A 53,269-nucleotide genomic window follows, 5' to 3' on the forward strand; every position below is an offset into this window, starting at 1 on the left:
CTGAGCCTGAGCCTGAGCCTGAGCCTGAGCCTGAGCCTGAGCCTGAGCCTGAGCCGGTTGCCGTGGCGGAAGTGGCTGCACCTGTCGATCTGCCTTGGGAGCCAGTGCCTGCGGCCGTGCCCCAGGTCGAGGCGCCCGTCGTGGCTGAATCAGAACCGGCCCCGCGCGTGGCGCCGGCGCCTGTGGTGGAGGCTGCGCCCGTTGCCGAGGCAGTCGCTCCCCAGGAAGGCGTGGCCCTCGTCGACGACGAAGAGCCGCCACCCGGTGACTACGATTACGTCGAGGTGGACAACGGCGCACTGGACTACGACTTCGATCTGCCGAGCGAAGCCGAGGCTGAGATCGAGCCCGAGCCGCTGCCTGCCGTCGCGCCGGCGACCGGCCTGGCTGCAGAATGGCTGGCGCTGTTCCCGCTGCTCGGTCTGGGTGGCATGACCGGCAGCATCGCCGCCAACTGCACACTGATCGAAGCCAATGGCGACGACTGGCTGCTGCACCTGGATCCGGCGCACAGCGCCTTGTTCAACCCGACCCAGCAACGCCGCCTCAACGACGCCCTGAACCAGCAGCAGGGGCGCAGCATCAAACTGCGCATCGAGTTGCGCAAACCCGAACAGGAAACCCCGGCGCAAGCGGCCGCGCGCAAGCGTGCCGAGCGACAGCGCAGCGCCGAGGCCTCGATCCATGCCGATCCGCTGGTGCAGCAGATGATCCAGCAATTCGCCGCCAAGGTGCGCGACGGCAGCATCGAACCGATCGACACCCCCAGTTAAACCCCGAACACCGAGGATACCGACATGATGAAAGGTGGCATGGCAGGCCTGATGAAGCAGGCTCAGCAGATGCAGGAAAAGATGCAGAAGATGCAGGAAGAGCTGGCCAATGCCGAAGTCACCGGCCAGTCCGGCGCCGGCCTGGTCAGCGTGGTGATGACCGGTCGCCACGACGTCAAGCGCATCACCCTGGATGACAGCCTGATGCAGGAAGACAAGGAAGTGCTCGAAGACCTGATCGCCGCTGCCGTCAACGACGCCGTGCGCAAGGTCGAGCAGAACAGCCAGGAGAAAATGTCCGGCATGACCGCCGGCATGCAGCTTCCCCCCGGCTTCAAAATGCCTTTCTGACAGGCCACGTGGCGTCCAGTCGACGCACATGGCGGCGTTGCCGGCGAACTCGGAATCCTCATGTGCTCCAGCACACTGCGGTTCCTCGTCCGCCGGCGCCTTGCCCTGTACGCCGCCTGATCGCCACTCTTAGTTGTGTTGCTCGCATGTTCAGTTCGTAGGGTGGGCTTTAGCCCACCCGATCATTGCCCGCCAACCTTTGCAGGACTTCCATGAGCTTCAGCCCCCTGATTCGCCAGTTGATCGATTCCCTGCGCATCCTGCCCGGCGTTGGTCAGAAGACCGCGCAGCGCATGGCGCTGCAGCTGCTCGAACGCGATCGCAGTGGCGGTCGGCGTCTGGCTCAGGCGCTGAATGCTGCGATGGAAGGCGTGGGCCACTGCAAGCGCTGCCGCAGCCTGAGCGAGGATGATCTTTGCCAGTTGTGCCTGGACGAGCGTCGCGATGACAGCCTGTTGTGCGTCGTCGAGGGGCCGATGGATGTGCATGCGGTGGAGCAGACCGGCTACCGCGGCCGTTATTTCGTGCTCAAGGGGCATCTGTCCCCGCTCGATGGCCTCGGCCCGGAAGCCATCGGCATTCCCGAACTGCTGGCGCGCATCGAGGTGGGTGCCTTCAGCGAAGTGATCCTGGCCACCAACCCCACGGTGGAGGGTGAAGCCACGGCGCATTACATTGCGCAGATTCTTGCTGGCAAGGGCCTGGTTGCCTCGCGCATCGCCCACGGCATGCCGCTGGGTGGCGAGCTGGAACTGGTCGACGGCGGCACCTTGGCGCATGCCCTGGCCGGCCGACGTCCGATCAGCCTGTAATCGCGCCCCCAACATTCGGAGTGCCCGTGCCCGCCGACACTCTGCGCCGCATCAGTCTGTTGCTCCTGTTGAGTCTGCCTGTGGCTGCGCAAGCCGGCGCATGCCCGACTGGGCAGGTTCAGGTGTGTCTGGGCGCCTCCTGCCTGTGCGTGCCGGATCCGGTTCGGGTGCGTGAGGATGGCTTGAACATGGCGGCGAAGCGGCTGGAAGCGTGGTTGCTGCAGTCCCGCCAGGCAGCGCTGCGAGCCGGCACCGAACCCATTCCCCTGATGATTCGCGCGCAGCTCGCACCCTTTTACGATGAGGCGCTGCTCGACTCCGTGCGCTTTCGCGTCGGCATCACCGACGAGATGGATGCCGCCACCGTCATGCTGCAGAACCCCGACGTGCAGGCCGTGACCCTGGTCGATGTGGTGGTGTTTCGTGATGCCGGTGCTGCCGCTGAGGATGCCGCGCTGTGGGCACACGAACTCTGGCATGTACAGCAATATCGCGAATGGGGCACCGATGGCTTCGCCCAGCGTTACACCCGCGATTTCCAGTCAGTGGAAGGGCCTGCCTACGAGATGCAGGCGCGGGTGAGGCGGGCGCTACGCGAGCAGAAATGAAACGCTCGCTTGAAAACCAAGCAAGCGCTAGGTTAGGGTGGCCAAAACAATAACGGGAGTACCCGCATGGCCGCCGCTCAGCACTATTTCGATGAGTCCCACCAACTGGTTCGTGATTCCGTTCGGCGCTTCGTCGAGCGCGAGATCCTGCCGCATATCGATGAGTGGGAGGAGGTCGAGGAATTCCCTCGCGAGCTGTACCTCAAGGCTGGCGCTGCGGGCATTCTCGGTATTGGTTACCCGGAGCAGTACGGCGGCAGCCACGAGGGCGACGTGTTCGCCAAGGTCGCGGCCAGTGAGGAGCTCATGCGCAGTGGCTCGGGCGGACTGGTGGCCGGGCTCGGTTCGCTGGATATCGGTTTGCCGCCCATCGTCAAATGGGCCAAGCCCGCCGTGCGCGAGCGTGTGGTGCCGCAGGTGCTGGTCGGCGAGAAGATCATGGCGCTGGCGGTGACCGAGCCTTCTGGTGGCTCCGATGTGGCCAATCTCAAGACCCGTGCCGTGCGTGACGGCGATCACTACCGTATCAATGGCAGCAAGACCTTCATTACCAGTGGTGTGCGTGCCGATTACTACACGGTCGCGGTGCGTACCGGTGGCGAGGGTTTCGGTGGCGTCAGCCTGTTGCTGGTGGAGAAGGGCACGCCGGGTTTCACCGTCGGGCGCAAGCTGAAGAAGATGGGCTGGTGGGCGTCCGATACCGCCGAGCTGTTCTTTGACGACTGCAAGGTGCCGGTGGAGAACCTGATCGGCGTGGAGAACGCCGGCTTCGCCTGCATCATGGCCAACTTCCAGAGCGAACGCCTGAGTCTTGCGATCATGGCCAACATGACCGCGCAACTGGCACTGGAGGAGTCCATGAAGTGGGCGCGCGAGCGCCAGGCGTTTGGCAAGCCGGTGGGCAAGTTCCAGGTGCTCAAGCACCGCCTGGCCGAAATGGCCACGCAGCTCGAAGTCTCCCGTGAGTTCACCTACCGCCAGGCCGCGCAGATGGCGGCCGACAGGAGCGTGATCAAGGAAATCTCCATGGCCAAGAACTTCGCCACCGATATCGCCGACCGCCTTACCTACGATGCGGTGCAGATCATGGGCGGCATGGGTTACATGCGCGAAAGCCTGGTCGAGCGGCTGTACCGCGACAACCGCATCCTCTCCATCGGTGGCGGTACGCGCGAGATCATGAACGAGATCATCGCCAAGCAGATGGGGCTATAGCCGCTACCCGCCTGAACGAGGCGAAAAAGCCCGCCGCTGAGGCGCCTCCCAGGATCAGGACGCTTGCTGATTCTGCGCCGTCTGGCGCAGGCGGGCGATATCGCGCTGCGGCGGCTCGCCGAACAAACGGCTGTATTCGCGGCTGAACTGCGAGGGGCTTTCGTAGCCGACGCGGTAGCTCGCCGCCGCTGCCTCGAGGTTGTCGCAGAGCATCAACCGACGCGCTTCCTGCAGGCGCAGCTGTTTCTGGTACTGCAACGGGCTGAAGGCGGTGACGGCCTTGAAGCGATGATGCAGGGTCGATGGGCTCAGGTTGACCTCGCGAGCCAGTTCCTCGATACGCAGCGGTTTGTCGAAGTTCTTGCGTAGCCATTCGATAGCTCGGGAAATGCGTTGGCTCTGGCTATCGGCGATCACTACCTCATGCAGGCGATGGCCCTGCGGGCTGTGCAGCATGCGGTAGAAAATCTCGCGCAGTGCCAGTGGCGCCAGCATGGCGATATCGCGTGGGGTTTCCAGCAGGCGCAGCAGCCGGATCACTGCATCCAGCAGGCGCGGATCGAGGCGGTCGAGGAACAGGGCGCGCCTGGCTGCCGCGTCCGGCACGGGCAGCGGCGGCATCTCGGCCAGCAGGCTGGTGATCAGGGCCGGATCGATCTCCAGGGCCAGGCTCAGGTACGGGTGCTCGGGGCTTGCCTCGATCACCCGACCGGTGACCGGCAGCACCACGGAGGCGACCAGGTAATTCAACGGGTCGTAGACGTAGAGTTCGTCACCCAGGCGTATCTCCTTGCTGCCCTGGGCAATGATGCACAGACAAGGGTCGTAGACCGTCTGCATCGGCAGGCTGGGCGTCGTCGCGCGCGCGAGCTTGAGGCCGGGAATGGCGGTCAGGTGCACGCCATCTTCGGGGATGAAGCGTTCGACCAGGCGCGCCAACTCATGGCTGAGTTCGGCCAGCGGGGTTTCGAGGGTGGCGGTGTGATATTGGGGGGACTGCATGCTGAGCCTCCAGAAAAGTGGGCGAAGCCTAGCCAGGTTTTTCAGGCAAGTCATGCATGGCGGCAGTATTAGGCAAGTATTTGCCAGGAATGGGCAAAGCGCCGGTGATACAGGGTATTTCGGCCGATTTAGTCGGTCTGGCTCGGAGAGGTGGCGCAGACGTCTACAGGTAGTTTTAGGCAAGAACACGCCAGTAATCGACTAACGCCTGGCGGACGGCTCACTTAATCTCTGCGGTCATCGCGCCGTGTCTTTGTCGCTTGTTCGAAACCCTGAGAACCAGGCGCAGATCGACCTGCGGCGCGACTTACCGCATTCAATCGAACCCATACCTGGAGGTTGTCATGTGCATCATTCACCGTATGACGCTACGTGCTCGCCATGATCGTGCGATCCGCCTGGGCCAGTGTCTGGCACGCCTGGAGAACATCCCGAAAAATGACCAGGGCTGTCTGCAACTGAGGGTCATGCCACACCCCGGCGATGCCGCCGTATGGCACGTGGAGGGGCATTGGCGCTCGGTTGCAGCACGTAATGCATTTCTGGCTGGCGATGTGCTGAGCGGTGTGCTGGCCGAAGCCATCGGTGCTGATCTGATCGCCCATCTGCAATGCACGGCCGAGACGTTGCAGCAGGTTGCCTGAGGCGGGGGATTGCAGTCTCAGCTTGCCTTGGTGAATTTATCTCTATAGATTTTCATGAAATTAAATTTAGATAATTTCATGAGTCGCTCATGTTCCGTCAGTCCACCCAACACGTCGACAGCTACTACGCCGCCACCTGTGCCGCGCAGTTGAAAGCCTATCCGTCGTTGCAGGGCGAGCAGTGCTGCGATGTCGTGGTGATTGGCGGTGGTTTCAGCGGTCTGCACACGGCGCTGCGTCTGGCCGAAGCCGGCAAGCGGGTGATCCTGCTGGAAGCCAGCCGGGTGGCCTGGGCCGCCTCTGGGCGTAACGGCGGCCAGGCGATTCTCGGCTGGTCGTGCGATATGCCGCCGCTGGAGAAGGCCCTCGGCCTCGAACGTGCCCGTCGCCTGTGGGATGGCATGACCTGGGCGGCCCGCGAGTTGCGCGAACTGCCCCAGCGCCATGGTTTCGACTGCGATTACCGCCGTGGCCATCTATGGACGGCCGTGCTGCCGCGCCGCGTGGCGCTGCTGCATGAATGGCAGGAAGAGGCCGCCTATAAATGGGGGCATCGCGCGCTGCAGTTCGTCTCCCGTGAGCAGATGCCGCAATGGGTCGCCAGTGAGCGTTATCAGGCTGGTCTTTATGACCCAGAGGCCGGACACCTCAACCCGCTCAAGCTAGCACTGGGTCTGGCCGATGCCTTCGTTCGCGCCGGCGGGCAGATATTCGAGCAGAGCCGTGCGCTGAGTCAGGGCAAGCAGGGCACGGGCTACCGCGTACGTACCGAGCAGGGCAGCGTGCAAGCCGATCAATTGGTGCTGGCCTGTAACACCTATATCGACGCTCTGGAACCACGCCTGGCCCGGCGTATCCTGCCGGTCGGTACCTACCAGATCGCCACCGCGCCGCTGGGTGCGGAGCGCGCCGAGGCGTTGCTGCCGCGCAATGCTTGCGTCACCGACAATCAGTTCGTCCTCGATTACTTCCGCCGCACCCCGGATCACCGCCTGCTGTTCGGCGGCGGCTGCACCTACCTGGGCGGCCTACCAAAGGACATGGCGGCAGCCACGCGGCCGTTCCTCGAACGCGTATTCCCACAGTTGTCAGGCGTAGCCATCGACTTCGCCTGGGGCGGGCATATCGACATTACCCGTGCGCGCACGCCGGATATCGGTGGCGAGAACGGTCGCTACTGGCTGCAGGGCTTTTCCGGCCATGGCGTGCTGCCCACGCTCGCGGCGGCGCGGGCTGTCAGCGACGCGATCCTCGGCCATGACGATGAGCTGGCCCTTTACCAGCGACTGCGCAATCCCGCATTTCCATTTGGTGAGCGCCTGGCGGCGCCGCTCGAGGCCATTGGCAAGGCCTGGTACCGATTAAGAGACAGCTTCTGAAATGGACAGCCCAGAGATGGACAAGAATCTGGAAATGGCGGCCCTGGCCGTGCTTATCCACGACCTGCGCAAGCACAAGAAGGTCACCCTCAACGAGCTGGCCGAGCGCATCGGCCGCTCGGTTGGCTTCCTCTCGCAGGTCGAGCGCGGCCTGTCGCGACCTACGGTGGAGGATCTGACTGCCATCGCCGAGGCGCTCGATGTGCCCACTACCTATTTCTACAGCCTGCCCAAGCCCAAGGCGCTGGACTGGGTCACCCGGCCGGACGAACGCCGCACCCTTTACCTGGCCGGGGGCATCACCGACATCATGGCCTCGCCGACGCTGCAGGGCGCCTTCATGGTGGTCGACAGCCTGCTCGAGCCGGGCGCCAGCAGTGGCGAGCGGCAGATGAGCGACCGTTCGGAGCAGGCCGGCTACGTGCTCGAAGGCCAGCTGACGCTATGGCTGGGCGAGGACGAACAGAGCGCCACGCTTTACCCCGGCGATGTTTTCCAGGTGCCGAGTTATGCGCGCCTGCGTTATGCCAACCAAGGCGACACCCCCGCGCGGGTGTTGTGGATCTACACCTGACCTCCCGTGAATCGGAAATAACCACAATGAACGCCACCCGAGTCGAGCTGCTCGACGAAGTCCGCCAATTCCGCCAGGCCCACCCCGAGGTGCGCTTCGTCGACCTGATCTGCCTGGACATCCCCGGGCATTTCTACGGCAAGCGCTACCCCATCGAGATGCTGGAGAAGGTTGCCGCCGGCAGCGCCCTGAAGTTGCCGCAGAACTGCGTGCTGCTTGGCGCCCAGGGCGGCCTCTACGAGATTGGCGACTACTGCTTCCATGACGGCGACCCGGATGCGCCACGGCGCTTGATTCCCGGCACGCTCAAGCTGGTGAACTGGGAGCGCCAGCCGCTGGGGCAGATGCTGATCAGCTCCGACGGCACCGAAGCGCCCATCGAGTTCGAACCGCGCGAGGTGCTGGCGCGCGTGGTGCAGCGCTTGGCCGCGCGTGGCATCCGCCCGGTGGTGGCCTTCGAGCTGGAGTTCTACCTGTTCGACAAGGCGCTCAAGGACGGTCTGCCGCAGTACCCGCGCGATGACCTGAGCGGCGATGCCGATGATCAGCCGAACATGCACATCGAGCGTCTCTCGCGTTTCGCCGACGTGCTCGACGACATTGCCGAGACCGCGCGGCTGCAGGGCATCGATACCACGGTGATCACCGCCGAGATCGGCCCGGGTCAGTTCGAGATCAACTTCAGCCATAACGCCGATCCCATGCAGGCGGCCGACTGGTCGGCGCTGTTCTGCCGGCTGACCCGCGGTGTGGCGCTGAAGCATGGCCATCGCGCCAGCTTCATGGCCAAGCCGTACCTGCAGTATCCGGGCAGCGGCATGCACATCCACGTCAGCCTGTACGACGAGGCCGGCGACAACCTGCTGGCCCGCGACGAGCAGCGCCCGCTGCGGCATGCCGTGGCCGGTTGTCTGGAACTGCTGCCAGAGCTGATGCCGATCTACGCGCCAAACCACAACAGCTACCGTCGCTTCGGCGCTCAGGTGAACTCGGCGAGCAAGGCCAGCTGGGGCTTCGAGGATCGCGACGCCTGCGTGCGCATTCCCGAGTCCGACGCGCGCAACCTGCGCCTGGAATTCCGCCTGCCGGGCGCAGACGCCAACCCCTATCTGGTGCTGGCAGCATTGCTGACCAGTATCGAGCAGGGCTTAGACGCCCAGGTCGAGCCCATCGCACCCCTGAATGACGACCGCTCCAGCGGCGTCGACTTTCCCAAGGACATGCTCGACGCCGTGCGCCGCATGCAGGCCAGCGAGCGCGTCGCCGCCGGCCTCGGCAGCGAGTTCGTCATGGTCTATTGCGAGAACAAACGCCAGGATCACCTGGCCTTCATGCACGACATCAGCCCGCGCGAATACCGCTGGTACCTGTGATGTCCCGAAGCTAAGAACTTGCTCACGATTTTGCGAGCTAGAGATAAACGGTGGCGAAATCGCCCGAGGAAGCGGAGTTTACGAGCTGTAAATGAGCATTCTGAGGGGATTTCAACGCCGTTTAGCCGACGCGCAGCAGGTCGTGGGCTGTTTCTGAGGAGACGATATGAATAACTCGAAAACCGCACATTGGCAGGCGCTGAGCCAGGCTCACCACCTGGCGCCGTTCAGTGATTACAAGCAGCTGGCCGAGAAGGGCCCGCGCATCATCACCGAAGCCAAGGGTGTGCACCTGTGGGACAGCGAGGGCAACAAGATCCTCGATGGCATGGCCGGCCTGTGGTGCGTGGCCGTCGGCTACGGCCGCGAGGAACTGGTCGCTGCAGCTTCCAAACAGATGTTGCAACTGCCGTTCTACAACACCTTCTTCCAGACCGCGCACCCGCCAGTGCTGGAACTGGCCCACGCTATCTCCCAACTGGCGCCGGCCGGCATGAACCACGTGTTCTTCACCGGTTCGGGTTCCGAAGGCAATGACACCATGCTGCGCCTGGTACGCCACTACTGGGCGTGCAAAGGCCTGCCGAACAAGAAAATCATCATCGGCCGCGACAACGGCTACCACGGCTCCACCGTAGCCGGCGCCAGCCTCGGCGGCATGAAGTTCATGCACGAGCAGGGCGACCTGCCGATTCCGGGCATCGCCCATATCCCGCAGCCGTACTGGTTCGGCGAGGGCGGCGACATGACACCGGACGCCTTCGGCATCTGGGCGGCTGAGCAGTTGGAGAAGAAGATTCTCGAACTGGGCGAGGAAAACGTGGCGGCCTTTATCGCCGAGCCGATCCAGGGCGCCGGTGGCGTGATCATCCCGCCGGACACCTACTGGCCGCGCATCAAGGAAATCCTCGCCAAGTACGACATCTTGTTCGTCGCCGACGAAGTGATCTGCGGCTTCGGCCGTACCGGCGAGTGGTTCGGCAGCCAGTACTACGGTCTCAAGCCTGATCTGATGACCATCGCCAAGGGCCTGACCTCGGGTTACGTGCCGATGGGCGGGCTGATCGTCAGCGACAAGGTGTTCGAGGTGATCGAGGCGCACGGCGACTTCAACCACGGTTTCACCTACTCCGGGCACCCGGTGGCGGCAGCGGTGGGTTTGGAGAACCTGCGCATTCTCAAGGAAGAAGGCATCGTCGAGCGGGTCAAGGCAGAAACCTCGCCCTACCTGCAAAAGCGCCTGCGTGAGCTGGCGGATCATCCTCTGGTGGGCGAAGTGCGCGGCGTCGGCATGCTCGGCGCCATCGAATTGGTGCAGGACAAGGCCACGCGCAAGCGCTTCTCGGGGGATGTGGGCGTGGGTATGGTCTGTCGTGGGCACTGCTTCAACAACGGTCTGATCATGCGCGCGGTGGGCGACACCATGATTATTGCGCCGCCTCTGGTGATCAGCCAGGCGGAAGTGGATGAGCTGGTCGAGAAAGCGCGCAAGTGCCTGGATCTGACCTGGGAGCAGGTGCGTAGCTTGGCGTAATCTCGCGGTATTGTGGGAGGGGCTTTAGCCGCGACCGGAACAACCCAGAGCTAAAAGCCACCCCACAAAAAAAGGAAACCCCGCAACCGTCAACGGTGGCGGGGTTTTGTTTTTTCAGCCACTTACTTGAGGCTGTTTTTCAGCGTCTGCGCGGCCTGATCCAGGGCAGTGCGTACCGCTGGCACTTCAGCCACCACATTGAGCAGGCCATAGTCGTGGATCATGCCGTTGTAGCGCACGGCGGTCACCGGGACGCCGGCGGCGTTCAGACGGCGTGCGTAGGCTTCGCCCTCGTCGCGCAACACGTCCATCTCGGCGGTCTGCACCAGCGCAGGCGGCAGGCCTTTGAGCTGTTCCAGGCTGGCGCGCAATGGCGAGGCATAGATCTCGTTACGCTGTTTCGGGTCGGTGGTGTAGTTGTCCCAGAACCATTCCATCATGCCGCGGGTCAGGAAGTGGCCTTCGGCGAACTGGTTGTACGATGCATTGTTGAAGTTGGCATCGGTCACTGGCCACAGCAGCACCTGGGCGCGCAGTTTCGGCGTACCGGCTTCCCTGGCCTTGATGGCCACCACGGCTGCCATATTGCCGCCAACACTGTTGCCGGCCACGGCCAGGCGCGAACCGTCGACACCGATCTGGCTGCCGTTGTCGGCCACCCATTGGGTCGCGGCATAGGCCTGGTTGATCGCGGTCGGGTACTTGGCCTCAGGCGACGGCGTGTAGTCGACGTAGATCGCCGCCGCGCCAGAGCCCACCACCAAGTCGCGGATCAGGCGTGCGTGGGTCGGATAGTCGCCCAGCACCCAGCCACCGCCGTGGAAGAACATGAAGCCCGGCAGAATGCCGCGCGCACCTTCGGGTCGTACCACCTTGAGGGTGAGCGACTGGCCATTCACCTGGATCACCTTGGTGTCGACCACGATACCTGACACATCCACCTTGACCCCGGCCTGAGCGCCGACCAGCACGGCACGGGCGTCTTTCGGCGAAAGGCTTTCCAGCGGCTGCCCGCCGCCAGCGGCCAGGGCATCGAGGAAGCCCTGAGTGGTTTGTTCCACGCCGGGGCTGCCGGCGGCAAAGCTGCTGTTGATGGCCAGGGCGAGCAAGCCAGCGGTGAGGGTGCGCGAGATGTTCATGTTCCTGCTCCTTTTAGTGGGAGGGCGCCGGGAAGCCCGGCGCCGGATCGGTCAGACGATGGTCAGGGTGACGTCGATGTTGCCGCGGGTGGCGTTGGAGTACGGGCAGACGATGTGCGCGCGATCCACCAGGGTTTGCGCGGCGTCGCGATCCAGGCCCGGCAGGCTGATGCGCAGTTCCACTTCGATGCCGAAGCCGGTGGGGATGGCGCCGATGCCCACGGTGCCTTCGATGAAGGTGTCCGCCGGGATGCTCAGCTTGTCGCGAGCGGCGACGAACTTCAGGGCACCCAGGAAGCAGGCAGAGTAGCCGGCAGCGAAGAGTTGTTCCGGGTTGGTGCCGTTGCCGCCAGCGCCGCCGAGTTCTTTCGGCGTGGTGAGGGCGATGTCCAGAATGCCGTCGGAAGAAACGGCGCGGCCTTCACGGCCACCAAAGGCTTCAGCGGTGGCGCGGTAGAGAACGTTTTCGATAGTCATGGCGATATTCCTCGTTAGGTCAGTGAATGATGGATTGGTTCGCTAATCATTTGTGCGCTAACCGTTTCCATGGGGTGAACTTTAGTGCGCATATGTTTTGCGCGCAAGATAAATCTATAAAGTATTTGGTTCTAGGGTCAGTGTTCGATGGAATAAGCAGATGCGGCGAGGGCTAGAGCCGTATTGGGGTGGCCATCTTGCGCTCACGCGGAAGCCGTCTGGCAGGGTATGGAAGGCGCAGGAGGGGCAGGCTGGTAGGGCAGGTCAGGCGGGGAGAGTGAGGGCGGACGGGGCGATGGCTCGCATCGCCCGCGATCAGAGCGCGTCCTGCAGGTGCTGGCGCAGGTCGACCAGGTCGTCACGCAACTTGCCCAGGGTCGGCAGGTCGAGCCCCGAGGCCTTGAGGATGCAGGCCGGCAATGCCTTGGCCTGTTCGTGCAGAGCACGGCCCTTGTCGGTCAGATGCAACTGCACCACGCGCTCGTCCTGGCTGCTGCGTTGGCGCTGCAGCAGGCCCTCGCTCTCCAGGCGCTTGAGCAGCGGGGTGAGCGAGCCCGGGTCGGTGAGCATGCGGGCGCTGATTTCGCTGACGGTGATGCCTTCGTTCTCCCACAGCACCAGCATGGCCAGGTACTGCGGGTAGGTGAGCCCCAGTGCCTGCAGCAGCGGCTTGTAGGTCTTGGTCATCATCAGCGAGGTGGAATAGAGGGCGAAGCACAGCTGGTTGTCCAGCAGCAGCTCGGCGCAGGGTTCCACGGGAGTGGTCATGGCAGCGGCCTGTTAGGTGGCGGGAGGTTCAAGTTAGCGCGCTAATGATAACTGCGCCAGAGGTTGGTGCGGGCAAGCCCGCACCAGGGCGAGGCTTAGCCGCAGGTCACGCGCGTGATGACGCGTTGCTCATCCACATTGAGGTTCAGGCGCTGGCGGTTGTATTCCAGGGTCACCACGCTGGTCGGGGTGAGGATGCGTGCGCTACTGGCACCAGCCTGCTGGCGGGCTTGCTCCAGCAACTCCGGCGTGGCGGTCTGGCCCTTGAGGTGTTCTACCACTGAGGAAGTGCAGCTATCGGGCGTCGGGCCGCTCGGGGCCGCGGCGGCGGCCGGTTTGTCCGCCGTGCTGCTGCAGCCGGCAGCGATCAGGGTGGCGCCGAGGATGAGGCAGAAACGAGTCTTGAAATTCAATGCATGAGCTCCTTTGGGTTACTGCGCGCCTTCCAAGCGCGCCAGACGTTCTTCGAGTGCGACGATGCGCGCTTCCAGTTCGACCAGACGATCATCGTTAGGTGCCGAAGCCTCGCTGCGGTTCTGAGGGCGGTTGGCGAGCAGGCTTTCCAGATCGGCAGGCTCGCCCAGCAGATGCATGTAGCGATCCTCGCGCTGGCCACTCTGGCGCGGCAGCAGCACGGCCAGGCCACGGCTAATCAGACGCTCCAGTTGGTGCTGGACGTCGTCTACGTCGTCGAAATCGTGCATGCGATTGCTGCGGGTGAGCAGTTCGTTCAGCGTCTGCGGCCCGCGCAACAGCAGTAGGCCGAGCAGCACGGTTTGCGGCTTGACCAGTTCCAGTTGCTTGTCGCAACGCTGTTCCCAGCGGTCGGCGCGGCTGCCCATTACCAGGTGCACCAGCTTGCGGCCTTCCAGGCTGCGCAGGTAGCGGCCGACTTCGCCGGTTTCCAGGCTCATCAGCGGCTCGCGGCTGGTCTTCTGGTTACAGGCCAGTTGCAGCGCATTGAGGGTCAGCGGGTAGCTTTCCGGCGTGGTGAGCTGCTTTTCGATCAGGCAACCGAGGATGCGGACTTCGATGGCATGCAGTGGGGTTTCACCAACCAGCGGGGAGGGGGTGTGGGGCATGACTCGATCCTGGGCAGAAAAGACCTGCCTAGCCTAACGGCATCCGCGCTCAGCCGACAGACTGCAATGTGTATTCGAGCATGTCACGGCTGGCATCCAGCACCTGCTGGCGAGACTCCGTGCTGGCCATCATGCGCGCCAGCATCAGGCTGCCCAGGCACTGGGCGAGGAGGCTCCAGGCCAGTTGGCCATCGCCGAGAATTTCGGCCCAGGCCTGCTGCAGGCGCAGGATGTGCTGCTCGGTCAGCTGTCGCACGGACTCGTCCGCGCGGGCGATTTCCGCGCCCAGCGTTGGCAGCACGCAGCCTTTGTCCGGTTGCTCGACGTGCGCCAGGCTGAGGTAGGCATGCAGGCAGCGTTTCAGCGTGTCGCGCCCGTCGCCTGGCGATCCAGCGAGGCGTTCCAGGCTGTTGCCCAGTTCACGTTCGATCAGCTCGGTGAACAGCGCGTCCTTGCTGGGGAAGTGACCGTAGAAGGCGGCGCCGCTCAGGCCGATGGTCTTCATCAGGGCATCCACGCCGGTCACGGCGAAGCCCTGCTGCTTGGCCAGTGCGCTGCTGCCGGTGAGCAGGCGCTCGCGGGTTGCTGCTTTGTGTTCGGCGCAATAGCGCATGATCGACTCCTTGCCGTGCTGGCTTGACCGATGGTCAGGCGAGGCATAACGTTCGTTCAGCTAACGATCGTTAGTCAATAGGAGAGGCCATGAACGAGAACAAGAAAGTCGCCCTGATCATCGGTGCCGGCGATGCCACGGGCGGCGCCATTGCTCGCCGTTTCGCCCGCGAGGGCTATGTCGCCTGCGTGACCCGGCGCAGCCTGGACAAGCTGCAGCCGCTGCTGGAGACGATCCGCAGCGAAGGCGGTGAGGCCCATGGCTTCGCCTCCGATGCGCGGCGCGAGGAGCAGGTGGCCGAACTGGTCGAAGGTATCGAGCGCGACATCGGGCCGATCGAGGTCATGGTGTTCAACATCGGCGCCAACGTGCCGTGCAGCATCCTCGAAGAAACCGCGCGCAAATACTTCAAGGTCTGGGAGATGGCCTGCTTCGCAGGTTTTCTCACCAGCCAGGCCGTGGCCAAACGCATGGTCGCCCGTGGGCGCGGTACTATCCTCTTCACCGGCGCGACTGCAGGCCTGCGCGGAGCAGCGGGTTTCGCCGCATTCGCGGGCGCCAAGCACGGCATCCGCGCGTTGGCGCAGAGCATGGCCCGTGAGCTGGGACCGTTGAACGTGCATGTCGCCCATGTCGTCGTCGACGGTGCCATCGACACGGCCTTCATCCGTGATAATTTCCCCGAGCGTTATGCACTGAAGGATCAGGATGGCATCCTCGATCCGCAGCACATCGCCGACAGCTACTGGTACCTGCACAGTCAGCCACGCGATGCCTGGACTTTCGAGCTGGATTTGCGCCCCTGGATGGAGCGCTGGTGAGCATGGATCGGATCGATCAGCACCGCGACAACCGGGAGGCAGTGATGAGCAAGACCGTGGAATTCTTCTTCGACCTGGGCAGCCCCGCGTCCTACCTGGCGCATACCCAGCTCCCCATCCTCTGTCACGCCACGGGCGCCGAGCTGGTGTACCGGCCGATGCTGCTCGGTGGCGTGTTCCAGGCCACCGGCAATGCGTCGCCGGCGATGATCCCCGCCAAGGGCCGCTACATGATGCGCGACCTGGCCCGCTTCGCCGAACGCTATGGCGTGCCGATGTGCTTCAATCCGCATTTCCCCATCAATACCCTGACGCTGATGCGCCTGCTGGTCGCCGTGCAACTGCATCAGCCCGCGCGCTTCGAAGCCGCATTGCAGGCGCTGTTTCAGGCCTTGTGGGTGGAGGGAGCCAATCTCGCCGATCCTCTCAAGGTGGCCGAGGTACTGGCCGGCGCCGGCTTCGACGTCGCCGCGTTGCAGGCACAGATCGCCGAGCCAGCAGTCAAGGACGCACTCAAGGCCACCACCGAAGAAGCGGTGAAGCGTGGCGTGTTCGGCGCGCCGACCTGCTTCGTCGGTGGCGAGATGTTCTTCGGCCAGGATCGGCTCGACTTCGTTCGTGAAGCCCTTTGCCGCTGAGGCCTGGCACAATGGCAGGCGTTTTCCTGCCAGCCGAGCCCATGATGAACCCCGAAGCGCTGAAACTCCTGGTGACCCGCCGTATGCCCTACGGCAAGTACAAGGATCGGTTGATCGCCGACCTGCCAGGCCACTACCTCAACTGGTTCGCCCGCGAAGGCTTTCCCAAGGGCGAGCTGGGGCAGTTGCTGGCTTTGATGCAGGAGATCGATCACAACGGCCTCAAGCCGCTGCTCGACCCCCTGCGCAAGCGTTCGTAGCCCGGCTTGCATCCGGGCCACGAGCGGTGCGACCCCGCACCGTCAATGCCAGTGACGGCCGTGATCCAGCTTCTGATCCACCAGCCATTTGCCGTGGGCAATGGACGCCCGCTGGGCCTTGTCCAGGTCGGTCATGAAGGCGTAGTCCATCGGCAGGGTAAGGCGTTTGCTGGTCTTGCCGTCAGGATCGGTGATCTGGCAGCCGCCCGCCCAGGGAGTGGGCAGGCCGGGGTGTTCCATCACCGTGGCGCGGATGGTGTGGTCGCGGTGGGTGCAGGTGAGCGCGCTCATGAGCGTGGCCTCCTCGGTCGAGGCGCCGCCCTCGGTGTCGACGCCACACCGAGGTTCCAGCCGGGAGCCGGGAGCGGCGCCGCGTGGATGAGTGGTGCGTCTGCCTTTCACCTTAGCGCAGACACCGAGCTGCCGAGCGTGAGCCGACAAACGCGCAGGGCCGGCATGAGCCGGCCCTGCGTCGCCCCCTCGGCGCTTACTCGGTCGCTTCGCGCACCTTGTCCACGCGTCGTGGCTTGGGCGCGAAGCGTGCCGCCATGGCCATGCTGAAGGTGACCAGGCGCTGGTACGCCGCTGGCAGGCTGCGTTGCATCCAGTCCAGGGCATGGGCGTCGCCGCCGATCAGGATGCGCCGCTTGTTGGCCAGCACGCCATTGACGATGACCTTGGCAGCCTGTTCCGGCGTGGTGCGCAGCAACTGGTCGTTGAACTGCTGGCGCGCCTGCTCGGCGTCCTGCCCGGTGACCTTGGCCAGGCTGTCGTTCATCCGCGCGGTCTTGGCGATGTTGGTGCGGATGCCGCCCGGGTGCACGCAACTGGCGGAGACGCCGCAACGCGCCATGTCCAGCTCCTGGCGCAGCGACTCGGTGAAGCCGCGCACGGCGAACTTGCTGGCGTTGTAGCCGCTCATGCCGGGTTGGGCGAACAGGCCGAAGACGCTGGAGACGTTGATCACATGGCCCTCGCCGCTGGCCTTGAGGTGCGGCAGGAAGGCCTTGGTGCCGTTGACCACGCCCCAGAAATTGATGCCCATGATCCACTCGTAGTCGGCGTAGTCGTTGCCTTCTACCGTGCCGCCCTGTGCCACGCCGGCATTGTTGAAGATGGCATTGACCCGCCCGAACTCGTTCACCACCTGTTCCGCCCAGGCTTGCACCGCAGCGCGGTCGGCGACATCGACCGGGGTCGCGCTGACGGTGACGCCGAGCCGGCGTGCCTGTTCGGCGGTTTCTCCGAGCCCTTCGACGTTCACGTCCGAGAGCGCCAGGTGGCAGCCCTGGCGGGCCAGGTGATAGGCGAGGGCGCGGCCGATACCGGAACCGGCGCCAGTGATGGCAGCTACTTTGCCTTCGAAGGATTTCATGCGGTGGCCTCCTGGGCGTCGTGAATCAGGGCATCGCTCTGCGCCGGGTGTACGGCATTGCGGCGGCTGAAGTGATAGGCCTCGGGATCGAAGTGGCGGGTGAGCATGCGAAAGCGCCAGGTAAAGCCCGGCCATACCGTGCAGTTGCGCCCGCTGACCGGGTGCAGGTACCAGCTCATGCAGCCGCCGGCATTCCACACGGTATTGCGGGCTGCTCCCTGAATCTTGCGGTTGAACGCCTCCTGCACCTCGCGCTTGGGCTCAAGACTCTGCAGCCGACCTTCTTCGAGCTGGCTCAGGGCGCCGAGCACGTAGGTGATCTGCGATTCGATCATGTACACCATCGAGTTGTGGCCCAGACCCGTGTTCGGCCCCATGAGGAAGAACAGGTTGGGGAAACCGGCAGTCATGGTGCCCTTGTAGGCTTCCGGGCCCTCGGGCCAGGTGTCGAGCAGATCGACACCGCCGCGGCCGAATACCGTGCCGCGTGGCAGCGGATCGCTGGGGGTGAAGCCGGTGCCGAAGATGATGGCGTCCACCTCGCGCGTCTGGCCATCGGCCGTGCGTACGCCGTTCGGCAGGATCTCGGCGACGCCATCGGTGATCACCTCGACATTGGTCTGGGTCAGCGCTGGGTAATAGTCGTTGGAGATCAGCACGCGCTTGCAACCCATGGTGTAGTCCGGGGTCACCTTGGCGCGCAGCGTCGGATCCTTGATCTGCTTCTTGATGTACAGCTTGGCGATGCCCTGGGCCATGCGCAGCAGGCGCGGGGCGAAGGCGAAGGCGATCACCCGGCTTTCGAGGATGCCGTAAAGGGCGCCACGCCAGAGCTTCTGCGCCAGCGGGAAGCGCTTGAAGCGGCTGCGCTCGCCATCGCGAATGGCGCGATCCGGCTTGGGCATGATCCACGGCGCGGTGCGTTGGTAGAGGTCGAGGCGGGCGACCTGCTTCTGAATCTGCGGCACGAACTGGATGGCCGAGGCGCCGGTGCCGATCACCGCCACGCGCTTGCCGGTCAGGTCGTAGTCATGGTTCCACTGCTGCGAATGGAAGACCTCGCCGGTGAAGCTCTCCAATCCCTTGAGCTTGGGAATCGACGGCGTCGACAGCGCGCCCATGCCCGATACCACGAACTGCGCGCTGTAGCGGTTACCGGCGCGATCCTGCAACTGCCACAGCTCGGTTTGCTCGTCCCAGCGGATCTGCACCACCTCGGTACCCAGCAGGGTCTTGTCCTGCAGGCGGTACTTCTCCCAGCAGCCTTCCAGGTAACCCTTGATTTCCGGCTGCTTGGCGAACATGCGCGTCCAGTTCGGGTTCGGCTCGAAGGAGAAGGAATACAGGTGCGATTGCACGTCGCAGCCGCAGCCCGGGTAATTGTTCACGCGCCAGGTACCGCCGACACCTGTTTCCTTCTCGAACAGCAGGAAGTCCTGTTCGCCCTGCTGCTTGAGGCGGATGGCCATGCCTAGGCCGGAAAAACCACTGCCGAGAATGGCGATCTTGCAATGGCGCGGTGCCGGTGGAGGGGACACGGACGCGTTCATGGGGTGACTCCTGCTTGTCGTTCTTATGGGTGTCTACATCTGTCTACCAAGGTAGACATGTGTATACTCCCTGGCAATCCAGCCAACCGACAAGCCAACCTAAGGTAGGGGCCGCGATGCACGACGAGGGCAAAACGATCCGCGAACGAGCCAGCGAGGCGCCGGGCAAGCGGCTGCTGCTGGAGGCCGCGTTACGTCTCACCTCAACCCAGCGCAGCCTGAGCAGTCTGGGCCTGCGTGAGCTGGCGCGCGAGGCCGGGCTGAACCCCAACACCTTCTACCGGCACTTTCGTGATGTCGATGACCTGGGCCTGACGCTGATCGGCGAAATTTCCACGCTGTTGCGCCAGCCCCTGCGTGATCTGCGCCGTGAGGCGGCCCAACGCGCGGTCAAGGACGAAGGGCCGATGCTGCAGCGATTGCTGGGGATCGATCTGGGCCGAGGGCGGCGGGTCTGCCATGAGACGGTGACGTTGTTCTTCGACTTCGTGGCCGAGCACCCCGAAGCCTTCATCATCGGTGTACGCGAGCTGCATGGCGCCTCGCCGCTGCTGCGCGAGGCGCTGCGCCAGGTGATGGACGATTTCGCCAACGACATGGCGGAGGACATCATCGAGTTCAAGCTGCTGCCGGCGATGGTGGGCGAGGGCACGGTGCGCCAGGTGTCGGGCCTGATCAGCCGCAACCTGTTCGAGCTGTCGCTGGACTACATCGGCCAGCCGCAGCAGCGTGAAGCCATTCGTATGCTGGCCGAGGAGCAGGTGCTGATGCTGTTCACCGGCGCCAGCGTGCTGCAGAGCCTGGGGCAGTTGCGCATCTGAAGTGGCGCATCACTCGTCACTGATCAGGCGCTTGCCCAGGCTGACCGAGGCATCGATCTGATAGCCGAGGCGTTCGTAGAAGGCCAGGGCCTCGTGGTTGGTGTTGCGCACCAGCAGGCTCAGCTTGGGGCAGCCGAGGGCGAGCATCTTCTCCTCGATATGCTGCATCAGTTGCCGCGCCAGGCCCTGCTTGCGCCGCTCGGGGCACACCGCCAGGTAGTTGATCCAGCCGCGATGCCCCTCGTAGCCCGCCATGGCCGAGGCGACCAGGGTGCCGTCGATTTCCCCGAGCAGGAACAACTCGGGCTGCACCGCGAGCTTGCGCTGGATGTCCTTGAACGGATCGTTCCACGGGCGGATCAGGTCGCAGCGCCGCCAGAGATCGATAACGGCGGCTTCGTCGGCCAGTTGGAAGGGGCGGATCAGCATTGGAGCGACTCCAGAGAATGAAATCGCCGTTTTAGCACGCCGCTCAGCGCCGCAGGTAGGCGGCGAAGTCGATGTCGCCGGCTGAGAGAATTGCCTGCACGCGGTTATGCACGCCGAGCTTGCGCAAAATGGCGGAAACGTGGGCTTTGACCGTGGTTTCGGCGATATCCAGGCTGTAGGCGATCTGCTTGTTCGACTCGCCCTTGGTCATGCGTTCGAGCACCAGCAGTTGCTTGCGCGTCAGCGCCTGCAGCAGCTCCGGGGCGATGCTTGGGTTGTCGTGGTGCTGGCGCGAACTGCCGCTTTTTTGCGTACGGATGATGTCCGGCGGCAAGTAGACGTTGCCATCGAGGATCTGGCCGATGGCATCGGTCATCTGCGCCCGTGGCGAGGATTTGGTGATGAAACCCACCGCGCCGTAGGTGATGGCCTGCAGCACCACCTGCTTGTCCTGCTCGGCAGAAACGATCACCACCGGGATGGTCGGCGCCTCGTTGCGCAGGTTGATCAGGCCGCCCAGCCCATGCATGCCGGGCATGTTCAGGTCGAGCAGGATCAGATCCAGGTCGTCGTGGCTCTGGGTCAGCTCCAGGGCGCTGTCCAGGTCGGCGGTTTCCATGATCTCGCTGCCGGGAAAACCGTCGGCGATGACGTTATGAATGGCTTCACGAAACAGCGGATGGTCGTCGGCAATCAGAATCTTGTACATGGCCTTGCACCTCGTTGTTGTGATTATGGGGTGGCGGTGGGCGTGAGGAAAGCAGCAGGCAGTTCCGCAGGTTGGGCGGGTACCAGCGGCAGGCCGGCCTGTTCCCAGGCATCGACGCCGTCACGGTACCAGTAGAGCTGGCGATAGCCCATGGCATGGGCGCGGCGCGCGGCGTTCCAGCTCAGCCAGCAGTCGGAGCGGCAGTAGAATACGAAGGGCTGGCGCACGTCGCCACGGCTCTGCTGGTGCAGGTAGTAGGTGAAATAGCGTTGCCACTGTCGGGCCAGATTGCCGTCGCCGACATTGGCCAGCCACAGGCTGCCTGGCAGGTTGGCATGAGGCGCGTCCTCGACGAAGCGATCCTGCACGAACGGGCGCCGGTAGACGTCGATCAGCCGTGTGTCGGGGCGTTCGCTGAGCAGCTTCTGCAGCGCGGGGGTATCGAGGATCTGCACGCCGTCCAGGCTGGTCGGCGTGGGACTGCGGTATTGGCTGCTGCGATAGCCGTCGGCATCGAACAGGGCTTCGGCACGCACGATGCAGACCAACAGCAAGGAGGCGAGCATCAGGCCTGCTTGCACGGGCAGACGGTACTTCATGGCAAGGTCTCTACTTATTGTTGTGCCGGTATTACAGGCCATGGTCGCAGGCTTGGGAATTCTACGATGGAGAGGAAAACCAGTACCAAAGTAGTAGAGCGGTCAGTGGGTAGGGCGGGTGTAACCCGCCTGCCGCGCCATTGGCGGGTTGCACCCGCCCTACGGATGTGTGCGTCGGAGAGCGGTCGGCGTCGCGATTTTTTGCATGTGTTCGTTGCCTATCCCGCCTTGCGCAGCGCCGCGTGCTGCGGGTTGAAGGTGGCCACGGCGAGCAGGGTGAGCAGCAGCGTCAGGCCGCTGCATACCGCCAGCGCCTCGACCTGCAAGCGCAGGTACAGCGCGTTGCGCACCAGCTCCACGGCATGGGTGAAAGGGTTGAACGCGCACAGCCAGTACAGCCACTCGCTGGACTCGCGCATCTTCCACAGCGGATACAGCGCAGACGACAGGAAGAACATCGGGAAGATTACGAAATTCATCACCCCGGCGAAGTTCTCTAGTTGCCGGATGCCGTTGGACAGCAGCAGCCCCAGCGCACTGAGCAGCAGCGCCACCAGCAGCAGCGCCGGCAGCGCGGCGAGCAGGCCCCAGGCCGGCGGTTGCACGCCATACACCCAGGCGATGACGAGGAAGGCATAGACCTGCAGCAGCGAGATCAGCGCTGTGGCCAGCAGCTTGGCCACCAGCAAAAAGGCGCGCGGCAGCGGGCTGGTGAGTAGCACACGCATGCTGCCCATCTCGCGGTCGTAGACCATCGACAGCGAGCCCTGCATGCCGTTGAACAGCAGGATCATGCAGGCCAGGCCCGGCACGATATAGGTGTCGTAGGTGATGTAGGTGTCGTACGGCTCGATGATGGCGATGCCCAGCGCGGCGCGGAAGCCGGCGGCGAACACCAGTAGCCAGAGCAGCGGGCGCACCAGCGAGCTGAGAAAGCGCGAGCGCTGTAGCACGAAGCGCAGCCATTCGCGCAGGACGATGCCGCGCAGGCATTCCCAGTAGGCGGTCATGGGTGTGGCTCCGTTGTGGAATCTGTGGGTAGTGTGGACGGAGTGGGGGTGGCCGGGCGGCGCTCCGCTTTAGCCGCGAGCTCTTCGATATGGTGGATCTCGCGGCTAAAGCCCCTCCCACCGTTCGGCCGCAGAGCCTCACGCACATGCCCCCGACCCAGCGCCTCGTCGCCGGTCAGGCGGGCGAAGCTGATGGCCAGGTCGTCGCCGAACTGGCTGGCCTTGCCCCAGGCCACGCGCTCGCCACGATGGAGGATCAGCAGGTCATCGCTGGACTCGATCTCATCCAGCAAGTGGGTCGTCCACAGCACGCACAAGCCCTGCTCGCGGCACAGGTTGCGCACGTGGCGACCGAGCGCCAGGCGGCTGGCCGGGTCGAGCCCGGCGCTGGCCTCGTCGAGCAGCAGCAGGCGCGGCTGATGGAGCAGGGCGCGGGCAATCTCCACGCGGCGGCGGTGGCCGCCGTTGAGCGTGCGCACCTTGTCGTGGCGGCGTTCGGCGAGATCCTGGCGCAGCAGCTCCTCGTCGATACGCGCCTGTGCCTCGCGGCGCGGCATGCCGTGCAGTGCAGCGTGGTAGGCGAGGTTCTGTTGCACCGACAGGTCGAGATCCAGCGTGCTTTGCTGAAACACCACGCCGAGCTGGCGCAGCGCCTGGCGCGGCTCATTGCGTAGGCTGTGGCCGAAGATGCGGATATCGCCCTGCTGCAGGTCGTACAGGCGGGTGAGCAGGGCGATCAGCGTGGACTTGCCGGCGCCGTTGGGGCCGAGCAGGGCGCCGAAACGCCCCGGCGCCAGTTCGAAAGCCAGATCATTCAAGGCCTGGCGGGCACCATAGGCGAAACCGACACCGCTCACCTCCAAGGCGTTCATGGCGTCACCACCACGCCCCAGGGGTAGCGACCGACCTTGATCGACTTGGTCACCTTGAGGCTGTCGACGTCGATCACCGACACGTCGCCGCTGACGCCATTGGTGGTCAGCAGGCGCTTCTGATCCGGAGTGAAGGCCAGGTGCCAGACGCGTCGGCCCACCAGCAGGTAGTCGAGAACCTCGTAGGTCTTGGCATCCACCACGGCCACATGGTTGGCCGGGCCGAGGGCGACGAAGGCGTACTTGCCGTCATCGGTCAGCTTGACCCCGACCGGCTGCACCTTGTCCGGGTGCACGCCCTTGATGGCGAACTTGAGCACCTTGAGCACCTGACGCGAGTCCACATCGACCACCGTCACCGTGCCGCCGATTTCGGCCGAGGCCCACAGGCGCTTGCCGTCCTTGTCGAACTCGACGTGGCGCGGGCGCTGGTCGACCAGGGTGTTGTCCACCAGTTGCTGAGTGCTGGTGTCGATCCAGTGCAGCATGTTGGTGGTTTCGCTGGTGTTGACCGCCCACTTGCCGTCCGGGCTCACCGCCATGCCTTCGGGCTCAACACCCACGTCGATCTGCGCCAGCACCTCGTCGCTCTGCGTGTCGACCACCGTGACCAGCGCATCGTCCTCGTTGGAGATGTACAGCCAACGGTCGTTGGGGTGCAGGGCGAACTGTTCGGGGTCGGCGCCGGAGGGCAGCTCCTTGATGATCTTGCGCGTGGCCAGATCCATCACCTGCACGCGATCCGAGTCGCTGGCGCAGATGTACAAAAGCTTGTTGTCGGAAGACAACAGCAGCCCGCGCGGGCGCATGCCGACGTCGAGGGTGGCGGTGACTTCGAGGCTGTCGAGGTCGATGACGCTGATGCTGTCATCCTTCTCGTTGGACACGTAGGCTGTGGCGGCAAGGGCCGAGTGGCAGGCCAGGCCGAAGGCGACGGCGCAGGCGAGTCGGGTCAGGCGCATGGGGTTGATCCTCTTGTTGTAGTTGTTGGCAGCCGGTGCTTTTGTGGGAGGCGCTTTCGGCTCGGGCATCCTGCTTCGCTCTACCTCCTGCATCCTTGCAGTCGCAGCGGCGACTGTCGCGGCTAAAGCCCCTCCCACAGGTGTTCTCCTACAGGGACATACCCGCCAGATCACAACTCACCTCCGGCTGGTCGTAGCCGAGGCTGTCCATTTCGTTGCTGGGGTGGAGGAAGCCATCCTGCGGCGAAGTACTGACCAGCGCGCGCGGGTGCACCAGCTCGATGGGTTGGCGCAGTTCGCCATTCCACGGGCGAAAACTGAGCTTGCGGCCCTTGAAGCCGTCCAGCGGTAGGTCGGCGGACAGCGCCAGCGTGCGAATGGCCTGCGGCTCGGCGCCGCGCAGCTTGGTCACAGCGGCGGCGATGCTGCGCACGGCCATCCAGGCGGCGAAGTCGCGGTCATTCATCCAGCGTCCTGCCAACTCCTCGAAGCGTTTCTGCAACTGCGCGGCGCCGAAGGTTTCCACCGTCTTGTGCCAGGCGGTCGGGGTCAGGCCCTGGGTGCCGGCCACCGGGCGCGGCAGCCAGGTGTTGTAGGGCAGGTATTCGCCGAAGTCGCCGCGCTCGTCGGCCACCAGCACCACGTCGTATTCGCCGGCCTGGGTGAACAGCGGCATCTCTGCCTGAGCGCTGCGCCGTTGGTCGTTGTCGAAGCTCCACGGCTTCTCGGCGACGATCTTGTGGCCGAAGCGTTTGGCCGCGCGCTTGAGTGCGCCGGCGTAGGCGCTGTCGTCCTCGGTGTTGCCAGTCACCAGCAGCCAGCGCGTCCATTTGCGCACGGCGAGAAACTGCGCCAAGGCATCGGCCAGCATGGCGCGGCTGGGCAGGGTGTGCAGCACGTTGCCCAGGCACTGCTCGCGGCGCAGGCCATCGTCGGCGCTGCCGGCATTGAACAGCAGGCTGTCCGGCAGGCGCTGGCTGAGCTGGCGCAGGGTGGCGGCCGGGGCGTTGACCACGAACAGGCGAATGCCCGCCTGGTGCTGGCGTTCGGCAGCGGCGAGCAGCTCGTCGGCCTGGTCGCTCTCGGCGCTCTGCAACTCGAACTGCTGCTTGAGGAAGCGCCCGGTGCTGTTGCTGTCGATGATCGCCAGCTCGGCGCCACGGCGGCCGGCATCGTTGGGTTCGGGAATGATGTTGGACAGCAGCGGCCCGCGCGGCGGCTGATGCGCCAGGTAGCCGATGCGCACCTGCAGCTCGTCCGCGCTGGCGCTCAGGGTCAGGCCAAGGCTGGCGACGAGGCATAGCAGAACGTGGCTGAGCGGGCGCATGGGGCGGCTCCATCGGAGGATGCCGCCAGCATAGGAAGCGCAACAGGCACGGGAAATATGCCCAAGGTAGCGCCCGCCACGTACGAAGGTCGTAGTCCGTCACGCCAATTGGCGCCGCCAACCGGCCCAAAGTACCAGCCCGGCAGTACCAAGGTAGTAACCCGATGCGCACCGTTACTTCCTAGCATGGCAGGCACTGCCCAATAACAAGAACAGGTGACCGCCATGCGTATCTTCAAGGCTCTGCTGCTGCCGCTATTGCTGATCATCAGCCTGCTCGGCGTCGACCAGTTGCACGCCGCTGGCGACATGACCCGCCGCCCAATCGCGTTGCCCGATCTGGTGCTGGGCAGCGACGACAGTGACTACTTCATGTCGCAGAGCGAATACCAGCTGGAAACCGGCCAGGCCTACCAGCTCAAGGTCATCTCCAACGGCCAGAAGGAATACGCCTTCCAGGCGCCGGAGTTCGCCACGTCGATCTACCTGCGCAAGGTCGAGGCCGGCGGTGTGGAGGTCAAGGCCATGACCCTCACCGAACTGGAATTCGAGGAGGCTGGCGAGGCGGAAATCTTCTTCCTGCCGGTCAAGCCGGGCAAATACCGCTTCTACGCCAAGGGCCTGGAAGGCAAGGGCATGCTCGGCTACTTCGTGGTCAAGTAGCGTGGTCACGTAGATGAGTGCCCTCGGCCGTATCAACCTGGTGGTCAGCCTGCTCTTTGTGCTGGTGACCCTGGCCGGGTTGGCGTTGCTGCTGCGCCAGGCCAGCCATGACGTGCAGCGTGAGCTGCAGGCTGCCGAGGCGGTGGTGGAATACCTTGGCGAAGTGGCGCGCACCAATCCCGGCAGCCTGCGCCCGGAACTGACCGAGAACCTGCGGCATATTCGCGTGAGCTGGCTGCGCCCCGGCGAGCAGCCCGTGGCGCAGAGCAAGAGCCTGGTCGAGCGCTGGATCGCCGAACGCCTGCTGGGTTCGACGACGCTGGTGAGCGATGCCTGGCCGCTGGCCGATGGCCGCGAGCTGCACATCGCCCTCGACCCCTTCGACGAGATCGAGGAAATCCAGGATTCGCTGCTGCAACTGCTGTTGCTCAGCGCCTTCGCCCTGATCCTCAGCCTGCTCACCATTCGTTTTGCCGTGCGCCGTGCCCGCCGTGTGCTGGACGAACTGCTCGCCGGGCTGCGCGAAGTCGGCGCTGGCCACTTCGATACACGCTTGCGCGATCACGGTCTGGCCGAGGCCAAGCATCTTGCGACGCACTTCAATGGCATGGCCACCACCCTGCAGCAGGTGCAGGCGGACAACGCCGAACTGACCCAATCCCTGTTGGAGCTGCAGGAGCGCGAGCGCACACGCCTTGGCCAGACCCTGCACGACGACCTCGGCCAATACCTCAGCGGCATTCGCGCCCAGGCCTGCCTGCTCAAGGTGATCGCCGACCGCCCGCAACAGGTGCAAGACACCGCGCGCCTGCTCGACGACAACTGCGAGCGTCTGCAGCAGGGCTTTCGCAGCCTTATCCGCGACCTCTACCCGGTGGTGCTGGAGCGCCTGGAGCTGGGCCCGGCGCTGCAGCAACTGGCCGCCGACTGGCAGCAGGCACAAGGCATTCGCTGCTGCCTGCAACTGGGCGAGCGACTGCCGAGCCTGCCGCTGGCGAGCAAGGCCCATCTCTATCGCCTGGTGCAGGAGGCGCTGACCAATGTGGCCCGCCATGCCGATGCCAGCGAAGTGCGCATTCGCCTGCAACGCCGTGGCCAGGGCCTGCGGTTGCTGGTGCGCGACAACGGCCAGGGCACCGCATTGCCGCTGCGCCCCGGCATCGGCCTGCGCTCGATGCGCGAACGCAGCCGCAGCCTCGGTGGCGAGCTACGCCTGCACAGTCGGCCGCAAGCGGGTTGGGCGCTGTGCCTGAACATTCCCCTGGAGGCAACGTCATGAAGATTCTGCTGGTGGACGATCACGCCGTGGTGCGCCAGGGCTACGCCAGCCTGCTGCGCGCCCTGTTGCCGGACGTGCAACTGCGCGAAGCCTGCGACGGCGAACAGGCCCTGCAACGGGTGCAGGAAGAGATTCCCAACCTGGTGATCATGGACATTGGCCTGCCTGGCATCAGCGGCCTGGAAACCACCCGCCGCCTGCGCCAGCGCCTGCCGCAACTGCGCGTGCTGTTCTTCAGCATGCACGACGAACTGCCCCTGGTACGCCAGGCGCTGGACGCCGGCGCCATCGGCTATCTGACCAAGAACTCGTCGCCAGAAGTGCTGGTGGAAGCGGTCAAACGCACCGCCGCCGGCCACGCCTATATCGAACAGCCACTGGCCACCCAGTTGGCCTGCAACCCCACCAGCGCAGATGGCCTCGACCCACGCCTGCGCGAACTCACCCAGCGCGAGTTCGAAATCTTCGTCATGCTCGCCCGCGGCCTGCCACCGCGGCAGATCGCCGAGAAGCTATGCATCAGCGCCAAGACCCTGTCCAACTACCAGACCCTGGTGAAGAACAAACTGCAGATCGCCTCGCAGGCGGAGTTGGTGTATCTGGCGATTGATAGTGGGGTGGTGCGGGTGGGTTTAGAGAGTGCTTGAGCCGGGAGATATATGTTATCGCGGTACGTAAGCGGGAAGACTGACCCTATTGCTGCTAGCCTTATGCGCCCGCACAGATGGGGTTTTCGCTGGCAAAGCGGTGTTTGCAAGCGAAAATAGGAGGTCAAGTGAATGCATTCGTCTACTTGGAATGTCTTGCAATATATTGATTTTATTTGGGTTGTTTGTTGTTCTTGGTGGCAGGTGTGTGGGAGTTATACCGCCTTCTCTGCTATTGGATTAGCATGGCCGGCAATCTAATTACTGTTGAAGCTCTAGGAGGGAATCGGGAATGAAGACGTTTTTTAGCTGGTCAGGAAAAAAGAGTCATGCAATGGCGATGGCTTTTTCTGATTGGTTGCCGTGTGTAATTCAAGCAGTCGAGCCTTGGGTATCTTCAGAAAATATTGATCGTGGTTCTATTTGGTTAAATGAAATATTTGAGCAATTAAAAGATACTAACTTTGGATTGGTTTTCGTAACCAAAGAAAACCAAGCTAAACCATGGCTTTTGTTTGAGTCAGGGGCTTTATCCAAAGGTTTAACCGAAAATAGAGTCTGCACAGTCCTGATAGATTTACAAGTGCGTGATATTGATTCAGGTTCACCGATAAAGCACCTTAATCACACCGCTCTTGAGAAGGCAGAAGTTCTTAAATTGCTTAAAACTATCAATAAGCATCTTGAGCTGGGCAAAGTACAAGAAAGTCGTTTAGAAACTTCCTTTGATGCGTTGTGGCCTTCACTTGAAGCAGAAATTCAGGGTATCTTAGATTCTCAGCCTGTGGATGACGAACCTGCACGGGATGATAAGGATGTGTTAAATGATATTTTGGAAAATGTTCTAAGCATTAATAAGCGTGTATCAATATTTTCACACAAGGGTTACGTCAGGCATATCGAAAGACATCATGCGGAAGCTTTGCTCAAAAGACTGTTGAAGATGGATATGGAACGAGGTGATATTGAAGAGGTGATGGAGGATGTTGTTCCAAGTTTTTGGGTTCGGAAGCAGTTAGACGAAATCTTTGGGGCAGATGAAGAGTAATTGCCACTCAAGCTTTAACAAGGCGCTGCTGCCGGACAAATTTTACGCTGCTATCCAAATTCGCCGCAGCGAGTAGCTTGGGTATTTCTCCGCCAGTGGCGGAGAAAAAAGCGTCAGCTACGCGCCCCGATCCACCCTGCGATGCGATGGAGTTTGTAGCAAGTAGCCTGGACGTTGCCCCCGGCAATGGTGGATGAAAAAAGCGTCATCCACCTTACGCGAAGGTATGAGTAGGGTGGACAACGCGAAGCTTGTCCACCGTTTCGCAGTTCTCGACGCTCTTCGTATACTTGCATGTCATTGCTAGCTTGAAGTTGCTGGCGATTTGGAGTGTCTTAGGCATGGCTCCCATACTTAGAGTGGGAAAGTAAGAGTTTTCAGATAGGAGTGTTCATGTTTCGTCAGTTATCTGTCGTAGTGTTCTTATGGCCGATTTTTGCAGATGCTGGTCTTGACGTAACGGCATACGAAAAACTAACTGTTGTACCATCACCAAAATTAGATGGTTATGGAGAGCCATTGGAGCCTAATCAAATTCAGTTGGCTCCTGTGGATTTCGTAGAGCGTTTCGATGGTCTGACGGCTGGGCAGGTATATCGCTACGAGTCGACCTTCGACTTCAGGGCAGGCTCCTATACAGGATACAACTACTGGCGGAATGAGTTGGCAAAGCTCGCTGGCTACGAACAGACGCCATACAAGTCATTCAATGGCGAAACTGAGCTTCGGTACGATGCTGCCGTTTGGAATGGCAAGAAAGGAGCATTCTGGGAGCTTATTGATTTCTCTGATGCAGAGGGTGTCATCGGCCCTGTCGTATGCAAAAGAGTTTATAAGGACTTCCTTCAGTATCAGGCTGCCGCTTCAAAACATCCTGACGAGTATTTTCGTACCTCTTATAAGGATTGGGTGAGGGCATTTTCCATGTGTGCAAATGATGGGGCCATTGTCTTTCATTGAGCCGGTAGCCCGGACGTTGCTCCCGCCAGTGGTGGATGAAAAAGCGCCAGTTGTCCCCGATCTACCCTACGCAACACGATGGTTGGGCAGTCGTAGGGCGGGTGCAACCCGCCAGGACGCGGGTTGCTGTTGGCTGCATTGTCTATTGGTGGGTGGTGGGCGGTCGATGGTGGGAGGTTGGTGGTGGGCTGAAGCCCACCCTACGGGCTAGCCCCAACGTTGAGTGCGGGAGTCAGTCCCAGCCTTTGGGGCACTCGATGCAGCCGGGCATGTTGGCGTCCTGGAAGTTGCCGAAGCGGGTGCGCGCGCCGCTGAGGTTGGCGTTTTCCAGGTTGGCGCCGCCGAGCTTCACTTCCTGCAGGTTGGCATCCTCCAGATGCGCGCCCTTGAGGTCGGCCTTGCTCAGCCAGGTCATCTCCAGGTTGGCGGCTTGCAGTTGCGCGTCATGCAATTTGGCGCCGGACAGGCGGGCGAATTCCAGGTTGGCAGCGCGCAGGTCGGCGCCTTCGAATTGCGCGGCCTGGGCGAACAGGCCCCAGCCGCCAATAGCCACCAGGCTGGCGCCGGAGAGGTCGGCCAGGCGCAGGTTGCTTTGTTGCAGGCTGGCGCGGGTGAGGTTGGTGCCGCGCAGTTTGGCCTTTTCCAGATTGGCCAGGTCGAGGTTGGCGTGGCGCAGGTCGGCGCCGGAGAGATCGGCGCCGGACAAGTTCATGCGGCGCATGTCGAGGTTGCGCAGGTCAGCGCCACGCAGGTTGGCGTTGGGGCACTGGCTGTCGGGTTCGATGCGGCAGCCGTTGATCTGCGGCACGTCGTCGTTGTCGGTCTCGGCGCCGATGGCGTGGCTGCCGAGTACCAGCAGTACGACTGGAATGAGTAGAGGCAGGTAGTTCATGGCGAGTCCTCGGATGAATGGATGGGGGGCGGTCGCGGCTGAAGCCCCTCCCATGGTTAGCGCGCATGGCGCACCCCAGGTGCGCCATGCGTTGGGCCGTCAGCGTTGGGCGCTGGCCTTGTCCCAGCTCGGCAGCTTGAACACCCAGAAGGAACCACCCTGGGCGACCGGCTTGGTCAACTCGGCCATGTCGCCGCCCCACAGCGGCACCGCGCCGCCGTAGCCGGCAGTCACGCCGATGTACTGCTCGCCGTCCTGCTCCCAGGTGATGGGCGGGGAGATGATCCCGGTGCCGACCTGGAACTTCCACAGCTCTTTGCCGTTCTTGGCGTCGAAGGCCTTGAAGTAGCCGTCGCCGGTGCCGGTGAACACCAGGTTGCCCTTGGTCGCGAGCACGCCGGCCCATAGCGGCAGGCGTTCCTTGTGCTCCCACTCGACCTTGCCGGTGGTGGGGTTCATCGCGCGCAGGATGCCAACGTGGTCATCGAACAGGCGCTTGATGCGAAAGCCCATGCCCAGGTAGGCGGAGCCTTTCTTGTAGTGCGCTTCCTCGGCCCAGTAGTCCTCCTTCCAGTGGTTGGCCGGCACGTAGAACAGGCCGGTGTCCTGGCTGTAGGCCATGGGGTTCCAGTTCTTGCCGCCGAGGAATGGCGGCGAGACCTCGACCGCTTCGCCCTTGCTCTCGCCCGGCTTCGGCTTGGGCGGACGCTGACCCGGGTTCTCCACCGGACGGCCGGTCTTCAGGTCGATATGACTGGCCCAGGTGATCTTGTCGACGAAGGGGAAGGCGTTCTTCAGCTTGCCGTTGGCGCGGTCGACCACGTAGAAGAAGCCGTTGCGGTCGGCGTGGGCGGTGGCCTTGGTGACCTTGCCGTCCTTGTCCTTGTAGTCGAACAGCACCAGTTCGTTGTTGCCGGAGAAGTCCCAGGCATCGTTCGGGGTGTGCTGGTAGAACCACTTCACTTCGCCGGTGCTCGGGTCGACGCCGACCTGGCCGGAGGTGTAGAGGCTGTCGTAGTCGTGCGGGTTGCCGCCGTCGCTGGTACGCGCCCAGCCGTTCCACGGGGCCGGGTTACCGGCACCGACGATGATGGTGTTGGTTTCGGCATCGAAGCTGGCGCTCTGCCACGGTGCGCCGCCGCCCTGGCTCCAGGCCTGTTTCTTGCCGGTCGGCGAGTTGGGATCGTCCGGCCAGCTCGGTGCTTTCACGTCGCCGGTCGGGGTGCTGTCCTTGCCATTGAGGCGGCCCATGTGGCCTTCGACGAAGGGGCGCATCCAGACTTCCTCGCCGGTGTCCGGGTCACGGGCGAACAGGCGGCCGACCACGCCGAACTCATCGCCGGAGCTGCCGTGGATCAGCAGCACCTTGCCGGTCTTGCCGTCCTTCACCAGCGTCGGTGCGCCGGTCATGGTGTAGCCAGCGGAGTGGTCGGCGAATTTCTTGTTCCAGACCACCTTGCCAGTGTCCTTGTTCAGCGCCACGACGCGGGCGTCGAGGGTGCCGAAGTAGATCTTGTCGCCGTAGATGGCGGCGCCACGGTTGACCACGTCGCAGCAGGGGCGGATGTCGTCGGGCAGGCGGTGATTGTAGGTCCACAGGCGCTTGCCGGTTTTCGCGTCGAGGGCGAAGACGCGCGAGTAGGAGCCGGTCACGTAGACCACGCCGTCATGGATGATGGCCTGCGACTCCTGGCCGCGCTGCTTTTCGTCACCGAAGGAGTAGCTCCAGGCCGGGGTCAGCTTGAACACGTTGTCGGCGTTGACCTGGGTAAGCGGGCTCCAGCGTTGGGCGTTGGTGCCCATGCCGTACTGCAGCACGTTGCTGGTGGTGGTGTGGTCGTTGGCGATGTCGTCCCAGGTGACGGGCTTGGCAATCGCGCCCAGGCTCAGCGCCAGGCCGCCGGCCAGCATCAGGGCAAGCGCCAGGGGGCGAGGGCTGCTGGGTAGATTTCTTGTTGTCATGGTTGTGCTTCCCATTGGAGTTGAAAGTGCCGCAGTGGCAAGCCGATGGTGGAACCCGGCCCCTTCGACGCCTACGGAAAAACTCCCGACTTCACCGGGAGGATTTCCCAGCCGGCCCATGACTTGGCCTTGCTGCCAAGGCATCAGCAAACCTGCGACCCAAGCCCTACTACCAAGGGACTAGAGCGCGGCCACCAAAGCAGGATTCGGTGTGCGCAGGCGCCTTTCTAAGATGGACGCCACAAGCTCGTAACGGGCTGTTCGGCGTGCATTCGATGAGGTTCTAGCCATGAACAAGAAGAAGATCCAATCCACCCTGGCCCTGATGCTGCTGGCCGCCTCCACCCAGTTGTGGGCGCACGGTGACGTGGTGCCGCAAGCGGTCAAGACCGATGGTCTGGAGCCGTTGGGTGAGGAATGGCTGGACGAAAACCCCTATCGCGGCAACCCGCGCGCCATCGAGATTGGCGCCTCGGCCTACAACCAGAACTGCGCCGCCTGCCACGGCCTGGAAGCCAAGTCCGGCGGTATCGCCCCTGACTTGCGTCTGCTCGAAACGGGCGCCAGTGGTGATGAGTGGTTCAAGGAGCGGGTCATTCACGGGGCGGTGCGCGATGGCCGCGTGTACATGCCGAAGATGGCCGATTACCTGAGCCAGGAAGCCCTGTGGGCGGTGCGCAGCTACCTGGAGAGCGTGCACGTCGAGGAGTAGCGCTTGATGATCAATCTGCTGCGCTCGTGCTTCACGATCTTCGCGGCCATACGCCGGCTGATCCTGTTTGGCAGCCTGTTGCTGTGCCTGGGCGTCGCCCAGGCACAGGTGCGTGACTACGACCGCATCATGGAAGAGGGCGTGTTGCGCGTGGCGCTGTACCAGAACTTCCCGCCCTACAGCTTCGAGCAGGAGGGCCAGCCGCGTGGCGTCGACTACGAGCTGGCCAAGGCGTTGGCCGAAGGCTTGGGCCTGACGCTGCAGGTGATCTGGGCGCCGCCCGGTGAGAAGCTCGACGACGACCTGCGCGACTACATCTGGCGTGGCCGGGTCACCGCCCAGGGCGAGCTGGCCGACCTGATGCTGCGCGTGCCCTACGACCGTGACTACGCGCAGATGCGCAACGAACTGGGCGAGCTGGTCAACGAGCGCGTGGTGATGTTCGGCCCCTATCAGCGCGAGCGCTGGCAACTGGCGTTCGATCGCCGTCGCCTGGCCGAGGTGCCAAGCATCAATGCCTTGCAGACGCATCCGATTGGCGTCGAGGTGGACAGCGTGCCGTCGTTCTACCTCAGCTCTGCACGAGAGGGCTTGCTGCGCTCGCAGGCACGGCATTACCCGTCGCCGACCCTGGCCTTCGCCGCCATGCGTGCCGGTGAGGTGGACGCGGTGATGGCCCTGCGCGGCGAGGTGGACTGGCTGCTGCACGATGCCAATGATCCGCAACTGGCGCTGGCCGAGAACGCCTACCCGGACATGGGCCGGCAGATCTGGGACATCGGCATGGCGGTGCATGAAAGCAACCGGCAACTCGCCTATGCCCTGGAAGAACAGCTTGAAAAACTGATTCTCGACGGTTCGCTGGAGCGCCTCTACGGGCAGTACGGCCTGCGTTTCGAGAAGCCCGAACAATACCAATAGGGTGCCTCTAAAAACGTAGGCGAGGCAGCCAGCGCAAGGCAAAGACAGGCGAAAAAGCGCAGTTTACAAGCTGTAAATGAGCATTTTGAGCCTGTCTTTAACGCAGCGATGGCAACGCAGGTAGTTTTTGGAGGTGCCCGATAGCGGTTTCAGCCGCAGCGGAGGTGAACGATGGATTGGCGTAGCCTGATGTTCCTGGCGCTGTTCGTCTGGGCCTGGGAGGCGCGAGCCGCTGCCCCCGATCCGGTCGCTTCGGTGATGTGGGACTACTACCACCAGCGCTTGTTGAGCGGCGAGCCCTTCGTCTTCGACGAACAGGTGCGCCTCGAAGTGCCGCCTTTCGCCGAAGACGCGCGCCAGGTGCCGATCCAGATCGACGCCAGCGCTTATCGTGGCAAGGTCAAACGCATTCTCGCCTGGGCTGAGCTCAACCCCATCCCGCGTATCGTCGATTTCACCCCCAGCGCCGCGCTGGAGCCGACCCTGGCCATTCGCATCCGGGTCGAGCAGGCCACGCCGATTCGCGCGGCGGTGCTGACCGACGATGGCGTCTGGCATATCGGCTCGGCACGGGTGGAGGCTGCGGGTGGTGGCTGCACGGCGCCCAGCGTGGTGCGTGCCGAAGCCGGCTGGCAGGAGCGCCTGGGCCAGGTGCTGGGCAAGCGCTTCGTGCGCGGCGAGGACAGCCGCCTGCGCCTGCAGGTGTCCCACCCGATGGATAACGGCCTGATCGGTGGCATTCCCGAGTTCTATATCGAACGGGCCGAACTGCGTGATCCGGACGGCCAGGTGCTGGGGCGCCTGGAGCTGTTCCCGGCGGTCAGCGAGAACCCGACGCTGACCTTCGACCTGCACGGCGACCGCCACGCCGAACTGTGGTTGCGCGACAACAACGGCAACGAATTCCAGGCCGAGTTCTGAGGGCATGCGCATTCGCCGCGGGGCGCGGCTCCCACAGGATGTAGCAGCACTCGCCTTGTCTGTAGGAGCCCCGCCCCGGGGCGAATCTCGATTTCGAGGAGAAGAGCATGCGCTGGATACTATTTCTGCTGGCTCTCGGTAGCGGCTTGGCTCAGGCGCTCGACTACCAGCTGCAACCCCGGCAGATCGCCGAGGGGGTCTGGCTGGTGGAAGGCAGCACCGACAATTTCGCCCCGGACAACGGCGGCAATATCGTCAATGTCGGCTTTATCGAAACCGCTGAGGGTGTGGTGGTGATCGACACCGGGCCGTCGCGCCGCTACGGCGAGGCGCTGCGCCAGAGCATCGAGCACGTCACCGGCAAACCGGTGCTGCGCGTGCTGCTGACTCATCATCACCCGGATCACGTGCTGGGCAACCAGGCGTTTGCCGGCGTGCCCATCGCCGCGCTGCCAGGTACCGCGAAGCTTTTGGCCGAGCAGGGCGACGCCATGGCGGAAAACATGTATCGCCTGGTAGGCGACTGGATGCGCGGCACCGAGGTGGTATTGCCCACCGAAGAGGTACAGGAAGGCACGTTGGAAATCGGCGGCCGGCGCCTGCAACTGCTGGCGCTACGCGGCCATACCGGCGCCGACCTGGCGATCCTCGACGAGCGTACGGGCGTGTTGTTTGCTGGTGACATCCTTTTCTACCAGCGCGCGCTGACCACGCCGAACACGCCTGGGCTGGATGTCTGGCTGGCCGATCTGGATCGGCTGCAAGCGTTGCCCTGGAAGCAGATCGTGCCCGGCCACGGCCCGCTGGCCACAGATGCAGCGCCCTTTGCGCAAATGCGCGACTACCTGGGCTGGCTCGATGGCCTGATGCGCGAGGGCGCGGAGCAGGGCGCCGAGATGAACGAACTGATCCGCGCGCCGATCCCTGAGCGCTTCGCTCAGGTGAATCTGAGCCGCTATGAGCTGATCCGCAGCGTCAGCCACCTCTACCCGCGCTATGAGCGCCAGGCGATGAGTCGGGTGGATCACGCCGAGTGACGAAGTGTGTTGTCGCCTGGCTTCTGTGGGAGGGGCTCTAGCGGCGAATCGCGGCTAAAGCCCCTCCCACGTTAGCGCCTAGGGCGCCCCGATCCACCCTACGCGGCCAGCGCTCCGGTTCGCTTGCACACTGAACTGAAATCTGACCCGGCCACTCTCAAGGAGGCGGCTCTACCTGGCTTGCGACAAGCGGGCAGGCCATTTGACGAAAAATTGACCTGCACCCGAGTAGGGTGGACTTTTCACAACCGAGGTAGCTGTCGATGGCCATGCCCCCTGTAACCGCTTCTGCTGTAGCGCTGATGCTGGCGATGATGTCCTCGCCAGCCGTGCATTCGAAGACGGATTCACCTTCTCCCCGCGTCTACGGATGGGTGGAGGAAGGGCTGCTGCTGCCTGAAAAGGCTGCGCTGAAGATCAAGCTGGATACCGGTGCGCTTACCTCGTCGATGGATGCGAAAGACCTCGAACGCTTCGAGAAGGACGGTGAGCACTGGGTGCGTTTCAATGTGGAAGTGAAAGACAGCAAGAGCGCAAAGACGGTGAGCATCCCCTTCGAGCGGCGCGTCGAAAGAAACGTCAAGGTCAGGGGCGCTGGCGGCGAAGAGAGACGCCCGGTGGTCAAGCTGAAGATGTGCATCGGCGACCGTATCTACAACGAAGAATTCTCGCTGAAGAACCGCGGCAAGATGATCTATCCGGTGCTGATCGGGCGGCGCACCCTGGAGCACCTGGGGGCCGTGGATGTGTCTCGGACGTTCACCGTCGAGCCCAAGTGCAATGGCGATTCGAGCGGCAAGCAGGCGAACAAGTCCTGAGGGCCGCCGAGGTCATGCGCAAAACGTCGACAGGTTAGAGCCTGAACCCCTCGACGATATGCTCGGCCAGGCATTCCGTCACCGGCGATTGGCTGCCCTCCCGACGCAGCAGCACGATGCTGGTCAATGGCAGTAGCGGCAGGCCCTCAGCTTCGCCAAGGATGTGCAGATCCGGGGTGATCAGGCTCTGTAGTTGCGCGGTCACTGCCAATCCTGCGCGCACTATGGCGAAGATTGCCGACAGGCTGGGGCTGGTGTAGGCGATGCGGTAGGGGCGGCTCATCGCATCCAGCGCGTTGCACGCCCACTCGCGACAGAAACAGTCGGCGTTGAACATCGCCAGCGGCATGGGCGTCTGCTCGTGCGGGGCGAAGCCTTGCGCCACTGCCCAGACGAAGCGCTCCTGGCGCAGCAGTTGACCGATCTCCTTGCCCGGCTGGCGGGTGACGATGGTCAGGTCGAGATCCTGTCGTTGCAGCAATTGCCCGGAGGGTTCGCAGTGCACCTCGACCTGCACCAGCGGGTAGGCCTGGGCAAAGCGCGAGAGAATTTCCGGCAGAAAACGCATCACGTAATCATCCGGCGTGCCGATGCGCACGGCACCGACCATGTGCGGCTCACGCAGGGTATTGAGCACCTCGCCATGCAACTTGAGGATGCGCCGGGCGTAACCCAGCAGCACCTGACCTTCCGGCGTCAGTCGAACCTGGCGGCCGTCGCGCTCGAACAAGGGGCGCTGCACCACGTCATCTTCCAGCCGTTTCATCTGCATGCTGATTGCCGATTGGGTGCGGTTCACAGCATCGGCCGCGCGGGTGAAGCCGCCCGTATCGGCGATGGCGACGAAGCTGCGCAGCAATTCGGTATCGATGCTGGGGTGATAGGCCATTCATCAACTCTCAAGATGGATTGCATAAGAAACATTCGTTGGATTGATCATAAGCCTGGCCTGAGACTGGTGCCAACCCCACAGGGAGGACACCGAGATGAAAAGTCAGAAAGGGTATGCGATGGCTCAGGCCATCCCGTCCGGGCGCTTGCCGAGTGTGGCCGGTATCTGGCGCGTGCTGCGCCGCTGGCAGCAACTGGCGCGTGAACGCCGCCAGTTGGCCGCGCTGGATATGGCGGCGCTGAAGGATCTGGGGCTGACCCGTGCCGACGTGATGCAGGAAAGTGAGCGGCCATTCTGGGATGATCCGCTGCGCAAATGAATGACGGAGTGATGCAATGACTGCTGTACGCAAGGGTGCCGATCTGTTCCTGTTCCAGCTGATGCTGCTGCTCTGTGCCATCTGGGGCAGCCAGCAGGTGGCGATCAAGCTGGCGGCGCCGGATGTTGCGCCCATGCTGCAGGTGGCCCTGCGTTCGGGTATCGCCGCCGTGTTGGTCGGCCTGCTGTTGCTCTGGCAGCGCGGCTGGCAGGGCTGGATCGGCTGCACCTGGCGCGCGGGCGTGCTGGCCGGTGTGCTGTTCGCTCTGGAGTTTTTCTTCATCGCCCTCGGCCTGCGCCATACCTCGGCTTCGCACATGGCGGTGTTTCTCTATACCGCGCCGATCTTCTCGGCGCTGGGCCTGCACCTGCTGCTACCTAGCGAGCGTCTGCGCCGCCTGCAGTGGCTGGGTATCGCGCTGTGCTTCGGTGGTGTGGTGATGGCCTTCGGTGTCGGCGGCAACTGGGCCGATATCGACGGCGGTATCCTGCTCGGTGATGCGCTGGGACTCTGTGCGGGCATGGCCTGGGGCGCCACTACCGTGGTGGTGCGTGGTTCGCGCTTGTCCGAAGCACCCGCCGGGTTGACCCTCTTTTACCAACTGGCCGTGGCGTTCGTCCTGTTACTCGGTTATGCCCTGGCGGTGGTCGATCTCGACCAGGTGCGCTGGAGCCCGCTCGCCATTGGTAGCATCGTGCTGCAGGGCGTGGTGGTATCGTTCTTCACCTACCTGGCCTGGTTCTGGCTGCTGCGCCGCTACCTGGCCTCGAACATGGCGGTGTTTTCCTTCATGACGCCTCTTTTCGGGGTGACCTTCGGCGTGCTGGTGCTGGACGAGCCGCTGACGCTGAACTTCATCATCGGCGCGGCGCTGGTGCTCAGCGGCATTACATTGGTCAGCAGCGAAGCCTGGCTGCGTCGACGCCTGGCCGGCTGGCGTGGCGTGCCGCAGCAACCCTGATCCGCAAGGAGGCTGGAAATTGTCCACTTATCACTTGGCCCAACTGAACATCGCCTTGATGAAAGCGCCGTTGGAGTCGCCGGAGATGGCCGATTTCGTCGCTAATCTGGAGCGTATCAATGCTTTGGCCGAAGTCTCGCCCGGCTATATCTGGCGCCTGCAGGACGAAGCGGGCGATGCCACGGCGATCCGCCCCTTTGGTGACGATGTTCTGGTCAACATGTCGGTCTGGCAGGACGTGCAGTCGCTCAGTGACTACGTCTACAAGTCGGCGCATGCCGAAATGCTCAAGCGCCGCCGCGAATGGTTCGCGCGCGTCGAGCAGGCGCATCAGGTGCTGTGGTGGGTGCCGGTCGGGCATCGGCCTAGCGTGGTCGAGGCTGCCGAGCGCTTGGCTTATCTGCGCGAACATGGCGCGACGGCGCAGGCCTTTACCTTTCGCCATGCGTTTGCGGCACCGGCTTGATAGGCTGAGCCGCCATGACAGACTCACTTTCCCTCGCCGAAGCCCGCCGCCTGGCCCTGGCAGCCCAGGGCTTCGGTCGTGTGCCGCGTGGTGCCATCGCCCACAAGCACTTGCAGGCGCAGATCGAACGCCTCGGCGTGCTGCAGATCGATTCGGTCAATGCTCTGGTGCGTTCGCACTACCTGCCGGCGTTCTCCCGCCTTGGTCATTACCAGGCCGAGCATCTCGACGAGCTGGCCTGGGGCCGCGCGCGGCGCAGGCGACTGTTCGAATACTGGGGACACGAGGCTTCCTTGCTGCCATTGGAGCTCTATCCGCTGTTGCGCTGGCGCATGCGTCGGGCGGCGGCTGGGCAGGGGATCTACAGCCAGTTGGCGAAGTTCGGCGTGGAGCGGCGCGACGTGATCGAGGCCGTGCTGCAGGCCGTGCGCGAGCGCGGCGCGTTGGGTGCTGGCAGCCTCAGCAGCCGTACCGAGAAGGCTGGGCCCTGGTGGGACTGGAGCGCGGAGAAAACGGCGCTGGAATGGCTGTTCGCCGCAGGCGAAGTCACCGTTGCCGGCCGCCGCGGTTTTGAGCGGCTTTACGATCTGCCAGAGCGGGTCATTCCGGGCGAGCTGCTCAATCATCGCGAGCTGGATGAAGACGAAGCGCAGCGGTGCCTGCTACTGCGTTCGGCCGATGCCCTTGGCGTGGCCACCGAAAAGGATCTGCGCGACTACTACCGACTCGATGCCGGCGACAGCAAGCAGCGTATCGCCGAGCTGGTGGAGGCGGGTGAGTTGCTACCGGTCGCGGTGCAGGGCTGGCGACAGACGGCCTACTGCCGCGGCGAGCCGCGCATCCCCAGGCGCGTGCGTCACAGCGCGTTGCTGTCCCCCTTCGATTCGCTGATCTGGGAGCGCGAACGTACCGAGCGGCTGTTCGGCTTCCGCTATCGTCTGGAGATCTACACTCCGCAGGCCAAGCGCGTGTATGGCTACTACGTGTTGCCGTTTCTGCACTACGAACGCTTGCTGGCGCGGGTGGATCTGCGCAGCGAGCGCGCGGCTAGGCGCCTGGCGGTGCATGCCGTGCATCTGGAGGAGGCTGTGCTGAGTGAGGAGGCGCATCAGGCGCTGAGCGATTCGTTGCAGGCGCTGGCACAGTGGTTGGGGCTGGATGAGGTGTGGCTGGCGCCTGGCGTCAGTCTGCGCGGGCTGCTGGGCTAGCCACCGTTCTCCAAGAGAAATTTCAGTTCTTCCAAGCGCTGGATATTCAGCTCCATGGGACAGGTGTAGTACATCGGTGAGCCGACATGCTTGCCCTGTAGATCGCACTGGCCGTTTCGGTAAATCAGCCAGGCCTTTTGTGTCGCTTCCAGTTGCTCGGCATCCCTTGGGGTGCTTTCCTGCAGTTTCAGAAAAAGCTGCTGGTAGACACGGTTCATTTCCTTTTTTACCGCTTCGGACACGCCTTCGGCGCAACTGGCGACGCTGGAGTTGTTGATCATCCCGTTGGCGTCCATGCAGGTCTGGTACTGTTCATCGTAATCACCCCAGACTCCGAGCGGCAGGAGCGTGAGCGATAGCAGGCCGTTACGCAGTATCGACATGGCAGTTTCTCAAAAAGATAGGGGCTGCGACACAGCCCCTGAGCGTATTCCTTACTTACCCGCCAGACGATTGCGCATATTGTTGGCGCGTTCGGTGGAGCCCGGGTGCGAGTCGAACATGCTGCTCTCGCCGCCGCTGAGCTTGGCCAGTTTCTCGAATGCGGTTACCAGGCCTTCGCGGGGGATGTTGCGTTGGGTCAGCAGGTCGAAGGAGAAATTATCGGCCGCGCTTTCCTGGCTTTGCGAGAACTGCGCGTTGACCAGTTGCTCGCCCAGTGCGCCGAACTGCGAGGCAGAGAGCGCGGCGACGGTGCCGTTGCCCGAGGCCGCTGCGGCGTTGCGCGCGGCGGATGTGGCGTAGGCAGTCTGCATGGCTTTCTTGGTGTGGCCGAGGGCAACGTGCCCCATCTCGTGACCCAACACGCCTTCGACTTCGTTGTCGTTCATTGCGTCCATCAAGCCGCTGTAGACGCGTACGCAACCGTTGGCCATGGCCCAGGCATTGACCTCGTCATTGAGGTAGACCTTGTAGTTGACCAGCGTGCCGTTGACCTGATTGCCAAGGTTGGCGGCGATCTTGTTCAGGCGCTTGCCGTAAGAGGTGTCCGGGCCGGCGATGGAGTTGGAGGCGTCCATTTCCGCGCAGGCCTTGTCGGACATGCTTTTGACTTCGGCATCGCTGAGGGTTGCGGCCTGCACGGCCATCAGGCCGGATTGCATCATGGCGTCGGGGGACATGTTCTGGCAGCCGCTCAGCAGTACGGCGCTGGAGAGGGCGAAGGCGGAGAGGGTGGTGCGCAGTTGCATGATTCATCATCCTTGTTGGAAGTGTCGGCCGCGAGTCCTTTCCGGCTGGGTAGCGTCGTTTGCACCGGTCGGTGCTCGCGTTGGGGCGGCATTATGCCGGATACCGCACACGAGAAGTGCGAGCTGGTTCGCGCCCTGGCCAGTGGCCAGGGCGCAAGGGGTCAGTGCCGTACCTGCTTCAGCGTCTCGGCGATCATGAAGGCCAGTTCCAGGGATTGGTCGGCGTTCATGCGCGGGTCGCAGTGGGTGTGGTAGCGGTCGGAGAGGCCGTCCTCGGTGATCGGGCGCGAGCCACCGATGCACTCGGTAACGTTCTGCCCGGTCATCTCGATATGAATGCCGCCGGCATAAGTGCCTTCGGCCTGATGCACGGCGAAGAATTGCCGAACCTCAGCGAGGATCTGCGCGAAATCGCGGGTTTTGTAGCCGCTGCTGGCCTTGATGGTATTGCCGTGCATGGGGTCGGAGCTCCACAGCACCTGGCGGCCTTCTTCCTTGACCTTGCGCAGCAGGCGCGGGAAGTGTGCTTCGACCTTGTCCGCGCCCATGCGCACGATCAGGTTCAGGCGGCCCGGGGCATTGTCTGGATTGAGCGCGTCGATCAGGCGGATCAGCTCGTCCGGATCCATGCTCGGGCCGACCTTGACGCCGATGGGGTTCTCGATGCCACGCATGAACTCGACATGGGCACCGTCCAGCTGACGGGTGCGGTCGCCGATCCACAGCATATGCGCGGAACAGTCGTACCAGCGGCCAGTGAGGCTGTCACGACGGACGAAGGCTTCCTCGTAATTGAGCAGCAGCGCTTCGTGTGCGGTGAAGAAGCTGGTTTCCCGCAGTTGCGGTGCGCTGTCCATGCCTACGGCACGCATGAAGGCCAGGGTTTCGTCGATACGGCCGGCGAGCTGCTGGTATTTCTCGGCCAGCGCCGAATTGGCGATGAAGTCGAGGTTCCACTGGTGCACCTGGTGCAGGTCGGCGAAGCCGCCCTGGGCGAAGGCGCGCAGCAGGTTGAGGCTGGCGGTGGCCTGGTGATAGGCCTGCATCAGGCGCTCGGGATCGGGGACGCGACTGGCGACGTCGAAACCGATGCCGTTGACGATGTCGCCACGGTAGGCGGGAAGGGTGATGCCATCGATGGTTTCGCTGCCGGACGAGCGCGGCTTGGCGAACTGGCCAGCCATGCGCCCGACCTTGACCACCGGGCAGCCGGCGGCGAAGGTCATGACGATGGCCATCTGCAGCAGCACCTTGAAAGTGTCGCGGATCTTCGCGGCGGAAAACTCGGCGAAGCTCTCGGCGCAGTCGCCGCCCTGCAGCAGGAAGGCGCGGCCCTGGGTGACCTCGGCGAACTGGCGACGCAGCTCGCGCGCCTCGCCGGCGAACACCAGCGGCGGGTAGCCGGCGAGGGTCTGTTCGACGCGCGCCAGGTGCGCGGCATCAGGGTATTCGGGCTGCTGCTGAATGGGCTTGGCCCTCCAGCTTTCGGGACTCCAGGCGTGCGACATGGTGCATCTCTAGCGGCGATTGAGGCGGTGCGCATGGTAACCGATAAGCCCGCAGGATCGCCGCGCAATTATCGCGTGACCGCGTGGGGCGCATCGCCGACAATCGGCGCGGTTGCCGGGCCGCAGGGCTGAGGCGTGAGGAGCAGGAGCAAGGACATGCCGGGGTTACCGCCGAGCGAAGAAATGCAGAAGCTGGACGAAGTCCTGCTTGCCGAAGTGCGCGATGCCTTCGGTGTGATCCGCGTGGCGCAGATTGGCGCCTATCGTTTTCTCGAATTCGGCGAGTGCATCGAGCAGAGCTGCGTATTTCCCGCCGATCCCAGCTGGCTGGAGTACGACTACACGCGCGCCATGCTGCTCGGTGCCCTGGCGCATGAAAAACCGGAAACCGCCCTGTTTCTCGGCTTGGGCGCCGGCAACCTGACCCAGGCCTGCCTGAAGTTCCTGCCGTTGGAAGATGTCGAGGCCATCGAGCTGCGCCCGGATGTACCGCGCCTGGCCATGGAGTTTCTCGGTCTCGACGATGACCCTCGGCTGACCATTCGTATCGGCGATGCCATCGAACTGCTGCCCAGTGCGGAAACCGCCGATCTGATCTTCCTCGACCTCTACACCGACCAGGGGCCGGGTGTCGGCCACCTGGCCTGGAATTTTCTCGAGCAGTGCCAGGCCAAGCTCAACCCCGGTGGCTGGCTGATCATCAACCAGTGGGCGGCCAATGATGGCAAGCCGCTGGGCGCGGCGCTGCTGCGTGGCCTGTTTCACCGCCATTACTGGGAATGCCCGGTGAAGGAGGGCAACGTGATCATGCTGATTCCTGCGAATCTTGAGCAGGAACTGGACTTCGCCTTGCTGCAGGCGCGTGCGGGCGAGTTGGCTGCGCAACTGGGCTATTCGCTGCAACCATTGATCGAGTCGTTGCGGCCAGCCAGCTAGGGGCTGCAGCGAGCGAAAAACCTGTCCCCCAGGGCGAAAAATCCTGTATGATCCGCGCCCGGCCAAAACGGCCTCGTCACTATCACGAAGCCTGGCTTCGTTGTCGGTTCGCTGCGGCGAACTACTCTTGACGTTTCATCCATCGTTTTCGCAAATGCCCGTCTATCGGCTGCCAGGGTGACCCACAAGGTCCTACATGGCACGTGCAGCCTTTGTTCCTGGGTCTTTGCGGATGCACTGAGGCAGACCCATGACCCAGGAAATCGGCGGCTTCGCCGCACTCGGACTTCACCCCAATATTCTCGCCGCTCTGACCGCTGTTGGTTACGAAGAGCCGTCGCCCATTCAGTCGCAGGCCATTCCGGTGATCCTCGCCGGCCACGACATGATCGGCCAGGCCCAGACCGGTACCGGCAAGACCGCTGCATTCGCGTTGCCGATCCTGTCGAAGATCGACCCGGCCAAGCGTGAGCCGCAGGCACTGATTCTCGCCCCGACTCGCGAGCTCGCTCTGCAGGTTGCCACCGCTTTCGAAACCTACTCCAAGCAGATGCCTGGCCTGAGTGTGGTCGCGGTGTACGGTGGCGCGCCGATGGGCCCGCAGCTCAAAGCCATTCGCCAGGGCGCACAGGTTATCGTCGCTACCCCGGGCCGTTTGGTCGACCACCTGCGTCGCGACGAGAAAGTGCTGTCGACCATCCAGTATCTGGTGCTCGACGAAGCCGACGAAATGCTCAAGCTGGGCTTCATGGACGATCTGGAGATCATCTTCGAAGCCATGCCGGAAAGCCGCCAGAGCGTGCTGTTCTCCGCCACGCTGCCGCATTCGATCCGTGCCATCGCCGAGAAGCACCTGCGTGAGCCGCAGCACATCAAGATCGCTGCCAAGACCCAGACCGTCTCGCGCATCGAGCAGGCGCATCTGATGATCCACGCCGATCAGAAGATCAATGCCGTGACTCGTCTGCTGGAAGTGGAAGAGTTCGACGCGCTGATCGCTTTCGTGCGCACCAAGCAGGCCACCCTGGATCTGGCCGCTGCGCTGGAAGCCAAGGGCTACAAGGCTGCCGCGCTGAACGGCGACATCGCGCAGAACCAGCGCGAGCGCGTGATCGACTCACTCAAGGACGGCCGTCTGGATATCGTCGTCGCCACTGACGTGGCCGCTCGTGGTATCGACGTACCGCGCATCACTCACGTATTCAACGTCGACATGCCGTACGACCCGGAGTCCTACGTTCACCGTATCGGCCGTACCGGTCGTGCCGGCCGTGAAGGCCGTGCGCTGCTGCTGGTGACGCCGCGTGAGCGCCGCATGCTGCAGGTGATCGAGCGCGTGACCGGGCAGAAGGTCGGTGAGGTCAAACTGCCGAACGCCCAGCAGGTGCTTGATGCACGCATCAAGAAACTGACCAGCAGCCTGGCGCCGCTGGTGGCCGATGCCGAAGCCAGCCATGGCGATCTGCTCGACCGCCTGACCGCTGACATCGGTTGCAGCCCGCGTGCCCTGGCCGCTGCGCTGTTGAAGAAGGCCACCAATGGCCAGGCGCTCGATCTGGCTACCGTGGAGCGTGAGCAGCCGCTGGTGCCGGGTGTTGGCGGTGCGCCGCGTGAGCGCCGTGAGCGTGATGGTGATCGTGGCGGCGAGCGTGGTGGTGAGCGCGGCGAATACCGCGAGCGTCGTGCGCCGCTGCCGCTGACCGAAGGTCGCGTGCGTTGCCGTACTGCGCTGGGTACGCGTGATGGCATCGCCGCGAAGAACCTGCTTGGCGCCATCCTCAACGAGGGTGGCCTGGCGCGAGAAGCCATTGGCCGCATCCAGATTCGCGAGACCTTCAGCCTGGTCGAGTTGCCGGAAGATGGTCTGGATCGTCTGCTCGGCAAGCTCAAGGACACCCGCGTCGCCGGCAAGGCACTGAAGCTGCGTCGCTATCGCGAGGATTGATCCGTAGCCCGGCCGAGCCGGGCCAACTGATCTGAAACGCCGCGTCCGGTTAGCCGGGCGCGGCGTTTTTCATGGTGCAGACGCTCACTGCGTTTCGCCGAGCGTCGCCCTGGGGGCAAGTCGGTCGAACACCTCGGGCGTCAGCGCCGCTTCGCCGGCATCGTCGAGCACTTGGCGCGGATGTTCGCTGCCGGGAATGCTGCTGTCGAGCATGGCAAGCAGTTGCGCGCCGCGTGACGTCAGGACGAAGTTCTCGCCATTGCCGCCCTCGTTTTCCGGGCGTGGCGCGATGAAGTCACCGCTCAGCAGGCTGGCTTCATAACGCGTGGCCTCGGCACGAAAGTGATCCAGGTCGTCGACAGGGTCACCCACGCGCTGCAGTTCGTCAGCCAACTCCTCGGCATAGTGGCGGGGAGCGAATGGCTTGCCGGCAGAATGTTGCGCCTCGCGCAGCAGGCGCTCGATCAGATCCCAGTGATAGTGCATGTCGGTTTCTCCGCAAGGAAGGGCTTACCGATTCCGACTACATGGAGGTGACCTGGGTTCGACCTGAATTGATGCGCCTTCAACCGAAGCTGTAGATGTCCATGCCCAGCGAGCCGTAGGTGAAGCCGCTGTGCTCGATGTTGAAGGCACCACCGGCGCCTCGGGCGAAGAACAGCGGCAGCAGGTGCTCGTCGCTTGGGTGGTTACGCACCGCATAGGGCGCGAGCTGACGGTAGTGGTGCAGGGCCTGACCATCGTCGGCGGCCAGATGCTCGACCATCCATTGGCGGAATTCGCCGGCCCAGGCGGTGGCCATGTCCGGGCGGGCGTGCCAATCCAGTTCGCGCAGGTTATGGGTGATGCTGCCAGAGCCGATCAGCAACACGCCACGCGCACGCAATTCGGTCAGGGCGCGGCCGACGCGCGTCTGCAGTTCCGGGCCCTGGCGGGTGGGCAGCGACAGTTGCACGAGCGGAATCGTGGCGTCAGGGTACATCAATGACATGGGCACCCAGGCGCCATGGTCGAAGGGCCGCTGTGGATCTACGTCAGCCGCGAGCCCGGCGCGGGCGAGCAGGGCGACGATCTCCTCGGCCAGTTGCGGCTCACCCGGCGCAGGGTATTGCACGGCATAGAGTTCGGGTGGGAAGCCATAGAAGTCGTGCCAGGTGGCAGGGGTTGCCGAGCCGGTAAGCTGCAGTCGATCACTTTCCCAGTGGGCGGAAACCACCACGACCGCCCGAGGGCGGGGCAGGCGAGCCGACAGTTGTGCCAGCGCAGGGCCGCTGGCCCCGGGATCGAGGGCTAGCATGGGAGAACCGTGGGAAATGAACAGTGATGGCAGCATGAGTACCTCCATGAACGAGCCACCATTTTCGTCGGGTAACCTATCGATGAATAACGCATATTCTGCGCCATAACTATCGAAGATTTGGATGTCTAGCGAGAGCTGTCGCCGAAGGCTGTTTCGATATTGATCCCCAGGCTGAGTACGCCGAGGAAGTGGCCGTCGAGCGGGTCGTGAATCGGCGCTGACACCTTGCTCTGGAAGCTTTGCGTGGAGCCATCGTATTCGATGTCGCCAATATGGATCTCGCCTGGCCGCAGGCGTTTGGCCTGTTGGTAGTCGTCCTCATCGGCCTGCCAGTAGTCGCTGGTGATCTCGCTGATGGCGACCAGTTGACCCGAGCGGTCACTGAGGAACAGTTCATTGAATAACGGATGGTATTGCTCGGCGACATTCATCAGCAGGCGCGACGGCGGTGCCTGAAGCAGGCTGCGGATCAGTGGTTTTTCCTCCAGCAGGCGCTCGCGCAGCCATTGCCGATCCAGCTCCTGAATCCGGGCATCACTGGTGTTACGTGCGTCGGCTTTGCGCAATGCGTTCAGTAGATCGTCATGGTAGGCCCAGCGACGCAGATGCTGGGCCGTCAGTTGGCGCAGATAATCGGCTTCTTCTTCGGTCAGCTTGCTGCCGCGTGGGGCGCAGGGTTCCACCTGGCGGTTGAAGGCGTTGAGAAAGTCCGGGTGGAGTTCGAGAAAATCATGGGAGAAGTACACGCCGAGCGGTGAATAGCGTACGAAGCGCTGCTGCAGCGCTTGTGCCAAGGGCTGCTGGGGCAGGGCGCTGCGCATGGCATTTTCGTCGGCCAGGAACAGGTCGATGCGCTCGCGCTGGAGCAGCTCGATCAGTTGTTCTAGGCGTGCCACCTTTTGCACGACATTGATCCCGCGCGCCTCCAGCCAGGTAAGGCTGTTGCTGCCCAGTACAGCGCCAATGCGCAGATTGCGATCCCAGATCGGCCGATTGAGCACCCGTGCATCCAGCGCGTACCAGTACCATTTCTCCGCCAGCAGTGGCGCCGAAAGTCGGGCGTAGCCGTCCACGCGGTTGTCAGGGGCGGAACTGAAGAAACCGTCGGCGATATGACGGCTGACGTTCTGCCGGGCGCGGCTCAGTGAGGTGAGTTGAATGCGATAAGGTTGTTGCAGATGGTCGAAAATACATTCCAGTACTCGGATCGACTGGCCACCCAGCTCGCCATCGACTGAGACCTGATAAGGCTCATCGAGGCTGGTATCGAGACGAACGGGCGATTTTTCCTCGGCATGCACGGCTGGGAGCGTGAGCAATAACAGCAACGTCAAACAGCGGGCATGGCGTGCAGGCATGATGGCACTTCGCGGCGTTGGGCAGTGAATTTCAGTTTAGGTGAGGGGCAAAGACATGCACGAAGCTTTCTGGCAGGAGCGCTGGACGCGGGATCAGATCGGTTTTCATCAGGATCAGGTTAACGCCTATCTGCTGCGGCACTGGTCGAGGTTGCAGTTGCCTCGAAGCAGTCAGGTATTGGTGCCGTTGTGCGGCAAGAGCCTGGATCTGGCCTGGCTCGCCGGGCAGGGGCATGCGGTGCTGGGAGTCGAACTGGCGGAGAAGGCGGTACAGGCCTTCTTCGAAGAACATGGCCTGCAGCCACAGGTGAACGAACACGGTACGTTTCGCATCTACAGCGCGGGGTCGCTGGCGCTCTGGTGCGGCGATTTCTTCGCACTCACGGCAGAGGATGTTGCAGGCTGCAAGGCGTTCTATGACCGTGCGGCACTGATTGCGCTGCCTGTGGCGATGCGGGAGCGTTATGCCGAGCACCTGCAAAGCATTCTGCCGGGCGACTGCCAGGGGCTGCTGGTGACGCTGGACTACGATCAGGCGCGTATGGATGGCCCGCCGTTCTCGGTCAGTGATGCCGAAGTTCGCGAGCGGTTTGCCCAGGCCTGGCAGATCGATGAGTTGCAGCGAGAGGATGTGTTGGCGGGTAACTGGAAATTCATCCGTCACGACCTCAAGGCGCTGGATGAGGCGACCTATCACCTGCGGCGAGCATCCTAGCCAAACGAAAAGGGCGACCCGAGGGTCGCCCTTTGCTTGTCTACGGTTATCAGCCGCGACGACGCAGCGCCTCGATGCGTTCTTCCAGCGGCGGGTGGCTCATCAGCAGGCCGGCCAGGCCGTTCTTCAGGCCACCATTGATGCCGAAGGCGGTCAGGCTGTCCGGCATCTGTACCGGCACGCCCTGTTCGGCGCGCAGGCGCTGCAGAGCGGCGATCATCGCACCAGTACCGGCCAGTTGGGCGCCGGCTTCGTCGGCCTTGAACTCGCGTTTGCGCGAGAACCACATGACGATGATGCTGGCCAGGATGCCCAGTACCAGCTCGGCGAAGATGGTCGCGACGAAGTAGCCGATGCCGTGGCCTTCCTCGTTCTTCAGGATCGCCTTGTCGACGAAGTTGCCGAAGATGCGCGCGAAGAACATCACGAAGGTGTTCACGACGCCCTGGATCAGAGCCAGAGTCACCATGTCGCCATTGGCTACGTGGCCGATCTCGTGGGCCAGCACTGCGCGCACTTCATCCGGGGAGAAGCGCTCCAGCAGGCCCTGGCTGACGGCGACCAGTGCGTCGTTCTTGTTCCAGCCGGTGGCGAAGGCGTTGGACTCGTAGGCCGGGAAGATACCGACTTCCGGCATCTTGATACCGGCTTCGCGGGACAGCTCCTCGACGGTCTGCAGCAACCACTGTTCGTGGCGGGTACGCGGCTGGGTGATGATCTGCGTGCCGGTGCTCATCTTCGCCATCCACTTGGACAGGAACAGCGACACCAGCGAGCCGGCGAAACCGAACACGGCGCAGAAGATCAGCAAGCTGCCATGGTTCTGGCCGGTAAACCGATCGACCCCCAGCAGTTTGAGGGTGATGCTGGCGATGATCAGCACCGCCAGGTTGGTGGCCAGGAACAACATAATGCGCATCATGGTGTGAACGGACTCCTCACGGGAAAGACGTACGAGTAATGCCGGCTATATAAGGGCGCGCCCATGGGGCTTTCAACCAGCGACTATTTCAAACTATGTCGCTTGGCTGCGCCGCTTGGCTTTCGAACAGTAGACGGGTCAGGCGGGCAATGCGTTCCCCATGTTGGCGCGCCAGTGCTTCACGCAGCTGGAAGGCCAGGGTGGCGTGCACGCGACGTACACTGGGCGGCAGGGGTTCCCCTTCGGGAAGTGCGTGGGGCACGCTGCGCGACAGGCGCAGAAAGCCCTTCTCGCTGAGCACGGCCTGATCCAGCGCGTCGTAGGCGATGGTCGACTCGAAGCGCAGATAGCCTTCCTCGGCCAGCCACAATAACGCGCCCAGGCACGCCTGGTGACGTTTGCTGGGCAGGCCGAACTCGTCCGGCTCCTCGCGCCCGATCAGGTCTTCCACGTACAGCGCCATCTTGCGCGGAAAGGCCTGGTAGAGCATGAGCAGGCCGCTGGCCGCGTCCTTGTAGAAGTCGTCTATCTGCAGGTCCATGTCGGCTTACTGGCTGTAGCCCTTGAGGAAGTTGCCGATGCGACCGATGGCCTGCTCCAGGTCGTCGACGCGGGGCAGGGTGACCACGCGGAAGTGATCCGGCCACGGCCAGTTGAAGGCCGTGCCCTGGACGATCAGCAGCTTCTCGGAGAGCAGCAGATCGAGCACGAACTTCTCATCGTTGTGGATCGGGCAGACCTTCGGGTCGATCTTCGGGAAGGCGTAGAGCGCGCCCATGGGCTTGACGCAACTGACGCCGGGGATGTCGTTGAGCAGTTCCCAGGTGCGGTTGCGCTGTTCCAGCAGACGGCCGTTGGGCAGTACCAGGTCGTTGATGCTCTGGTAACCGCCCAGCGCGGTCTGAATCGCGTGCTGGCTCGGCACGTTGGCGCACAGGCGCATGTTGGCCAGGATGTCCAGACCCTCGATATAGCTCTGCGCCTTGTGCTTGGGCCCGGAAATGGCCACCCAGCCGGAGCGGAAGCCGGCCACGCGGTAGCTCTTGGACAGGCCGTTGAAGGTCAGGCAGAGCACGTCCGGAGCCAGCGAGGCGGTGCTGATGTGCACGGCTTCGTCGTAGAGGATCTTGTCGTAGATCTCGTCGGAAAAGACCACCAGGTTGTGCTGGCGGGCCAGCTCGACGATGTCCTGCAGCACTTCGCGCGAGTACACCGCGCCGGTGGGGTTGTTCGGGTTGATCAGCACCAGCGCCTTGGTATTCGGCGTGATCTTGGCGCGCATGTCGGCGATATCGGGGAACCAGCCGGCCTGCTCGTCGCACAGGTAATGCACTGGCTTGCCGCCGGACAGTGCCACGGCAGCCGTCCACAGCGGGTAGTCGGGTGCGGGGATGAGCACCTCGTCACCGTTGTTGAGCAGCGCCTGCATGGCCATGACGATTAGCTCGGACACGCCGTTGCCGAGGTAGATGTCCTCGATGCCGACGCCTTCGACCTGCTTCTGCTGGTAATACTGCATCACCGCCTTGCGCGCGCTGAACAGGCCTTTGGAGTCGCTGTAGCCTTGAGCGGTGGGCAGGTTGCGGATGACGTCCTGAAGGATCTCTTCCGGTGCCTCGAAACCGAACGGCGCCGGGTTGCCGATGTTCAGCTTGAGGATGCGATGGCCTTCCTCTTCCAGACGCTTGGCGTGCTTGAGCACCGGCCCACGAATGTCGTAGCAGACGTTGGCGAGCTTGTTCGATTTGCTGACCTGCATGTGAGAAATCCCGATCGATGGAGAACCCGCTGACGCACGCCGCAAAAGTATCGACTGAGCGAACCTTGGCAGCCTGTAATACGGGTGACAGACTGGGCTCGAATCATACGTGTCAGCCTGGGTGCGGCAAAGGTGCCGGCCCGGCTTTTTTCAGTGGTTGTGCGGTCGGTTGTGGGCGGAGCGGTCATCTCTGCAGCGCGCCGCGCCTAACTA

Annotated in this window: 60 protein-coding genes; 31 read left to right on the top strand and 29 right to left on the bottom strand. The window is 63.3% G+C overall.

The window, feature by feature from the left end; translation table 11 throughout:
• The 5 genes from ACODS1_RS19080 to ACODS1_RS19100 form a co-directional block, all read left to right on the top strand.
• The coding region (locus ACODS1_RS19080; RefSeq protein WP_489086900.1) for a DNA polymerase III subunit gamma/tau C-terminal domain-containing protein at positions 1-773 on the top strand (773 nt) is incomplete at its 5' end.
• 24 nt (positions 774-797) lie between these two features.
• On the top strand, positions 798-1,124 hold the full coding sequence (locus ACODS1_RS19085) for a YbaB/EbfC family nucleoid-associated protein (RefSeq protein WP_003460931.1): 327 nt from the start codon (positions 798-800) through the stop codon (positions 1,122-1,124).
• 212 nt (positions 1,125-1,336) lie between these two features.
• Entirely contained in the window at positions 1,337-1,936 is a 600-nt protein-coding gene (recR, locus tag ACODS1_RS19090; protein WP_489086901.1) for a recombination mediator RecR, read from the top strand.
• Between the two features lie 26 nt (positions 1,937-1,962).
• A complete protein-coding gene (locus ACODS1_RS19095; RefSeq protein WP_489086902.1) occupies positions 1,963-2,544 on the top strand; it encodes an eCIS core domain-containing protein in 582 nt (193 codons plus the stop codon).
• Positions 2,545-2,610: 66 nt separating this feature from the next.
• Entirely contained in the window at positions 2,611-3,759 is a 1,149-nt protein-coding gene (locus ACODS1_RS19100) for an acyl-CoA dehydrogenase family protein (protein ID WP_489086903.1), read from the top strand.
• A gap of 54 nt (positions 3,760-3,813) precedes the next feature.
• Here ACODS1_RS19100 and ACODS1_RS19105 read toward each other — a convergent pair whose 3' ends face one another.
• Positions 3,814-4,761, bottom strand: coding sequence for an AraC family transcriptional regulator (locus ACODS1_RS19105; protein WP_489086904.1), 948 nt, complete (start codon positions 4,759-4,761; stop codon positions 3,814-3,816).
• Between the two features lie 344 nt (positions 4,762-5,105).
• Here ACODS1_RS19105 and ACODS1_RS19110 point away from each other — a divergent pair, with 344 nt between their 5' ends.
• The 5 genes from ACODS1_RS19110 to ACODS1_RS19130 all read left to right on the top strand — a co-directional run bounded on the left by ACODS1_RS19110 (position 5,106) and on the right by ACODS1_RS19130 (position 10,265).
• Entirely contained in the window at positions 5,106-5,405 is a 300-nt protein-coding gene (locus ACODS1_RS19110; RefSeq protein WP_489086905.1) for an antibiotic biosynthesis monooxygenase, read from the top strand.
• An 89-nt stretch (positions 5,406-5,494) separates the two neighbouring features.
• On the top strand, positions 5,495-6,784 hold the full coding sequence (locus ACODS1_RS19115) for an NAD(P)/FAD-dependent oxidoreductase (RefSeq protein ID WP_489086906.1): 1,290 nt from the start codon (positions 5,495-5,497) through the stop codon (positions 6,782-6,784).
• A gap of 16 nt (positions 6,785-6,800) precedes the next feature.
• Complete coding sequence (locus ACODS1_RS19120; RefSeq protein ID WP_125836536.1) at positions 6,801-7,358, top strand: helix-turn-helix domain-containing protein; 558 nt, start codon at positions 6,801-6,803, stop codon at positions 7,356-7,358.
• Between the two features lie 26 nt (positions 7,359-7,384).
• On the top strand, positions 7,385-8,731 hold the full coding sequence (locus ACODS1_RS19125; protein WP_489086907.1) for a glutamine synthetase family protein: 1,347 nt from the start codon (positions 7,385-7,387) through the stop codon (positions 8,729-8,731).
• A gap of 166 nt (positions 8,732-8,897) precedes the next feature.
• Positions 8,898-10,265 (top strand): aspartate aminotransferase family protein, encoded by a 1,368-nt coding sequence (locus ACODS1_RS19130; protein ID WP_489086908.1) that lies wholly within the window; start codon positions 8,898-8,900, stop codon positions 10,263-10,265.
• Positions 10,266-10,387: 122 nt separating this feature from the next.
• Here ACODS1_RS19130 and ACODS1_RS19135 read toward each other — a convergent pair whose 3' ends face one another.
• From ACODS1_RS19135 to ACODS1_RS19160, 6 genes are all read right to left on the bottom strand, one after another.
• The gene (locus ACODS1_RS19135) at positions 10,388-11,404 is read right to left on the bottom strand and encodes an alpha/beta hydrolase (protein WP_489086909.1); all 1,017 of its coding nucleotides are present in this window, start codon (positions 11,402-11,404) and stop codon (positions 10,388-10,390) included.
• Between the two features lie 51 nt (positions 11,405-11,455).
• Complete coding sequence (locus ACODS1_RS19140) at positions 11,456-11,881, bottom strand: organic hydroperoxide resistance protein (protein WP_106735689.1); 426 nt, start codon at positions 11,879-11,881, stop codon at positions 11,456-11,458.
• Between the two features lie 315 nt (positions 11,882-12,196).
• Positions 12,197-12,649 carry a MarR family winged helix-turn-helix transcriptional regulator gene (locus tag ACODS1_RS19145; RefSeq protein ID WP_322978029.1) on the bottom strand — a complete coding sequence of 151 codons (453 nt, stop codon included), beginning with the start codon at positions 12,647-12,649 and terminating at the stop codon, positions 12,197-12,199.
• A gap of 95 nt (positions 12,650-12,744) precedes the next feature.
• A complete protein-coding gene (locus tag ACODS1_RS19150) occupies positions 12,745-13,062 on the bottom strand; it encodes an I78 family peptidase inhibitor (RefSeq protein WP_489086910.1) in 318 nt (105 codons plus the stop codon).
• An 18-nt stretch (positions 13,063-13,080) separates the two neighbouring features.
• Positions 13,081-13,731: a YceH family protein gene (locus ACODS1_RS19155; protein WP_489086911.1), complete on the bottom strand. Its 651-nt coding sequence runs from the start codon at positions 13,729-13,731 to the stop codon at positions 13,081-13,083.
• A 49-nt stretch (positions 13,732-13,780) separates the two neighbouring features.
• Positions 13,781-14,344 (bottom strand): TetR/AcrR family transcriptional regulator, encoded by a 564-nt coding sequence (locus tag ACODS1_RS19160; protein ID WP_489086912.1) that lies wholly within the window; start codon positions 14,342-14,344, stop codon positions 13,781-13,783.
• 89 nt (positions 14,345-14,433) lie between these two features.
• Here ACODS1_RS19160 and ACODS1_RS19165 point away from each other — a divergent pair, with 89 nt between their 5' ends.
• The 3 genes from ACODS1_RS19165 to ACODS1_RS19175 are packed head-to-tail and all read left to right on the top strand — an operon-like array spanning position 14,434 to position 16,063.
• On the top strand, positions 14,434-15,165 hold the full coding sequence (locus ACODS1_RS19165) for an SDR family oxidoreductase (RefSeq protein WP_489086913.1): 732 nt from the start codon (positions 14,434-14,436) through the stop codon (positions 15,163-15,165).
• A 44-nt stretch (positions 15,166-15,209) separates the two neighbouring features.
• On the top strand, positions 15,210-15,803 hold the full coding sequence (locus ACODS1_RS19170; protein WP_489086964.1) for a 2-hydroxychromene-2-carboxylate isomerase: 594 nt from the start codon (positions 15,210-15,212) through the stop codon (positions 15,801-15,803).
• Between the two features lie 44 nt (positions 15,804-15,847).
• The gene (locus tag ACODS1_RS19175) at positions 15,848-16,063 is read left to right on the top strand and encodes a DUF3820 family protein (protein WP_322978144.1); all 216 of its coding nucleotides are present in this window, start codon (positions 15,848-15,850) and stop codon (positions 16,061-16,063) included.
• A 42-nt stretch (positions 16,064-16,105) separates the two neighbouring features.
• Here the strand turns inward: ACODS1_RS19175 and ACODS1_RS19180 are convergent, their stop codons facing one another.
• The 3 genes from ACODS1_RS19180 to ACODS1_RS19190 form a co-directional block, all read right to left on the bottom strand.
• The gene (locus tag ACODS1_RS19180) at positions 16,106-16,354 is read right to left on the bottom strand and encodes a hypothetical protein (RefSeq protein ID WP_322978023.1); all 249 of its coding nucleotides are present in this window, start codon (positions 16,352-16,354) and stop codon (positions 16,106-16,108) included.
• Between the two features lie 196 nt (positions 16,355-16,550).
• Positions 16,551-17,438: an SDR family NAD(P)-dependent oxidoreductase gene (locus ACODS1_RS19185; protein ID WP_489086914.1), complete on the bottom strand. Its 888-nt coding sequence runs from the start codon at positions 17,436-17,438 to the stop codon at positions 16,551-16,553.
• Positions 17,435-18,988 (bottom strand): flavin-containing monooxygenase, encoded by a 1,554-nt coding sequence (locus ACODS1_RS19190; protein ID WP_489086915.1) that lies wholly within the window; start codon positions 18,986-18,988, stop codon positions 17,435-17,437. The genes ACODS1_RS19185 and ACODS1_RS19190 overlap by 4 nt, the downstream gene beginning before the upstream one ends.
• Positions 18,989-19,104: 116 nt before the next feature.
• Here ACODS1_RS19190 and ACODS1_RS19195 point away from each other — a divergent pair, with 116 nt between their 5' ends.
• Positions 19,105-19,809, top strand: coding sequence for a TetR family transcriptional regulator (locus ACODS1_RS19195; protein ID WP_489086916.1), 705 nt, complete (start codon positions 19,105-19,107; stop codon positions 19,807-19,809).
• 9 nt (positions 19,810-19,818) lie between these two features.
• On the opposite strand, the gene ACODS1_RS19200 is transcribed toward ACODS1_RS19195, so the two are convergent.
• The 7 genes from ACODS1_RS19200 to ACODS1_RS19230 all read right to left on the bottom strand — a co-directional run bounded on the left by ACODS1_RS19200 (position 19,819) and on the right by ACODS1_RS19230 (position 25,717).
• Positions 19,819-20,238, bottom strand: coding sequence for a GNAT family acetyltransferase (locus ACODS1_RS19200; protein WP_489086917.1), 420 nt, complete (start codon positions 20,236-20,238; stop codon positions 19,819-19,821).
• A gap of 43 nt (positions 20,239-20,281) precedes the next feature.
• Entirely contained in the window at positions 20,282-20,947 is a 666-nt protein-coding gene (locus ACODS1_RS19205) for a response regulator transcription factor (protein WP_322978018.1), read from the bottom strand.
• Positions 20,948-20,970: 23 nt separating this feature from the next.
• A complete protein-coding gene (locus ACODS1_RS19210; protein ID WP_489086918.1) occupies positions 20,971-21,546 on the bottom strand; it encodes a PQQ-dependent catabolism-associated CXXCW motif protein in 576 nt (191 codons plus the stop codon).
• A gap of 218 nt (positions 21,547-21,764) precedes the next feature.
• Positions 21,765-22,556, bottom strand: a complete 792-nt coding sequence (locus tag ACODS1_RS19215; RefSeq protein ID WP_489086919.1) for an ABC transporter permease — start codon at positions 22,554-22,556, stop codon at positions 21,765-21,767.
• Complete coding sequence (locus tag ACODS1_RS19220; protein ID WP_489086920.1) at positions 22,553-23,428, bottom strand: ABC transporter ATP-binding protein; 876 nt, start codon at positions 23,426-23,428, stop codon at positions 22,553-22,555. Before ACODS1_RS19220 ends, ACODS1_RS19215 begins: the two co-directional genes overlap by 4 nt.
• The gene (locus tag ACODS1_RS19225; protein WP_489086921.1) at positions 23,425-24,390 is read right to left on the bottom strand and encodes a YVTN family beta-propeller repeat protein; all 966 of its coding nucleotides are present in this window, start codon (positions 24,388-24,390) and stop codon (positions 23,425-23,427) included. Before ACODS1_RS19225 ends, ACODS1_RS19220 begins: the two co-directional genes overlap by 4 nt.
• A 148-nt stretch (positions 24,391-24,538) precedes the next feature.
• Positions 24,539-25,717 (bottom strand): ABC transporter substrate-binding protein, encoded by a 1,179-nt coding sequence (locus tag ACODS1_RS19230; protein WP_489086922.1) that lies wholly within the window; start codon positions 25,715-25,717, stop codon positions 24,539-24,541.
• A gap of 225 nt (positions 25,718-25,942) precedes the next feature.
• On the opposite strand from ACODS1_RS19230, the gene ACODS1_RS19235 reads away from it, so the two are divergent.
• The 5 genes from ACODS1_RS19235 (at position 25,943) to ACODS1_RS19255 (ending at position 30,314) form a co-directional block, all read left to right on the top strand.
• Positions 25,943-26,380 carry a cupredoxin domain-containing protein gene (locus tag ACODS1_RS19235; protein ID WP_489086923.1) on the top strand — a complete coding sequence of 146 codons (438 nt, stop codon included), beginning with the start codon at positions 25,943-25,945 and terminating at the stop codon, positions 26,378-26,380.
• A gap of 13 nt (positions 26,381-26,393) precedes the next feature.
• Positions 26,394-27,659 carry a HAMP domain-containing sensor histidine kinase gene (locus ACODS1_RS19240; protein ID WP_489086924.1) on the top strand — a complete coding sequence of 422 codons (1,266 nt, stop codon included), beginning with the start codon at positions 26,394-26,396 and terminating at the stop codon, positions 27,657-27,659.
• Positions 27,656-28,306: a response regulator transcription factor gene (locus ACODS1_RS19245; protein WP_489086925.1), complete on the top strand. Its 651-nt coding sequence runs from the start codon at positions 27,656-27,658 to the stop codon at positions 28,304-28,306. Before ACODS1_RS19240 ends, ACODS1_RS19245 begins: the two co-directional genes overlap by 4 nt.
• Before the next feature lie 292 nt (positions 28,307-28,598).
• Entirely contained in the window at positions 28,599-29,354 is a 756-nt protein-coding gene (locus ACODS1_RS19250) for a hypothetical protein (protein WP_489086926.1), read from the top strand.
• 393 nt (positions 29,355-29,747) lie between these two features.
• Positions 29,748-30,314 (top strand): hypothetical protein, encoded by a 567-nt coding sequence (locus ACODS1_RS19255; protein WP_489086927.1) that lies wholly within the window; start codon positions 29,748-29,750, stop codon positions 30,312-30,314.
• Positions 30,315-30,546: 232 nt separating this feature from the next.
• Here the strand turns inward: ACODS1_RS19255 and ACODS1_RS19260 are convergent, their stop codons facing one another.
• Together ACODS1_RS19260 and exaA are read right to left on the bottom strand one after the other, a co-directional pair.
• A complete protein-coding gene (locus ACODS1_RS19260; RefSeq protein ID WP_489086928.1) occupies positions 30,547-31,206 on the bottom strand; it encodes a pentapeptide repeat-containing protein in 660 nt (219 codons plus the stop codon).
• A 99-nt stretch (positions 31,207-31,305) separates the two neighbouring features.
• On the bottom strand, positions 31,306-33,168 hold the full coding sequence (gene exaA / locus ACODS1_RS19265) for a quinoprotein ethanol dehydrogenase (RefSeq protein ID WP_489086929.1): 1,863 nt from the start codon (positions 33,166-33,168) through the stop codon (positions 31,306-31,308).
• 289 nt (positions 33,169-33,457) lie between these two features.
• Between exaA and pedF the strand changes: the two genes are divergently transcribed.
• From pedF to rloA3, 5 genes are all read left to right on the top strand, one after another.
• A complete protein-coding gene (gene pedF / locus ACODS1_RS19270; RefSeq protein ID WP_489086930.1) occupies positions 33,458-33,880 on the top strand; it encodes a cytochrome c-550 PedF in 423 nt (140 codons plus the stop codon).
• Between the two features lie 48 nt (positions 33,881-33,928).
• Positions 33,929-34,801: a substrate-binding periplasmic protein gene (locus tag ACODS1_RS19275; RefSeq protein WP_489086965.1), complete on the top strand. Its 873-nt coding sequence runs from the start codon at positions 33,929-33,931 to the stop codon at positions 34,799-34,801.
• A gap of 171 nt (positions 34,802-34,972) precedes the next feature.
• Complete coding sequence (locus tag ACODS1_RS19280; RefSeq protein ID WP_489086931.1) at positions 34,973-35,722, top strand: quinoprotein dehydrogenase-associated SoxYZ-like carrier; 750 nt, start codon at positions 34,973-34,975, stop codon at positions 35,720-35,722.
• Between the two features lie 107 nt (positions 35,723-35,829).
• The gene (locus tag ACODS1_RS19285; RefSeq protein ID WP_489086932.1) at positions 35,830-36,759 is read left to right on the top strand and encodes a quinoprotein relay system zinc metallohydrolase 1; all 930 of its coding nucleotides are present in this window, start codon (positions 35,830-35,832) and stop codon (positions 36,757-36,759) included.
• A gap of 263 nt (positions 36,760-37,022) precedes the next feature.
• Positions 37,023-37,577 (top strand): retropepsin-like aspartic peptidase RloA3, encoded by a 555-nt coding sequence (gene rloA3, locus ACODS1_RS19290; RefSeq protein WP_322978003.1) that lies wholly within the window; start codon positions 37,023-37,025, stop codon positions 37,575-37,577.
• Positions 37,578-37,611: 34 nt separating this feature from the next.
• On the opposite strand, the gene ACODS1_RS19295 is transcribed toward rloA3, so the two are convergent.
• The gene (locus ACODS1_RS19295) at positions 37,612-38,466 is read right to left on the bottom strand and encodes a LysR substrate-binding domain-containing protein (protein WP_322978002.1); all 855 of its coding nucleotides are present in this window, start codon (positions 38,464-38,466) and stop codon (positions 37,612-37,614) included.
• A 97-nt stretch (positions 38,467-38,563) separates the two neighbouring features.
• Between ACODS1_RS19295 and ACODS1_RS19300 the strand changes: the two genes are divergently transcribed.
• The 4 genes from ACODS1_RS19300 to ACODS1_RS19315 are packed head-to-tail and all read left to right on the top strand — an operon-like array spanning position 38,564 to position 41,423.
• Positions 38,564-38,788 (top strand): DUF1127 domain-containing protein, encoded by a 225-nt coding sequence (locus tag ACODS1_RS19300; RefSeq protein WP_322978001.1) that lies wholly within the window; start codon positions 38,564-38,566, stop codon positions 38,786-38,788.
• A 16-nt stretch (positions 38,789-38,804) separates the two neighbouring features.
• Positions 38,805-39,749 (top strand): DMT family transporter, encoded by a 945-nt coding sequence (locus tag ACODS1_RS19305; RefSeq protein WP_489086933.1) that lies wholly within the window; start codon positions 38,805-38,807, stop codon positions 39,747-39,749.
• Between the two features lie 19 nt (positions 39,750-39,768).
• Positions 39,769-40,215 carry a DUF3291 domain-containing protein gene (locus tag ACODS1_RS19310; protein ID WP_489086934.1) on the top strand — a complete coding sequence of 149 codons (447 nt, stop codon included), beginning with the start codon at positions 39,769-39,771 and terminating at the stop codon, positions 40,213-40,215.
• 14 nt (positions 40,216-40,229) lie between these two features.
• Complete coding sequence (locus ACODS1_RS19315) at positions 40,230-41,423, top strand: winged helix-turn-helix domain-containing protein (RefSeq protein WP_489086935.1); 1,194 nt, start codon at positions 40,230-40,232, stop codon at positions 41,421-41,423.
• Here the strand turns inward: ACODS1_RS19315 and ACODS1_RS19320 are convergent.
• From ACODS1_RS19320 to ACODS1_RS19330, 3 genes are all read right to left on the bottom strand, one after another.
• Positions 41,420-41,806 carry a lysozyme inhibitor LprI family protein gene (locus ACODS1_RS19320; protein ID WP_489086936.1) on the bottom strand — a complete coding sequence of 129 codons (387 nt, stop codon included), beginning with the start codon at positions 41,804-41,806 and terminating at the stop codon, positions 41,420-41,422. The two genes, ACODS1_RS19315 and ACODS1_RS19320, sit on opposite strands and share 4 nt — an antisense overlap.
• A 51-nt stretch (positions 41,807-41,857) precedes the next feature.
• Positions 41,858-42,613, bottom strand: coding sequence for a metalloprotease LoiP (loiP, locus tag ACODS1_RS19325; protein ID WP_489086937.1), 756 nt, complete (start codon positions 42,611-42,613; stop codon positions 41,858-41,860).
• Positions 42,614-42,774: 161 nt separating this feature from the next.
• Positions 42,775-44,121 (bottom strand): class II 3-deoxy-7-phosphoheptulonate synthase, encoded by a 1,347-nt coding sequence (locus ACODS1_RS19330; protein WP_489086938.1) that lies wholly within the window; start codon positions 44,119-44,121, stop codon positions 42,775-42,777.
• A gap of 156 nt (positions 44,122-44,277) precedes the next feature.
• Here ACODS1_RS19330 and ACODS1_RS19335 point away from each other — a divergent pair, with 156 nt between their 5' ends.
• Both ACODS1_RS19335 and ACODS1_RS19340 read left to right on the top strand, forming a co-directional pair.
• Positions 44,278-45,057, top strand: coding sequence for a spermidine synthase (locus tag ACODS1_RS19335; RefSeq protein WP_489086939.1), 780 nt, complete (start codon positions 44,278-44,280; stop codon positions 45,055-45,057).
• Positions 45,058-45,307: 250 nt separating this feature from the next.
• Positions 45,308-47,002, top strand: coding sequence for a DEAD/DEAH box helicase (locus ACODS1_RS19340; protein ID WP_489086940.1), 1,695 nt, complete (start codon positions 45,308-45,310; stop codon positions 47,000-47,002).
• An 84-nt stretch (positions 47,003-47,086) separates the two neighbouring features.
• Here the strand turns inward: ACODS1_RS19340 and ACODS1_RS19345 are convergent, their stop codons facing one another.
• The 3 genes from ACODS1_RS19345 to ACODS1_RS19355 all read right to left on the bottom strand — a co-directional run bounded on the left by ACODS1_RS19345 (position 47,087) and on the right by ACODS1_RS19355 (position 49,660).
• Complete coding sequence (locus ACODS1_RS19345) at positions 47,087-47,488, bottom strand: transcriptional regulator (RefSeq protein WP_489086941.1); 402 nt, start codon at positions 47,486-47,488, stop codon at positions 47,087-47,089.
• Between the two features lie 79 nt (positions 47,489-47,567).
• A complete protein-coding gene (locus ACODS1_RS19350; protein WP_489086942.1) occupies positions 47,568-48,335 on the bottom strand; it encodes a DODA-type extradiol aromatic ring-opening family dioxygenase in 768 nt (255 codons plus the stop codon).
• A 92-nt stretch (positions 48,336-48,427) separates the two neighbouring features.
• Positions 48,428-49,660, bottom strand: a complete 1,233-nt coding sequence (locus ACODS1_RS19355) for a transporter substrate-binding domain-containing protein (protein ID WP_489086943.1) — start codon at positions 49,658-49,660, stop codon at positions 48,428-48,430.
• Positions 49,661-49,715: 55 nt separating this feature from the next.
• Here ACODS1_RS19355 and ACODS1_RS19360 point away from each other — a divergent pair, with 55 nt between their 5' ends.
• Positions 49,716-50,375: a thiopurine S-methyltransferase gene (locus tag ACODS1_RS19360; protein WP_489086944.1), complete on the top strand. Its 660-nt coding sequence runs from the start codon at positions 49,716-49,718 to the stop codon at positions 50,373-50,375.
• Between the two features lie 49 nt (positions 50,376-50,424).
• On the opposite strand, the gene htpX is transcribed toward ACODS1_RS19360, so the two are convergent.
• The 3 genes from htpX to ACODS1_RS19375 form a co-directional block, all read right to left on the bottom strand.
• Positions 50,425-51,297, bottom strand: a complete 873-nt coding sequence (gene htpX, locus ACODS1_RS19365; RefSeq protein ID WP_322977985.1) for a protease HtpX — start codon at positions 51,295-51,297, stop codon at positions 50,425-50,427.
• 88 nt (positions 51,298-51,385) lie between these two features.
• Positions 51,386-51,838 (bottom strand): hypothetical protein, encoded by a 453-nt coding sequence (locus ACODS1_RS19370; protein WP_322977984.1) that lies wholly within the window; start codon positions 51,836-51,838, stop codon positions 51,386-51,388.
• A 6-nt stretch (positions 51,839-51,844) separates the two neighbouring features.
• Positions 51,845-53,056, bottom strand: coding sequence for a pyridoxal phosphate-dependent aminotransferase (locus ACODS1_RS19375; protein ID WP_489086945.1), 1,212 nt, complete (start codon positions 53,054-53,056; stop codon positions 51,845-51,847).
• Between the last annotated feature and the right edge of the window lie 213 nt (positions 53,057-53,269).

The sequence above is a fragment of the Pseudomonas sp. FG29 genome, from assembly GCF_057809355.1.

Bases quoted from the DNA above. Each gene is read 5' to 3' on its own strand.
- ACODS1_RS19370 (WP_322977984.1), bottom strand. From the start codon at position 51,838: ATGGACCTGCAGATAGACGACTTCTACAAGGACGCGGCCAGCGGCCTG.
- ACODS1_RS19125 (WP_489086907.1), top strand. From the start codon at position 7,385: ATGAACGCCACCCGAGTCGAGCTGCTCGACGAAGTCCGCCAATTCCGC.
- ACODS1_RS19195 (WP_489086916.1), top strand. From the start codon at position 19,105: ATGCACGACGAGGGCAAAACGATCCGCGAACGAGCCAGCGAGGCGCCG.
- ACODS1_RS19375 (WP_489086945.1), bottom strand. From the start codon at position 53,056: ATGCAGGTCAGCAAATCGAACAAGCTCGCCAACGTCTGCTACGACATT.
- htpX (WP_322977985.1), bottom strand. From the start codon at position 51,297: ATGATGCGCATTATGTTGTTCCTGGCCACCAACCTGGCGGTGCTGATC.
- ACODS1_RS19190 (WP_489086915.1), bottom strand. From the start codon at position 18,988: ATGAACGCGTCCGTGTCCCCTCCACCGGCACCGCGCCATTGCAAGATC.
- ACODS1_RS19205 (WP_322978018.1), bottom strand. From the start codon at position 20,947: ATGTACAAGATTCTGATTGCCGACGACCATCCGCTGTTTCGTGAAGCC.
- ACODS1_RS19180 (WP_322978023.1), bottom strand. From the start codon at position 16,354: ATGAGCGCGCTCACCTGCACCCACCGCGACCACACCATCCGCGCCACG.
- ACODS1_RS19295 (WP_322978002.1), bottom strand. From the start codon at position 38,466: ATGGCCTATCACCCCAGCATCGATACCGAATTGCTGCGCAGCTTCGTC.
- ACODS1_RS19230 (WP_489086922.1), bottom strand. From the start codon at position 25,717: ATGCGCCCGCTCAGCCACGTTCTGCTATGCCTCGTCGCCAGCCTTGGC.
- ACODS1_RS19225 (WP_489086921.1), bottom strand. From the start codon at position 24,390: ATGCGCCTGACCCGACTCGCCTGCGCCGTCGCCTTCGGCCTGGCCTGC.
- ACODS1_RS19285 (WP_489086932.1), top strand. From the start codon at position 35,830: ATGCGCTGGATACTATTTCTGCTGGCTCTCGGTAGCGGCTTGGCTCAG.
- ACODS1_RS19100 (WP_489086903.1), top strand. From the start codon at position 2,611: ATGGCCGCCGCTCAGCACTATTTCGATGAGTCCCACCAACTGGTTCGT.
- recR (WP_489086901.1), top strand. From the start codon at position 1,337: ATGAGCTTCAGCCCCCTGATTCGCCAGTTGATCGATTCCCTGCGCATC.
- exaA (WP_489086929.1), bottom strand. From the start codon at position 33,168: ATGACAACAAGAAATCTACCCAGCAGCCCTCGCCCCCTGGCGCTTGCC.
- ACODS1_RS19340 (WP_489086940.1), top strand. From the start codon at position 45,308: ATGACCCAGGAAATCGGCGGCTTCGCCGCACTCGGACTTCACCCCAAT.
- ACODS1_RS19115 (WP_489086906.1), top strand. From the start codon at position 5,495: ATGTTCCGTCAGTCCACCCAACACGTCGACAGCTACTACGCCGCCACC.
- ACODS1_RS19155 (WP_489086911.1), bottom strand. From the start codon at position 13,731: ATGCCCCACACCCCCTCCCCGCTGGTTGGTGAAACCCCACTGCATGCC.
- ACODS1_RS19345 (WP_489086941.1), bottom strand. From the start codon at position 47,488: ATGCACTATCACTGGGATCTGATCGAGCGCCTGCTGCGCGAGGCGCAA.
- ACODS1_RS19200 (WP_489086917.1), bottom strand. From the start codon at position 20,238: ATGCTGATCCGCCCCTTCCAACTGGCCGACGAAGCCGCCGTTATCGAT.
- ACODS1_RS19135 (WP_489086909.1), bottom strand. From the start codon at position 11,404: ATGAACATCTCGCGCACCCTCACCGCTGGCTTGCTCGCCCTGGCCATC.
- ACODS1_RS19330 (WP_489086938.1), bottom strand. From the start codon at position 44,121: ATGTCGCACGCCTGGAGTCCCGAAAGCTGGAGGGCCAAGCCCATTCAG.
- ACODS1_RS19210 (WP_489086918.1), bottom strand. From the start codon at position 21,546: ATGAAGTACCGTCTGCCCGTGCAAGCAGGCCTGATGCTCGCCTCCTTG.
- ACODS1_RS19255 (WP_489086927.1), top strand. From the start codon at position 29,748: ATGTTTCGTCAGTTATCTGTCGTAGTGTTCTTATGGCCGATTTTTGCA.
- ACODS1_RS19175 (WP_322978144.1), top strand. From the start codon at position 15,848: ATGAACCCCGAAGCGCTGAAACTCCTGGTGACCCGCCGTATGCCCTAC.
- loiP (WP_489086937.1), bottom strand. From the start codon at position 42,613: ATGCAACTGCGCACCACCCTCTCCGCCTTCGCCCTCTCCAGCGCCGTA.
- ACODS1_RS19140 (WP_106735689.1), bottom strand. From the start codon at position 11,881: ATGACTATCGAAAACGTTCTCTACCGCGCCACCGCTGAAGCCTTTGGT.
- ACODS1_RS19335 (WP_489086939.1), top strand. From the start codon at position 44,278: ATGCCGGGGTTACCGCCGAGCGAAGAAATGCAGAAGCTGGACGAAGTC.
- ACODS1_RS19215 (WP_489086919.1), bottom strand. From the start codon at position 22,556: ATGACCGCCTACTGGGAATGCCTGCGCGGCATCGTCCTGCGCGAATGG.
- ACODS1_RS19245 (WP_489086925.1), top strand. From the start codon at position 27,656: ATGAAGATTCTGCTGGTGGACGATCACGCCGTGGTGCGCCAGGGCTAC.
- ACODS1_RS19105 (WP_489086904.1), bottom strand. From the start codon at position 4,761: ATGCAGTCCCCCCAATATCACACCGCCACCCTCGAAACCCCGCTGGCC.
- ACODS1_RS19250 (WP_489086926.1), top strand. From the start codon at position 28,599: ATGAAGACGTTTTTTAGCTGGTCAGGAAAAAAGAGTCATGCAATGGCG.
- ACODS1_RS19145 (WP_322978029.1), bottom strand. From the start codon at position 12,649: ATGACCACTCCCGTGGAACCCTGCGCCGAGCTGCTGCTGGACAACCAG.
- ACODS1_RS19240 (WP_489086924.1), top strand. From the start codon at position 26,394: ATGAGTGCCCTCGGCCGTATCAACCTGGTGGTCAGCCTGCTCTTTGTG.
- ACODS1_RS19320 (WP_489086936.1), bottom strand. From the start codon at position 41,806: ATGTCGATACTGCGTAACGGCCTGCTATCGCTCACGCTCCTGCCGCTC.
- ACODS1_RS19110 (WP_489086905.1), top strand. From the start codon at position 5,106: ATGTGCATCATTCACCGTATGACGCTACGTGCTCGCCATGATCGTGCG.
- rloA3 (WP_322978003.1), top strand. From the start codon at position 37,023: ATGGCCATGCCCCCTGTAACCGCTTCTGCTGTAGCGCTGATGCTGGCG.
- ACODS1_RS19305 (WP_489086933.1), top strand. From the start codon at position 38,805: ATGACTGCTGTACGCAAGGGTGCCGATCTGTTCCTGTTCCAGCTGATG.
- ACODS1_RS19085 (WP_003460931.1), top strand. From the start codon at position 798: ATGATGAAAGGTGGCATGGCAGGCCTGATGAAGCAGGCTCAGCAGATG.
- ACODS1_RS19120 (WP_125836536.1), top strand. From the start codon at position 6,801: ATGGACAAGAATCTGGAAATGGCGGCCCTGGCCGTGCTTATCCACGAC.
- ACODS1_RS19360 (WP_489086944.1), top strand. From the start codon at position 49,716: ATGCACGAAGCTTTCTGGCAGGAGCGCTGGACGCGGGATCAGATCGGT.
- ACODS1_RS19355 (WP_489086943.1), bottom strand. From the start codon at position 49,660: ATGCCTGCACGCCATGCCCGCTGTTTGACGTTGCTGTTATTGCTCACG.
- ACODS1_RS19350 (WP_489086942.1), bottom strand. From the start codon at position 48,335: ATGCTGCCATCACTGTTCATTTCCCACGGTTCTCCCATGCTAGCCCTC.
- ACODS1_RS19160 (WP_489086912.1), bottom strand. From the start codon at position 14,344: ATGCGCTATTGCGCCGAACACAAAGCAGCAACCCGCGAGCGCCTGCTC.
- ACODS1_RS19260 (WP_489086928.1), bottom strand. From the start codon at position 31,206: ATGAACTACCTGCCTCTACTCATTCCAGTCGTACTGCTGGTACTCGGC.
- ACODS1_RS19315 (WP_489086935.1), top strand. From the start codon at position 40,230: ATGACAGACTCACTTTCCCTCGCCGAAGCCCGCCGCCTGGCCCTGGCA.
- ACODS1_RS19280 (WP_489086931.1), top strand. From the start codon at position 34,973: ATGGATTGGCGTAGCCTGATGTTCCTGGCGCTGTTCGTCTGGGCCTGG.
- ACODS1_RS19235 (WP_489086923.1), top strand. From the start codon at position 25,943: ATGCGTATCTTCAAGGCTCTGCTGCTGCCGCTATTGCTGATCATCAGC.
- ACODS1_RS19300 (WP_322978001.1), top strand. From the start codon at position 38,564: ATGAAAAGTCAGAAAGGGTATGCGATGGCTCAGGCCATCCCGTCCGGG.
- pedF (WP_489086930.1), top strand. From the start codon at position 33,458: ATGAACAAGAAGAAGATCCAATCCACCCTGGCCCTGATGCTGCTGGCC.
- ACODS1_RS19165 (WP_489086913.1), top strand. From the start codon at position 14,434: ATGAACGAGAACAAGAAAGTCGCCCTGATCATCGGTGCCGGCGATGCC.
- ACODS1_RS19170 (WP_489086964.1), top strand. From the start codon at position 15,210: ATGAGCAAGACCGTGGAATTCTTCTTCGACCTGGGCAGCCCCGCGTCC.
- ACODS1_RS19220 (WP_489086920.1), bottom strand. From the start codon at position 23,428: ATGAACGCCTTGGAGGTGAGCGGTGTCGGTTTCGCCTATGGTGCCCGC.
- ACODS1_RS19130 (WP_489086908.1), top strand. From the start codon at position 8,898: ATGAATAACTCGAAAACCGCACATTGGCAGGCGCTGAGCCAGGCTCAC.
- ACODS1_RS19185 (WP_489086914.1), bottom strand. From the start codon at position 17,438: ATGAAATCCTTCGAAGGCAAAGTAGCTGCCATCACTGGCGCCGGTTCC.